We start from the raw sequence: 57,671 nt of genomic DNA on the forward strand, positions 1-57,671 counted from the left end.
GGCCTGCGGGGCCACGAGGACACCCAGGGCAAACTGGCCGACCTGCGCGCCGCCGTCGGTCTGCTGGCCGCCGACCCCCGGGTCGACGCGGACCGGATCGCCCTGGTGGGCGTGTGCCTGGGCGGCGGCTACGTGGTGCGGGGCGCCGCCGGCGACCCCCGGGTCGGGGCGGTCGCCGGGATCGCGGGGGCGTACAACAGCCCCGCCTTCTTCGCCGAGGGCATGGGCATCGCGTCCTACCGGGGCGCCCTGGCCTCGTTCCTGGCCGGGTACGACGACGTCGTCCCCGCGGTCCGCGCCGACGAGGGCGAGGCGGCGATGCCCGGGGAGGAGCCCTACGCCTACTACGGCACCGGGCGCTCGGCGGCCGAGCACTGGGAGAACCGGGTCACCCGGGGGTCCCTGCACTCGCTGATGACCATGGACGCGCTGGGCGCCGCGGACCTGCTGGGGGAGACCCCGCTGCTGGTGGTGCACGGCCGCGAGGACGCCTACTGCTCCCCCGCCCTGGCCGCGGCCCTGCACGAGCGCTCGCCCGGCCCCAAGGAGATCCTCTGGCTGGACACCACCTCACACATCGACCTGTACGACCAGGAGCCGTACGTCTCCCAGGCGGTCGAGGCGACCGCGGCCTTCCTCGGCGACGCCCTGGCCCGGCGTTCCGCGTCCGGGGCCCCTTCTCCCCGCTGATCTTGACCTTTTCGGGGCCTCAACCGCCTCCGAGACCCCGAAAAGGTCAAGATCAGCGGGGGAACCGTCACGAAACGGGCGTCGCGCTAGCCTGCCTCCATACGATCTCGCGTCAAGGGGAGGAAAAATGACCGCTTCACCCGTTCCACTCGTCATCGACACCGACACCGCGCAGGACGACTGCGTCGCGCTGCTGGCCGGACTGCTGGACCCGGCGGCCGACCTGCGGGCGATCACCATGGTCGCGGGGAACGTGGGCTTCGAGCGCCAGGTCCGCAACGCGTGGCTGACCCTGAACGCCGCCGGGCGCCTGGGCTCGGTGCCCGTCCACCTGGGGTCCCGGCAGCCGATCGTGCGCCCCTGGGAGAGCGCGGAGAACGTGCACGGCGACGGCGCGGGCGGCCTGGAGATGGACGTCACGGGACTGGCCCCCGAGTCCGAGCACGCGGTGGACGCGCTGGTGCGCATGGCCGCCGAGCGCCCGGGGGAGCTGTCGATCGTGGCGATCGGCCCTCTCACCAACATCGCGGCGGCCCAGCTCAAGGACCCCGGTTTCGCCTCGAACGTCAAGGCCCTGTACGTCATGGGCGGCTCCAACAACGGGCGCGGCAACATCACCGCCGCCGCCGAGTTCAACTTCTACGTGGACCCCGAGGCCGCGAAGGCGGTGTTCGCGGCCGGGTTCGAAGTCGTCGTCGTCCCGTGGGACCCGCTTACCCTGCGCCAGGCGGTCTTCGGTGAGCGGCGGCTGGCCGAGATCGACGCTATGGGAACCCCGCTGTCGGACTTCTTCACCCGGGTGTGCGCCGCGACCCTGGAGTTCGACCGCAGCGTCGGCATCGACGGCACCACCCACCCCGACTCCCTCACCGCCGCGGTGCTGCTGCACCCCGAACTGGTGACGCGCAGCGCCCGCTACCACGTGGACGTGGAGACCGCCGGGGAGCTCACCCGCGGCTACTCGGCGATGTCCTGGGGCGTGCACGGCCTGGCGGCCAACGCCACCGTGGTCGAGGAGATCGACGCGGAGGGGTTCTACCGCTACCTGCGCGACCTGCTCGCCACGCCCACCACCCCGAACCGGGAGACGACCGCTCCGCCCCGGTGAACGGCGGTGGCGCCCGGCCGCCCCGGCTCCCCCGTGCCGGGGCGGTTCCGCGTGTCCCGGACAGGGTGCGGCCCGTCCTGACTCGCGAACGGGAATGAAAACCGTTATCTTGCGTTTCCATGAGAGCAGGAGCGGCGCCGGCCGCTCCCGGACCCTTCAGGGAGGCGGCAGATGACACGCGGCGACGCGCGGCCCGTTGTCAGGCTCAGGTCCACGGCGGACACTGGGTACACCTACGTGACCCGCAAGAACGGCCGCACCACCCCGAACCGGATGGTGCTGCGCAAGTACGACCCGGTGGCCCGGCGCCACGTGGAGTTCCGCGAGGAGCGCTGAGCCCCGCACCCAACCGCACCAGGAAAGAGGACGCGCCATGCGCAAGGACATCCACCCCGACTACCACCCCGTCGTCTTCCGCGACCGCAGCGGCGACTTCGCCTTCCTCACCCGCTCCACGGCGACCAGCCAGAACACCATCGAGTGGGAGGACGGCAACACCTACCCGCTGATCGACGTCGAGATCTCGTCGGCGAGCCACCCGTTCTACACCGGCCGGGGCCGCGTCATCGACACCGCCGGCCGCGTCGAGCGCTTCCAGAAGCGCTATGGCCGCTCCTGACCCCGTCCACGCCGCGGCACCGGGGGCCGGACCGCTCGCAGGAGCGGCCCGGCCCCCTTACTTTCCCCACCATCCGGCTTTACGATGTAGATTCTCTTGCTCCGAACGAGGCTGCCACTCCCGCTGATCTTGACCATAGTCATGGGAAACGCCCGCCCGGTACGTTTCCCCTGGTGAGGAGGCGTGTATTGGACGGGCGTTGTGGTCCGTGTCAACGAGGCGTCAACGTACTACACCGGATTAGGCCCGATCAGGCCGGAACGTCAGTCTTCCTGGCCGCCGTCGCCGAACGCCTTTTCGAGCGTGGTCCGCAGGTCGTCAGCGCCGGATACCACACACCGTCCCCGGTAGGCTCACGGCTCAAGATCCGACCGGACGGCCGGGGCTATCGAGCCAGACCGTTTGGCCATCAGGGTTGACGGTCAGGCCGAAGCGTTCGCGTCCGGGCCTCCCGGCCCTCTCCCACCAGGCGCAAGCATGGTGGACTTCCGCCCACAGGTCACGGGGGCCGAACCGGTACGCCTCATACTCGTTCGCGTTGGGTTCGTATTCGATCAGCCCCCAGGAACCGGCCCGATCGTAGGCGTAGACGCTGGCCTCACCGCTGCCGTCCTTGGCGTTGAAGCGCCGATACGCCAGCCCCGGCACCAGAACACCAACCGCCAGGTCAAGGCCCGCGATGTCAGCGGACAGCGGTGAGGGATCGAACCGCCCCCGGTAAGACTCGACTCCTGCGGATTTCTCATCCACGAAGTCCCAGATCGAACCCTTGGCCGCACGCTGGTCACGGAGCAGCATGAATGCCGCCGCACCGATGAACCGCCCATGCGCGGCCCCTTCCCGCACATCCAGACGCACTAGGCCCGCCGCGAAATAGGTGGTCGCCCACGGGGCCACGACCGTTCCACCGGGCCGGGTCTGCTCCACCCACGCCCAGGGCACTTCACGGGCCGCCACCGTGGCCAAGACCCGATCGAACGGCGCACGCTCGGGCACGCCCTTAGCTCCGTCCCCGACCACCAGGTGAGGCCGGTACCCCAGCGCGGCCAAGTTCGCGCGCCCCTGCTCAGCCAAGGAAGAATCGATTTCGATCGATGTCACTCGATCCGCGCCCAACCTGTGACACAACAGCGCGCAGTTGAACCCGGTCGCCGTACCGACCTCCAAGACCCGTTCCCCGCCGCGCACCCGTAACGCTTGCAGCATCAACGCGACCAGCGAGGGTTGAGACGCCGAACTGGTGGGATAGCGACCACGCCCATCCAGTCCTTCCGGAGTCCCGTCGTCCACCTGCGTAATCAACGCGTAGTCGTCATAGACCCATGAACACCATTCGTCACTGTCGGAGGTGACCGGGACACGCCAGGCCGGATCATGAGTGTCACGCGGCCAGATCACATCCGGAACGAACCGGTGTCGAGGCACATTCACGAACGCATCGCGCCATGCCGGATCAATCAGCACGCCTTTGGATTCCAGGAGCCGGACAAGGGCATCCGGCCCCTGGGAGAAGTCAGGCGTCACCGAGGCGGTTCCTGTCCGTCACCGCTTTGGGGTTCGACTGTCTCACCACCACCGTGACGGCTGCTGTCCTGACCGTCGCTCTGCCAGTCTCCGCCCTTACCGCCGTCCTTGGGTTTGTCATCATCGCCGTGCCTGCCCACAACCGTTCTCCTGCCCATCGGGGGATACTCCAGCAACCGTAACCAGCCGCACGCGCTCTGTCAGAGAAACCATCCTCTATCGGCCATCCCCACCGAACCGGTTTGAACCGCGCAAGACCTGGGAGGCCGGACCACTCCCAGCCCGGACGCGACCGCGACCAGATCCCGACACCCTCCCGCCGACCCCGCCAGCCCCGCACCACCAGGCCCAGCCCCGGACGACCTGCCCCCAGGGCAAGCCGACCACCGCGCCCCGGTCGAGGCTTTCGGAAGCCGACCCCGCGCCGGAGCGGCATCGAGCCGCACCGGCCCGGAACCCGACGACCGCACCCCCGCCGACCAGCCCGTCAACACGCCCCGTTGACACGGTCCCGGCAGGCCCCGCGCCACCGGCCCCAACGTCGCCGACGCGTCAACAAGGCGTCAACGCGCCACCCCGGAACACCCCGGACCAGGCCGGAGCAGACCGAAACCACCAGACCCCGAAAACCCCGCTTCACCAGGCCAGACGACACCAGACCGGGCCAGACCCGAACAGGCCGAAACGACCCCACCGAGAGGGATGGATAACTTGACCTTTTCGGGGTCTCGGAGGCGGTTGAGACCCCGGAAAGGTCAAGATCAGCGGACCTCGGACGCAGGTCACCGGCCGAGCCGCTCGTGGACGCGGGAGAGGTAGTCGGCGAAGAGGGCGGTGTACACCGCGGCGCGCGGGCCCGGCTCCACCCGGGGGCCGAAGCGGGGCGGCGGGGCGGGCGCGTCCCGGCCGACGGCGCGGGCGGCCAGCAGGACCGCGCCGAGCGCGGAGGCGCTGCGCATTCCGACCGGGTGCAGCTCGACGCCGAGCACGTCCGCGAGCAGCGCGCGGAAGGCGCCGTCGCGGGCGCCTCCCCCCGCCAGACGCACCGCCGGGGGCAGTCCGCCGGGCAGGGCGGTGGCCGCGTGCCGCAGGGAGAAGGCCACCCCCTCAAGCGCGGCGCGCAGGATCGCGGTGCGGTCGGTGGCCAGGCGCAGCCCCGACAGCGCGCCGGTGGCGCCGGGCGTGAGCACCGGGGTGCGCTCCCCCGTCAGGTACGGCACGAGCACGACCCCGCCGGCCCCCGGCTCCCCCGCTGCCGCCGCCGCGTACAGCTCGTCCCAGCTCGCGGCCAGGAGGGTGCGCACCCAGTCCAGGGCGAGTCCGGCGTTCTGCACGGCGGCCATCCGGTACCAGCCCGCGTCCTCGGCGGTGCGGTAGACGTGCGTCCCCGGCGCCTCCCGCGTGTCGGCGGTGAGCGTGACGATCTGGGCCCCGCTGCCCACGGTGACCTGGGCCTGTCCGGACGCCAGGCCGGTGGCCAGCAGCGCGGCCGGGGTGTCGCCCGCTCCGGTGGCCACGGGGGTCCCGGGGGCCAGACCCAGTTCGGCGGCCGCGTCCGCGGTGAGGCGGCCCGCGAGGCCGCCCGACGCGGCGGGGGGCGGCAGCAGGCCGGAGTCGACTCCGGCGGCGTCCAGGGCGGGGGCCGACCAGGTGTCGGCGGGGATGTCCCACAGCAGGGTGGCCGAGGCGTCCGACGCGTCGGTGGCCGCGGCGCCCGTCATGCGCATCCGCAGCCAGTCCTTGGGCAGCAGCGCCCAGCGCGCGCGGGCCAGCGCCTCCGGTTCGTTTCGCGCGACCCAGGCCAGCAGCGGACCCGTCATTCCGGGGGTGAGCGGGTTGGCCAGCCGGGCGCGGTCCGCTTCGGGCAGGTCCCGCCAGCGCCGGAGTTCGGCGGCGGCCCGCTGGTCGGCCCACAGCAGCGCGGGGCGCACCGGAGCGCCGCCGGGACCGGTGAGCACGAGGCCGTGCATCTGCCCGTCGACGCCGACGGAGGTGACGCGGGGGGAGCCCGCGCGCCGCACGGCCTCGCGGACCGCGCGCACGGTCGCGCTCCACCACAGGGCGGGATCGGTCTCGGCCTGCCCCGGCCGCGGCGAGTGGACCGGGTAGGCGGCGTCGGCCTCGCCCACAGGAGTGGCGTCCGCCCGGGTCACCAGGGCCTTGACCCCGCTGGTGCCCAGGTCCACGCCCAGCAGCGCGTCCTCCGTCATCGATGTGCCGCCTTCCCTGTCCGCCCCCGCGGCCGTGTCCCGCCCGCGTCCCACGCCAGTGTCCCGTGCCGGAGGTCCGCCGTCAGATCGCCTCCGCGCGCTGGAGCAGGTTGAAGGCCGTCCAGCCGGGCAGGACCGGGATCCAGAACGTGAGCAGCCGGAACAGCAGGACGCCCGACAGCGCGCTGGCCGCGGGCACGCCCGCGACGGCGGTCAGGCCGCCGATGAGCGCGGCCTCGACCGCGCCGAGCCCGCCGGGCGAGGGCGCGGCCGAGCCGATGGCGTTGCCCGCGAGGAAGACGACGGCGACGGCGGCCAGCCCCGGGGTGGCGCCGAACGCCGCGACGCTGGCGTACAGGCACAGCACGAGACCGACGGTGAGCAGCAGCGTGCCGCCGACGCCCAGGACCATTCGGCGCGGCTGCTGCAGCAGGTCCAGCAGTTGGGGAAGCATCCCCCGGACGTAGGGGCGCGCCCGCTCCAGGACGGCCCGGCGCAGCGGCGGGACCACCAGGACGGCCGCGACCAGGACCGACAGCACACCGATCACGACCAGCAGGGTCAGCGACGGGGCGAAGTCTCCCGGGTACGCGGCCTCCGCGAGGTAGGCGCTCAGCACCAGCAGCGGCACGTGCGTGATGAGCCCGGCCAGCTGGGAGACGCCCACCGCGGCGACCGCCTGCGGGCCGGTGGCGCCCGCGCGCGTGAGGTAGCGGGTGTTGACCGCGAGGGAGCCCACGCCCGCGGGGGTGGCGATGCGGATGAACGAGGCGGCGTACTGGACCAGGACGGTGCGCCGCAGCGGGAGCCGCACCGGCGAGAAGCCGGTCAGCGCGAGCGCGGGGGCGACCATGCACAGCAGCGACAGGGCGAACGCGCCGCCCGTCCACCCGGGGTCGGGGTCGCTGATGACGCGCCAGTCCACGCCGGTGAGCTGGTAGGCCAGCACGAGGCCCACGACGGTGGCCACGGCGACGCTGACCACGGTGCGCGGGCGCATCCGCTCCACCTTGGCGGGGCGGGCGGGCGCGTCGGGGGCGATCCGGGAGATCTCCCCGCGGACCCGCCCCAGCAGGCCGCGGTCGGCGCGCAGCGAGCGGCGCAGCTCCAGCGGCAGTCCGGCGCTCTGCAGGAAGGGCAGGGTGGCGGCGGCGGTGTCGGTCCCGGCGCCACGCACCGCCGAGTCCACCGCGCGCTCCGGGCCCACCCGAAGCGCCAGGGTCGTGATGAGGGCGGCGGTGTCCAGGGAGACGGCCAGCTGCCCGGCGATGACGCTTCCGGTGGACAGGCTCGTGAACATGGCCCGGCCGTCGGCGCGCAGGGCGACGGTGCCCGGGTGGATGTTGCGGTGCGCGATGCGGTGACGGTGCAGCAGCCGCAGCTCCCTCCAGACCGCGTCCATGAACTCCTCGGTCAGTTCGGTGTCGGCCAGGTCCGCGAGGGGGCGGGCACGGACGTGCTCGCGCACCAGTACCGCGGTGGTCGGGTCGAGTTCGCCCACGGCCAGCAGCCGGGGGGTGGCCGCCTCCGCCGCGCCCGCGGCGTACTCCAGGAGCGCGGTGTGCTCCACCCGCCTTCGCAGCCCCAGCAGGACGGGCGGGGCGGCCGGGTCGCGCAGCGCGATCCGCAGGAACAGCCGCTTCCACACGCCGTTGGTGGTGTCGGCCTTCAGCACCACCACGTCGAGGCGCCGGTCGACGGTCTCGGCGACGAAGCGCTGGTTCCCTTCGGGGTCGCCGCCGAGCGCCCCCAGGCTGAGCGGCTCCAGGCCGAAGCGGGCGAGCTCGCGGGCGAGCCGATCGGTGGCCGGGGCGGCCGCCCCCGTTCCGACGGCGTAGGCGGTCGCGGCCGCGCAGACCCAGCCGACCAGCAGGGTCAGCAGCAGCGCCAGGGGCGTGGTGTACCCGGACAGCAGTACGGAGGCCGCGGTGACGGCGATCCCGGCGGCCATGATCCCCGCGACCCGGGACAGGTGGACGGGACGGGCCGCGCGGGCGTAGCCGATGACGGCGGCCAGGTAGGCGTGCAGCGGGTTGCTGGCCACCCCGCCCACGTTCGAGGCGTTGAGCACGTCGGGCATGGCGTCCCCGGCCAGCGCCGTCAGGGCCGTGTTGAGGGCGATGGTCAGTCCGTAGCCGAGCCCGGCAGCGGCCAGCGCGCGCACGAGTTGGCGGTGGGCGCGGCTGATCAGGCGCTCCACGGCGGTGGCGCCGATCAGCAGCAGGACGGCGATGTTGGCCAGGCCCGCGGCCGGGGTGAGCAGCGACGGGGGGAGGAGGGAGCGCAGTTCCACGGCGTCCTCGACGCTCGTCGGCTCGGCGGTGATCGCGACGACGAGCAGCATGAGGGCGAACAGCGCGACGCCGGTGAGCGCGGCCAGCAGGTCGAGGGGCCTGCGCTCGGTCCCCCTGGCCCGCCCCGGCGCGGCCGTTCTGGTGGATTCTCCCGTTCTCACGCTCCCAGCCTGCCCTGTCCCGCACCGGTTGTCGCGCCGGGGGTCGGCGTGTGCCCGGTCGACGGCCCCCGCCCGCAGGAGCGCGTGCGGCCGGAGGACGTCCTCTTCGCGGTGGTTATCCACCGGTTCCGCCCCCGGTCGGGCGGCGGTAGCCTCACCGGGCGCGGTCTTGCGATGACCGCCGCCGACGGAGGAACAGAGGAGAAGCATGGTCACGCACGAGCAGGCGGTCGCTATCGCGGACGCGTGGCTCAACGGCTCCGTCCCGCAGGAGCGGCGCCGGGAGGTACGGACGCACGAGTTCGACCTGGGGTGGGTCGTCCGGGCGGCTCCGGCCCCGCCCGGACAGGACCCGGTGACGGGCGGGCGGCGGCCCCCGGCGGACGTCGGGGACGCGTGCGGGGTCGTGGACCGGGGCACCGGCGAGCTGAGCACGTGGCCCCCGGTCCCGGTGGAGGAGGTCGTGCGGATGTACCAGGAGAAGCACGGCGGCGAGCCCCGGTACGACCCGTCGCTGCCGCCCGTGACGGGGCCGGGCAACGCGGTGGTCTTCACCTACCGCGACGACCGGGGCGAGGAGACGTACGTCAACCGCCTGTCCGAGCCGGGCATGCCGCCGCCCGAGGTCCGGGTGTGGACCGAGTTCCGCTGGATGGGGGTCCGCCCCGAGGACGTCGTGGGCGTCCACTCGGACCTGTACCCCGAGGACCTCCCCGGCGGCTACCACGGCGCGTTCCTGCGGACGACCTTCCCCGGCGCCGAGATCTCCTGCTCCCATGACTACGGCCCGACCCGCGCCGCGCGCGCCCGGGGCGTGGCCGCGCTGGTGGACCAGGCCGAGGAGATGCGGCGACTCGCCGGGCAGCCGCCGCGGCCGCGCCCCAACCGCGTGCCGCTCCCCTCCGACCCGGGCACCGGGCGCCCGATGGACGACGCACTGCTGGAGCGGACGCTGTCCGAGGCGTTCGCCCAGGTGCAGCGGTACGACGCGGACGCCCTGGCCGGCAGCGCGCTGCCCGAGGCGACCCGGAACACGCTCGCCCTGGCCGGGCTCCCGGCGGTGGTCCCGCACTTCTTCGCCGCCGACACCCCCGCGTCCCCGCCCCTCGGAGGGCTGTTCCCGGACGCCGCGACGCACCTGCGCGAGCGCGGCGCCGCCGAGGTGGCGGAGTCCACCTGGGAGCCGCTCGCCGGGTACGTGCGGATCGGCAGCGACGGAGGGGCCGCGGTCGCCGTGCGGTGCGCCGGCCCCGACGGCGTCGGCCAGGTGTGGGCCGTGAACACCCGCTCGGGCTCGGGCCGCTACGTCAACCGGTCGGTGTCGGACTTCGGCCGCTGCCTCGCCCTGCTCGCCGGGACCCTCCCGCGGCTCCGGGGCCAGGACCCGTACACGGCGGGAAGGCTCGTCGCGGAGTTCCAGGACGGCCTCGCCGCGATCGACGGCTCGGTGTTCGGCGGCCCCGAGAACTGGTGGTCGGTGGTGGTCGAGCAGATGTGGGACGGGTTGATCTAGGAGGCTCCGTCGCGGGGGTGGTTCGGCGTCGGGGATCCGCCGAGCGGATCGTCGGGGTGTCCTCGCGCGCGGCGCGGTGACGTGGCGGCGACGGCGGGCCGGGAACCCGGGCCGCCCGCCGTAGCAGGTTCCCAGGGGACCCCGTCCCGGCAGAGTCCCGGACTCCCGCCCCCGAAGCTCCCTCCTCGCGGAAAAACGCCCAGCGCATCTTCGCCGGCCATATCAGCGGCCGGGGGTTCGCCGCCACGCACAACGACCACGTGCGGGACCACTGCGACAGGACGTTCGACATCGAGGGGGCGGGAACGCGAGCCGCACCCCTCGGCGGCCGGGAACCGGGCCCCTCCGCACGGCCTGCCTCCGGGCGGCGCGGCGGGCGGGGATGAGAGGCATGCCCGTGATGCCCGCACGGCCAAGCCCCTCATACGCGCAGGAGCGACGGAGGACCCGGTACTACCGGCCGGTCCTGGGAGGCGCGCCCCGCGGCCCCGGGGGTCACAGGAAGCTGACGCCCTGGGCCAGGGGCAGCTCCTCGGAGTGGTTCACGGTGTTGGTGGCCCGGCGCATGTAGGCGCGCCAGGCGTCGGAGCCCGACTCGCGGCCGCCGCCGGTCTCCTTCTCCCCGCCGAAGGCGCCGCCGATCTCGGCGCCGGAGGTGCCGATATTGACGTTCGCGATGCCGCAGTCCGAGCCGTCGGCCGCGAGGAACCGCTCGGCCTCGCGCTGGTCCCGGGTGAACACGCTCGACGACAACCCCTGCGGGACGCCGTTGTTCAACGCGATGGCCTCCTCGTAGGTCCGGTAGGTGACCGCGTACAGGACCGGCGCGAAGGTCTCCTCCCGCACCACCTCGGTCTGGGCGGGCATGCGCACCACCGCGGGCTCGGCGTAGTAGGCGTCGGGGGCCGCCTCGCGCAGCCGCCGCCCGCCGCCCGCCAGGACGGTCCCGCCGTCGGCGGCCGCCCGTTCGAGCGCGCCGCGCATGGCGTCGTGGGCGCGCGCCGAGATGAGCGGCCCCACCAGCGTGGTGCCGTCGAACGGGTCGCCGATCGGCAGCTTGGCGTAGGCGTCCACGACCCGTTCGAGGAGCTCGTCGGCGACGTCCTCGTGCACGATGAGCCGCCGCAGCGTCGTGCACCGCTGCCCGGCCGTGCCCGCGGCCGAGAACACGACGCCGCGCGTGGCCAGGTCCAGGTCTGCGGACGGGGTCACGACGGCGGCGTTGTTGCCGCCCAGCTCCAGCAGGGACCGGCCGAAGCGCGCCGCCACGCGCGGGCCCACCTCCCGGCCCATGCGGACCGATCCGGTCGCGCTGACCAGGGCGACCCGGGGGTCGTCGACCAGCCGTTCGCCGACATCGCGGGCTCCCAGGAGGAGCCGGTGCACGTCCGGGGGCGCTCCGGCGTCGGCCGCCGCCCGCGCCAGGAGCGCGTCGCACGCCAGCGCCGTCAGCGGGGTGAGCTCCGAGGGCTTCCACACGACCGTGTCGCCGCAGACCAGGGCGATGGCGGTGTTCCACGACCACACCGCGACGGGGAAGTTGAACGCGGAGACGACCCCCACGACGCCGAGCGGGTGCCAGGTCTCCATGAGGCGGTGACCGGGCCGCTCCGACGGCATCGTCCGGCCGTAGAGCTGGCGGGACAGGCCGACCGCGAACTCGCAGACGTCGATCATCTCCTGCACCTCCCCCAGCGCCTCGGAGCGGATCTTGCCCGCCTCGATGGTCACCAGGTCGGCGAGGTCGGCCTTGTGCTCCCTCAGGAGGTCGCCGAGGCGCCGCACGAGGGCTCCGCGCCCGGGCGCCGGGGTCGTGCGCCAGGACTCGAAGGCGCGGCGGGCGGCTCCCACGGCCGCGTCGACGTCCCCGGCCGCGGAACGGGCCAACGGCAGCAGGGACTCCCCGGTGATGGGGGTGCGCGCCGCGGCGTCGGCGTCCGCGCCGCCGGGGAGGGCGGCTCCGCACCGCCGGAGGCTCTCCAGGGCGCGTTCTCGCAGTCGGTCCGTGGTGGGCAGGGCAGAGGTCACGGCAGGATCCTTCTCTCTTCGTCGAGAGGTGGACGGGCGGGCAGGTCTGTCCTTCCCCCCGGCGGAGTCCTCCAAGCGCGCCCCGCCTCCCTCCCCCCGGTCCCGGGCGGTTCCGGCGTGCCGGGGCGCGGGTCAGCCGCCCGGCGGGGCGGCCTCGTGGCCGGGGGCGCCCTTGGTGCGGCGGGCCTCCTTCAACGCGGACTCGTGGGCGTGCCGGACTCCGCCGAGCAGGCGCTCCCTGGCCTCGCGCTCGGTCCGGCGGAAGCACGCGTAGTACCCGTCGTCGTACTCCTCCAGGAGCTGGTAGGTCCAGCGCCCCTCGACGACGTTGCGCCCGACCAGCTCCGCCTCGATCCCGGCCGCCACGTCGTGGTGCCCGGCGCGCCGCAGCAGCTCCACCGCCTCGTCGAGCTTGAAGTCCGCCTCCCCCGTCAGCTGGTGCATCGAGTACAGGTGGCCGCGTGCCCGCTCGATCGTCTCCAGGGCCTCGGTGAGCCTGCCGACCCCTTCCACGGTGTCGGCGGAGGCGCCTCGGGGGCGCCGGTCGGTGCCGGTCCGGGTTTCGTGGTTGTCCATGGCGCACTGTTGCCCATCCGGGAGCGGATCCATGCGCCCGCTCCGGCACGGGCGGATGTGGTCGGCGGGCCCCGTCGGGGTAGCGGGCCGGGGACCGGAGCGCCGACCGAGAGGGAGTGCCGTGATGCGGCCGTTGAGCGAAGCAGAGATCTCCACCGCGCTGGCGAGCCTGGCCCACTGGGAGCACCAGGTGGACAGCCTGGCCCGGCTCGCCCCCACCGACGACCCCGCCGGGCTGGAACCGGTCATCGACCGGGTCGCGGGCGAGGACGGCGACCACGTGGCCACCGACCGCACCCCCGACGGGCTGGTGCTGCGGGTCGCCACCCCCGGCGCCGGGGTCACCCCGGTCGACGTGGAGATCGCCGCGCGGATCGAGCAGGCCATCGAGATGGGCGGCGCCGACGCCGCGCCGTGACCGCCTCGAACGGGAGTTCGATCTCCTCCCGGGGAGGCCGCTAGGCTGGGGCCGTGCTCGCCCCTTACACCCCCTCGTCCCCGCCCCCCGACCTGGCCGGGGACCTGGTCCTGGGCTGGACCGCGCGCCTCGGCGGGCGCTACCGGCTGGTGCCCGACGGCTGCGTGGACGTGCTCTGGACGAGCACCGGCTCCGCGTGGGTGTGCGGGCCCGAGACGTCCGCCTGGACGTTCGCGCTGCCGCCCGGGACCGAGGCGGCGGGGGTGCGGCTGCGGCCGGGCCGGGCCGCGTCCGCGCTGGGCCTGGACACCCCGGGGGCGCGCGACCGGCGGGTGCGGATCGAGGACGTGCTGGGGTCGCGCGTCCAGCGGCACGTCGTGGAGCAGGTCGCCGCGGCGCCCCCCGAGGAGCGGCTGCGCGTCCTGCACGACCACGCGCGCCGCTGGCTGGCCGTCGCCCCCGCGCCGGACCGGGTCGGCGAGACGGTCGCGCGCCTGCTCGCGCACGACACCGGGACGAGCGTGGCCGCCCTGGCCGAGGCCGCCGTCCTGAGCGAGCGCCAGCTGCACCGGCGTTGCACGGCGCTCTTCGGGTACGGCCCCGCGACGCTGCGCCGGATCCTGCGGCTTCAGCGCTTCATGCGGCTGGCCCGCCGCCCGGGCGCCGCCGCCGGCATCGCCGACCTCGCCTTCGCCGCGGGGTACACCGACCAGCCGCACCTGTCGCGCGACTGCCGCGCGATCACCGGGGTGAGCCCGGGCGATCTGCTGGGCCGCTAGGGCGTGTCCGGAATCCGTCGGCGGTGTCGCGCGAGTGATGGGTGCCGGTGTCCGCGCCGATGCGGCCCTTGTCGGCCGGGGCGGGCAGGTCGGCGGCCACGGCCCGACGCCGGTGGCCGCGCCGCTCTACCCTGGTCGCCATGACCGACATCCCCCCGCCCGCCGCTCCCCTCCCGCCGCGCTCGCGAGCGCGGGTCCTTCTCGCCCCGGTCGGCCGCGCGGCCGGCCTCGCCCGGATGCGGCGGGCCCCGCTGCGGTCGGGTGCCGTGGGCGCGGGCCTGGTCCTGGCGGTGGTGGCGGGGGCTCCGCTGGCCTCCCGGGTCTGGGCGGGGGTGTGGTCGCTGCCCCACGCCGGACGTCTGGCCCTGGTCGCGTTCGGCCTGGCCGTGGTCGCGGCGGCCGCGTTGTGGGGGACGCCGCGGCGGCTGCGCGAGCGCGTCGGGCGGGCACGGCTGGGGTCGGTGATCGTGGCGGCCTGGGCCGTGGTGATCGCCGTGGTCGCGCTCATCGTCGTAGGAGCGTGGTGGGTGATGGGCGCGCCCCGGCCGCTGTTTCCCGACCGGCTGCCGCCGAAGGCGCTGGACGCGATCGCCACCCGCGCCTTCGCCGTCGTGGCCGGCCTGGGCGCCGCGGCGCTGCTGGTCATCTCCTACCGCAGACAGCGCACCACCGAGGAGGAGGTGGAGCTGGCCAAGGCCGACGACGCCCGCGCCCGGCTCGCGGCCGCCCGTGAGGTCACCCGCCTGTTCACCGAGCGGTTCACGAGCGCCTACACCGAGCTGGGCAGCGAGCACGCCGCGGTGCGCCTGGGAGCGGTGCACGCCCTGGCCCACCTCGCCGACGACGCCCCCACCCGCGACCTGCGCCAGACGTGCGTCGACGTGCTGTGCGCCTACCTGCGCATGCCCTACGAGCCCGAACCCGGTCCTCTGCCCGGGGACGCGACCGAGGAGCAGGTCAAAGCGCACCGCGCCGAGACGCTGGCGTTCGCGTCCCTGCGCGAGGTGCGCCACACCATCCTGCGCGCCATCGGCAACCGGCTGCGCGAGGACACCCCCTGGCGCGGCTGCGACTACGACTTCACCGGCGTCGTCTTCGACGGCGGCGACCTGCATGAGGCCCGCTTCTCCGACGGCCGGGCGACCTTTCGCGATGCGAAGTTCTCCGGCGGCGCGGTGGACTTCACCGGCGCGGTCTTCTCCGGCGGCGCGGTGGACTTCACCGGCGCGGAGTTCGCCGGCGGCTGGGTGGCCTTCAACTACGCGGAGTTCGCCGGCGGAACGGTGGACTTCACCAACGCGCGCTTCACCAACGGCATGGTGTCCTTCGCCGACACGGAGTTCTCCGGCGGCCGGGCGGACTTCAACCATGCGGAGTTCGCCGGCGGAGCGGTGGACTTCACCCGCGCGAAGTTCACCGGCGGAATAGTGGACTTCATCCGCGCGGAGTTCACCGGCGGACCGGTGGACTTCACCGGCGCGGCCTTCTCCGACGGCTGGGTGGACTTCACCGGCGCGGCCTTCTCCGGCGGCCGGGTGGACTTCGCGGGGGACCCGGCCGCGACGCCGGGGGCTCGGAGGCCCGCGTCGGGGGCGTGCCCGGACAGATTGGCGGAGGCGGCCGCGGCGGGGACGCCCGGGGTGGTGCTTCTGCCGCCGGAGTGGGAGTCCGCGGGTGCCGCGCCCGCGCGGGGCTGAGTCCTGCCCGGCCGCTGGTGGGGGCTCCGGTGGGAGGGGGCGGGCCGGGTGTGGTCGTGGAGTCCCGCGCGGAGCGGCGGACGTTCCCGGACCGATGTCCGATCCGTACACGACGCGCCGCCTCTCCCCCGGCATGCTTTCCCCATGACAGAGATCTCCGAGCGCTACGACGCTCTGGCCACCGAGTTCACCCGCCGCGTCGAGGCCGTGGCGCCCGACGGCTGGGACGCGCCGTCCCCCTGCGCGGGGTGGAGCGCCCGCGACGTGCTGCGGCACGTGATCGAGTCGCACACCGCGATGCCCGGCTACGCGGGGCTGTCCGTGGCCCTGGCCGGGTCGGTCGAGGACGACCCCCGCGCCGCCTGGGCCGAGGCCCGCGACGCGATGCGAAAGCTGCTGGGGGACCCCGCTCTCGCGTCCCGGGAGTACGAGGGCCACTTCGGCCGCACCTCGCTCCAGGCCACCGTGGACCGGTTCCTCGGCTTCGACCTGCTCGTGCACGCCTGGGACATCGCCCGGGCCACCGGCCAGGACGAGACGCTCCCGGCCGCCGAGGTCGCCCGCGTGCGCGCCGACGCCCTGGCGCTGGGCGACAGCCTGCGCATGGAGGGCGTCTGCGGCCCCGAGGTCCCGGTGCCCGACGGCGCCTCCGAGCAGGACAGGCTGCTGGCCCTCCTGGGCCGCACCCCCTGACCCCCGGTCCTCCCACCGAGGTGCGCGTAGGCCCTGCGGATCCCGTCGGACGGGGCCCGCAGGGCCTACGCGGGTCCCGCCCGGGGCCCGGCCCTCCGGGAGCGCGGAGGACTCAGCAGTCCTCCCAGCCGAGGCGGGCGGCCGCCGCGGTCCAGGGGGCCGCGGGGCCCTTGGGCTCGTAGCGGCGCAGGCCCTGGGTGGCGGCGGTCAGCGCGCGCATGGCCGGCAGGTCGCCGACGAGGCCCGCGGCGCGGGCCTGGACCAGGATGTTGCCGATGGCGGTGGCCTCCACGGGCCCGGCCAGGACGGGCAGGCCCAGGGCGTCGGCGGTCAGCTGGCACAGCAGCTCGTTGCGGGCTCCCCCGCCGACGATGTGCACCAGGTCGACGTCGCGCCCGGTCAGCGCGGCGGCGGTGCGGATGGCGCGGCGGTGCGCCAGCGCCAGGCTCTCCATGACGCAGCGCAGGACCGCCGCGCGCCCCGTGGGCGGCGTCTGGCCGGTCTCCCGGCAGTAGTCGCCGATGCGGGCGGGGATGTCGCCGGGTGCCATGAAGCGCGGGTCGTCGGGGTCGACGACGGCGGCGAACGCGGGCTCGGCGGCGGCCTCGGCGAGCAGCGCGGGCAGCTGGGAGGGGCCCAGTCCCCAGGCGCGCATGCTCTCGCTCACCAGCCACAGGCCCATGACGTTGCGCAGGAACCGGGTGGTGCCGTCCACGCCGAGCTCGTTGGTGAAGTTGGCCCGGCGCGCGGCCTCGGTGCGCCGGGGCGCGTCCAGTTCCACTCCGGCCAGCGACCAGGTCCCGCACGAGATGTACGCGAAGTCCGGGGTGGTGGCGGGGACGCCGATGACGGCGGAGGCGGTGTCGTGCGAGGCGACCGCGACCACCGGGACGTCGGTGAGCCCGGTCTCCCGGGCGGTCTCGGGCAGGAGTGCGCCGATGACGCTGCCGGGTTCGCGCAGTTCGGGCAGGAGCGCGGGGTCCAGGCCCACGGCGGCGGCCAGGTCCGGGGCCCAGGCGCGCGCGGCCACGTCCAGCAGGCCGGTGGTGGAGGCGTTGGTGACCTCCGCCCCCGTGCGGCCGGTCAGCCAGTAGCCGATGAGGTCGGGGATCAGCAGGAGGGTCCGCGCGGCGGCGAGCTGGGGGGTCCCGCGCGCGGCCTCCAGCTGGAAGATCGTGTTGAACGGCAGGAACTGCATGCCGTTGACCGCGTACAGCCGCTCGGTTCCGATGCGCTCGGCGGTCTCGGCCGCCACGCCGTCGGTGCGCCGGTCGCGGTAGTGGTGCGGCACGCCCAGGAGCGCGCCGTCGTCGTCGAGCAGGCCGTAGTCCACCGCCCAGGAGTCCACGCCGACCGAGACCGGGTGGTGGTCGGCGGCCAGGCGCAGTCCGGTCAGCACCTCGCGGTACAGGCCGACGACGTCCCAGTGCAGGCCGTCGGGCAGCCGGACCGCTCCGTTGCCGAACCGGTGGGTCTCCTCCAGGACGAGTTCGTCCGCGCCGACCTGGCCCACGACGACGCGCCCGCTGGAGGCGCCGAGGTCCACGGCGGCGAAGGAACGGGGATCGGTCATGAGTTCGGGCGGGCCTTTCGTGCGGATCGTGAGGGGTGGGGCGGCGGGGCGCGGAGAGAGGACGCGTCCCGCCGCCCTGGAGGGGGCGGCCGTCCAGCGGCGGACGGCCGCCCGGTCGGGGGCCAGGGCGCTCCTCCCGGTGCTTCCGGATCGGCGCGGCGAGCGCCGCCCTGGCGGACGCGGGCCCGGAGGGGTCCGGGCCCGCGCCTCCTAGCGCAGGAACGCCGCCGCGACGCCCGCGTCCACCGGGATGTGCAGGCCGGTGGTGTGGCTCAGGTCCCCGCCGGTCAGGGCGAAGACCGCGTTGGCCACGTTCTCGGGCAGCACCTCGCGCTTGAGCAGGGTGCGCTGGGCGTAGAAGGCGCCCAGCTCCTCCTCGGGCACGCCGTAGACGGCGGCGCGCTTGGCGCCCCAGCCTCCGGCGAAGATGCCCGAGCCGCGCACGACCCCGTCGGGGTTGACGCCGTTGACGCGGATGCCCTCGCCGCCGAGTTCGGCGGCGAGCAGGCGCACCTGGTGGGCCTGGTCCGCCTTCGCCGCGCCGTAGGCGATGTTGTTGGGACCGGCGAACACGCCGTTCTTGCTGGAGATGTAGATGATGTCGCCGCCCATGCCCTGGGCGGTCATGATCCGGGCGGCCTCGCGCGCCACCAGGAAGGAGCCGCGCGCCATCACCGAGTGCTGCACGTCCCAGTCGCCGGTGGTGGTCTCCAGCAGGGGCTTGGAGATGGACAGGCCCGCGTTGTTGACGACCAGGTCGACGCCGCCGAAGGCGAGCGCGGCGGCCTCCAGCGCGGCGGCGATCTGCGTCTCGTCGGTGACGTCCGCGGTCACCGGGACCGCGACGTCCGTGGAGCCGATCTCGGCGGCGACCCGGGCGGCGGCCTCGGTGTCGCGGTCGGCGACCACCACGCACGCGCCCTCGGCGGCCAGCCGGATCGCGATGGCGCGCCCGATGCCCGACCCGCCGCCGGTCACGAACGCCACGCGGGTGGCGAGCGGCTTGGGCGCGGGCATCCGCTGGAGCTTGGCCTCCTCGAGCGCCCAGTACTCGATCCGGAACTTCTCGGACTCCTCGATGGGCGCGTAGGTGGAGACGGTCTCGGCGCCGCGCATCACGTTGATCGCGTTGACGTAGAACTCCCCCGCGACCCTGGCGGTCTGGGCGTCCTTGCCGAAGGAGAACATGCCCACGCCGGGCACCAGCACGATCGCCGGGTCGGCGCCGCGCATGGCGGGCGAGTCGGCGTCGGCGTGGCGCTCGTAGTAGGCGCGGTAGTCCTCGCGGTAGGCCTCGTGCAGCTCCTTGAAACGGCGCACGACCTGGTCCAGCGGCGCGGACGGCGGCAGGTCCAGCACCATCGGGCGGACCTTGGTGCGCAGGAAGTGGTCGGGGCAGGAGGTGCCCAGCGCGGCCAGGCGCGGGTGCTCGGCGCGGGAGACGAAGTCCAGCACCGCCTCGGAGTCGGTGTAGTGGCCCACCTGCGGGCGGTCGGTGGAGGCCAGGCCGCGCAGCAGCGGGAACAGCGCGGCGGCGCGGGCGCGGCGCTCGGCCTCGGGCAGGGCCCCGTAGCCGTCGAGGACCGGGCCGAACGCGTGCTCGTCGCCGGCGCGCGAGGCGATGAACTCCTCGGCGGCGCGGATGATCTCCAGCGAGTTGGCCTCGCACTCCTCGGACGTCTCGCCCCAGGCGGTGATGCCGTGCCCGCCCAGGATGACCCCGATGGCCTGGGGGTTGGCGGCCTTGATGGCGGCGATGTCCAGGCCCAGCTGGAAGCCGGGGCGCCGCCACGGCACCCAGGCCACGCGGTCGCCGAAGCACTCGGCGGTGAGCTTCTCGCCGTCGGCGGCGCACGCGAGCGCGATGCCGGAGTCGGGGTGCAGGTGGTCCACGTGCGCGGCCTCGACGAGGCCGTGCATGGCGGTGTCGATGGAGGGGGCCGCCCCGCCCTTGCCGTGCGCGCAGTAGTCGAACGCGGCGACCATCTCGTCCTCGCGCTCGACCCCGGGGTAGACCCCGGTGAGCGCGCGCAGCCGGTCCAGCCGGAGCACGGCCAGGCCCTTCCCGGTGAGCGTGCCCAGGTCTCCGCCGGAGCCCTTGACCCACATCAGCTCCACCGGCTCACCGGTCACCGGGTCGGTGTCGGTGCCCTTGGCGGAGGTGTTGCCGCCCGCGTAGTTGGTGTTGCGCGGATCCGATCCGAGCGTGTTGGAGCGCCGCAGCAGGGCCTCGGCCTGCGGGTGCGGGGTGGGAGAGGTCATCTCCGCTGTCCTTCCGGTGTCTTGGTGAGCGGTGTGCGTGTGGGGTTCGCGGGGCCCGCGGCGGCGCGGGCCCCGGTACGGGTCAGGCGCCCCAGCCGGCCTGCCGGCCGCCGACGCGCTCGGCGGCGACGCGCTCGGTGTAGCCGGACCGGGCGAAGGCCGCCATGGGGTCGGGGTCCAGGCCCTGCTCGGCGCGCAGCTCGGCCAGCATCGGGCGCACGTCGGTGTTGTAGGCGTCCATCAGGGCCGCGTTGGCGCCGAGGACGTCGCCCGCGGCCTGCGCCGAGGCCAGGGCGTCGGCGTCCACCAGGAGCGCCTTGGCGGTGGCCTCCTGGACGTTGAGCACCGAGCGGATCTGGCCGGGGATCTTGGGCTCGATGTTGTGGCACTGGTCGAGCATGAACGCCACTCCCGCGGCGGGGTCGTACCCGCCGCCCCGGACCACCTCGTACATGATGCGGAACAGCTGGAAGGGGTCGGCCGAGCCGACCATGAGGTCGTCGTCGGCGTAGAAGCGGGAGTTGAAGTCGAAACCGCCGAGCTTGTTCTCGCGCAGCAGGAACGCGACGATGAACTCGATGTTGGTGCCGGGGGCGTGGTGGCCGGTGTCGACGACCACCTGGGCCTTGTCGCCGAGCTTGAGGCAGTGCGCGTAGGCGGTGCCCCAGTCGGGCAGGTCGGTGGTGTAGAAGGCGGGCTCGAAGAGCTTGTACTCCAGCAGGAAGCGCTGGTCGTCGCCCAGGCGCGCGTAGACGGCCTCCAGCGCCTCGGCGAGGCGGTCCTGGCGGGCGCGGATGTCGTCCTGGCCGGGGTAGTTGGTGCCGTCGGAGAACCACAGCTTGAGGTCGCGCGAGCCGGTGGCGTCCATGACGTCCACGCACGCCAGCAGGTGGTCCAGGGCCTTGCGGCGCACCGCGGGGTCGGGGTTGGTGACGCTGCCGAGGCGGTAGTCGTCGTCCTGGAAGACGTTGGAGTTGATCGCGCCGACGCGCACGCCCTGCTCGGCCGCGTACTCGGCGAGCTTGGCGTAGTCGTCGACGGCGTCCCAGGGGATGTGCAGGGCGACGGTGGGCGCGATGCCGGTGTACCGGTGCACCTGGGCGGCGTCGGCGATCTTCTCCTCGGGGGTGCGGGGCACGCCCGGCTGGCCGAACACCTTGAACCGGGTGCCGCTGTTGCCGAACGCCCACGAGGGCAGCTCGATGGCCTGGTGGGCCAGCGACTCCTTGACTGCGCTGAATTCGGTCATGTCGGGAGGCTCCTGCTCCACTCGGTGAGATCCGCTTCTTAAAACGTTCCAACTCGGACGGTACACCATCCTCTGTGGGTGCATCCAAGCGGGAAAGCGTGATCCCAATAGCCGTCTGTAAATCGATTCAAATTGGAATGCGGGCGCTCAGGCCAGGTGGAAGACCTCGGTGAGCGGGACCATGGCCTCGTCGGGGCCGCCGTCGATCCCCTCGAAGAAGGGGGCCATCTCGCGCTGCCACCGGGCGTTGACCTCGGTGCGCTCCATGGCCGCCTGGGCCGCGACGAAGTCCTCGGTCTCCAGGTAGCCCACGAGGAGGCCGTCCTCGCGGCAGAAGAGCGAGTAGTTGCCCCAGCCCGCCTCGCTGAGCGCGGCGAGCATGTCCGGCCACACCGCGGCGTGACGCTCGCGGTACTCCTCGAGCCGGTCGGCCCTGACCTTGAGAAGGAAGCAGACGCGCTGCACTGTGCTCCTCTCCCGCCCCCGCCGGGCGGGGACGCGGTGGGGGCGGCCCCGGTCGCAGTGCCGGGACCGCCGTTACCGGATCGGACGACTAGAAGTCGTAGTCGTCGATGTTGTCGGCGTTGAACCGGGTCGGCTCGCCGAGGACGATCTCGCCGTTCTCGCCGATCTCGTAGTCGCCCAGGCGCCCGGCCGTGAAGGTCTGGCCCTGCTCACCGGTGATCTGCCCGGCGGCCAGCGCCGCGCCGGTGTAGCCCGCCAGGTACGCCATGTCCTTGGGGTTCCACAGCGCGAACTCCTCGACGGTGCCGTTCTCGACGTACTCGCGCATCTGGTTGGGCGTGCCCAGACCGGTGACCGCGACCTCGCCCTTGAACTCGGAGTCGCTGACGTAGCGCGCCGCCGCGGCCAGGCCCACCGTCGTGGGCGAGACGACGCCCTTGAGGTCGGGGTGGGTCTGCAGCAGGCCCTGCATCTCCTGGAAGGACTTCTGGTCGTCGTCGTTGCCGTAGACGGTGTCCACGACCTCGATGCCCTCGTAGTCGGGGTTGCTCGAGAGCTCCTCCTCCATCAGCTCCAGCCAGAGGTTCTGGTTGGTGGCGTTGGGGGTGGCCGACAGGAAGGCGATCTCGCCCTCGCCGTCGATCTGCTCCGCGATCATCTCGACCTGCACCTTGGCCAGGCCCTCGGCCGACGCCTGGTTGACGAAGGCGTCGCGGCACTCGGGCGCGGTGTCGGAGTCGTAGGTCACGACCTTGGCCCCGGCCTGGCGCGCGGAGTTGAGCGCCGAGCACACCGCGTTGGGGTCGTTGGCCGCGAGCACGATGACGTCCGAGCCCTGCTGGCTCAGCGTGTTGATGTAGCTCACCTGGGAGGACGCGTTGGCCTCGGAGGGGCCGACCTCCTTGAACTCCGCGCCCAGCTCCTCGGCCACCTCGCTGCCGCCGGTGTTGGCGAACGTGAAGTAGGGGTTGTTGAGCTGCTTGGGCAGGTAGCTGACGGCCAGGCCCTCGGGGATCTCGGCGTTGGGGTCGGCCTCGCCGACCGCGCCGGTCTCGGCGGCCTCCTCCTCGTCGCCGCGGGTGGTGCCGCCACAGGCGGAGACGGCCAGCAGCAGGCCTGCCGCCGCGCCGGCGGCGATGCCGCGGGTCATTCGGGATCGGAACATCAGGTCACCTCTTGCTTGGTGCGGGGACTGTCGGGGAACTTGACGGGGAACTGTCGGCGGCGGCCCTGTCGGGTGGCGGGGCCGTCGCCCGGCGGCGCTCCTTGAGCCGGGTCACGACGTTGGGGGCGACCACCGAGATGACCAGCAGCAGACCGGTCACGATGGAGAGGGTGTCGGAGGAGACGTCGGCGAGCTGCAGGGCGTTGCGGATGGTGCCCAGCAGCAGGACGCCGCCGATCACCCCGGCCAGCGCGCCGCTGCCGCCGAAGATCGAGACGCCGCCGAGCAGGACCGCGGCCACCACGGACAGCTCCAGGCCCGCGGCGTTGTCGGCCCGGGCGCTGGAGTACTGCAGCGTCCAGAACACCCCGGCGACGGCCGAGACCGCGCCGGAGGCGACGAACAGCCACAGCTTGGTCATGCGCACCGAGATGCCCGAGAAGCGCGCGGCCTCGTCGTTGTTGCCGATGGCGTACAGCGCGCGGCCGACCGGGGTGGCGTGCAACACCACGCCGAAGACCACGGCGAGCCCGATGACGAGCAGCACGACCCACGGGATCTGGGTCTCGCCGATCCGCGCGGTGGCGCCGCCGGTCCAGGAGAACGGGAAGTCCGCGACGGCGCGGTCGCCCAGCACCACGTAGGCCAGGCCCCGGTACAGCGCCATGGTGCCGATGGTCACCGCGAGCGAGGGCAGCCCCGCCACGGTCACCAGCAGGCCGTTGACCGCGCCCAGGACCGCGCCCAGGACGACGCACAGCGGCACGATGGTCTCCAGCGGCAGGCCCATCACCCACAGCTGGCCCATGACGGCGCTGGTCAGGCCCAGCGTGCTGGCCACCGAAAGGTCGATCTCCCCGGTGATGACGATGAGCGTCATGGGCAGCGCGATGAGCGCGATCGCGGCGATGTCCAGGATCAGGAAACCGGTGTTGCGCCCGGTGGCGAACCCCTCGATCCAGAAGGACGCCGCGATCACGGTCACGATCAGCGCGCCCACAACGGACGCCTCCCGGGTGGCCAGCAGCCGGCGCAGCGGCGATGTCGACTCAGGCGCCACGGGATTCACCTCCTCGAAGTCGGCGTTCGGCGCGCACGGCGAGGAGCCGGTCCATACCGATCGCGATCAGAATGAGCAGGCCGACCACGGCCTGCTGCCAGAAGCCGTCGACCCGCAGGATCGGCAGCGCCGAACCGATGGTGGTGAGCAGGACCGCGCCCAGCGCCGCGCCGAGCACGGTGCCGCTGCCGCCGAAGATCGCCACGCCGCCGACGACGGCCGCGGCCACCACCTGCAGTTCCAGGCCGGTGCCGACGGTGGCGTCCAGGGTGCCGAAGCGCGCCGCGTAGAGCACCCCGGCCAGGCCCGCCAGGGCGCCGTTGGCGACGAAGGCGGCGAAGATCCTGCGGTCCACCGAGATGCCGGACAGCCGCGCGGCGGCGGGTTCGGAGCCGATGGCGTACAGTTCGCGGCCGCTGCGGTAGGAGGACAGGTACCAGCCGACCGCCGCCACGACCACGACCGCGACCAGGGCGAGCACCGGGATCCCGAGGACCGTGGCGCGGCCCAGCGCCAGGAACGGGCCGGGCATGTCGGCGGCGTTGATCTGCCGCCCCCCGGCCAGCCAGTGGTCCACGCCGCGGAAGACGTACAGCGTGCCCAGGGTGACCACGAGCGCGGGGACCCGGGCCGCGGCCACGAGCGCGCCGTTGACCGCGCCGCACACCGCTCCGATCAGCACCCCGGCCACGGCCACCACGGGGATGGGCAGGTTCGGGAAGGCGATGAACAGGCTGCCCACCGCGAACGCGGTCAGGCCCAGGATGGAGCCCACGGACAGGTCGACGCTGCGGGTGACGATGACCAGGGTCTGGCCGACGGCCAGGATGGTCAGCAGGGTCGCGCCCAGCAGCAGGTCGCGCAGGCTCTGCGCGGACAGGAAGTTGGGGTTGACGACCGTGGTGACGACGATCAGCAGGACCAGGGCCAGCAGGATGCCGACCTCCCGGACCTGGCGCAGCCGGCGCCCGGCCTTGGCGTCGCCGCCGCCGTGCTCCTGCACCTGGGGGGACGGCGCGGTGGTGGGGGTGCTCACGCCGCCTCACCCCGCTGCCCGGTGGCCGCGTACATGACGGACTCCTCGGTGGCTTCGTCTCGGGAGAGCTCGGCGCTGATCCGGCCCTCGTGCATGACCAGCACGCGGTCGGCCATGCCCAGGACCTCGGGGAGCTCGCTGGAGACCATGACGACCGCCAGGCCCTGGCCCGCGAGTTCGGACAGCAGGCGGTGCACCTCGGACTTGGTGCCCACGTCGATGCCGCGGGTGGGCTCGTCCACGATGAGCACCTTGGGGCCGGTGGCCAGCCACTTGGCCAGCACGACCTTCTGCTGGTTGCCGCCCGACAGGGTGGAGACCGCGTCGGTGAGCCGCCCGGCCTTGACCTGGAGGCGCTCGGCCCACTCGCGGGCGGTTCCCTCCTCGGCGGAGGAGCGCAGCAGTCCGAACCGGCTCAGCGGCCAGCGCCGGGTCAGGGTGGCGTTGCGCTCCACCGACAGCTCCATGACCAGGCCCTGCTGGCGGCGGTCCTCGGGGACCAGCGCCACGCCCGCTGCCATGGCCGCCGCGGGCGAGGCCTTGGGCAGGGCGCGGCCGTTGACGCTCACGGTGCCGGAGTCGTAGCGGTCGACACCGAAGACCGCGCGCATCACCTCGCTGCGTCCGGCCCCCACGAGCCCGGCCAGCGCCACGATCTCGCCGGCGCGGACGGTGAGGTCCACGTCCGAGAAGACGCCGGCGCGGGTGAGGCCCCGGACCTCCAGGACCGTGTCACCGGGCTCGGTGTCCTGCTTGGGGAACAGCGCGGCGATGTCGCGGCCGACCATCTTGCGCACGACCGCGTCCACGGTGAGCTCGCCGATGGGGTCGGTGGAGATGTACCTGCCGTCGCGCATCACGGTGACGCGGTCGCACAGCGAGAACACCTCGTCGAAGCGGTGCGAGATGAACAGGATGGCCGAGCCGGAGTCGCGCAGCGAGCGCGCCACCGTGAACAGCCGCTCCACCTCGACGCCGGACAGCGCGGCGGTGGGCTCGTCCATGACCAGCACCCGCGCCTGCAGCGACAGGGCCTTGGCGATCTCGATGAGCTGCTGGTCGGCGATCGACAGGCCCTTGGCGGGGCGGGCCGGGTCGATGCGCACGCCGAGCCGGGCGAACAGCGCGTCGGAGGCGGCGTGCATGGCCGCCTTGTCGATGCGGCGTCCCCTGGCCAGCGGCTGGCGGCCCATGAAGATGTTCTCCGCGACCGACAGGTCGGGGAACAGCGTGGGCTCCTGGTAGATGACGGCCACCCCGGCCCGCTGGGCGTCGGCGGGCCGGGCGAAGACGGCGGGCTCACCGTCGACCTCGATGCGGCCCTCGTCGGGCTGGTGCACCCCGGCGATCATCTTGACCAGGGTGGACTTGCCTGCTCCATTCTCCCCGCACAGCGCGTGGATCTCACCCGCGCGCAGCGTCAGCGACACCCCTTGGAGCGCTTTGACGCTTCCGAAGGACTTGGCCGCGTCGACGAGCGCGAGCGGGGGAGGTACCGGCGGAGGCTGCTGGGCCACGGCGCCCTCCTTGACATCGGGTCGGGTCACCGCAGGACACGGCGACAAAAAACGTTTCAATTGAGGAGGACGTTAGATGGACCACAGGACCACGTCAAGAGGGAATGTCCCAGGTATTAACAAAATGTGACGCCGCCGCCGTCGACAGCCCCCGGCCGTTAACATTGCTTCACAGTCCCTTGGACAACGACGCGCGGCGGCCGATGTCACGCATCGCTATTGACACGTTTCAATCAAGCTGTGACGATGACCGGAAACCGTTGCCTCTTCACGTGTTCGGAGACCGCGCCTTGCCACCGCCCGCCAACACCGCCCGCAACGTCGGGATCAACGACGTCGCCGCCCGGGCGGGCGTGTCCCCGGGGACCGTGTCCAACGTGCTGAACCGCCCCGAGCGCGTGGCCGAGGCCACCCGGCTGCGGGTCGAGGAGGCCATCCGGGAGCTCGACTACGTCCGCAACTCCTCGGGGCGCAGCCTGCGCGCGGGCCGCAGCGACTCGGTGGGCCTGCTCGTGCTGGACGTGACCAATCCGTTCTTCACGATGGTCGCCCAGGGCGTCGAGGACCAGGCCGCCGAGGCCGGGCGCACCGTGATGCTGCTGAACTCCTCGGAGGACCCCGAGCGCCAGCGCCGGTCGCTGCGCCTGCTCGCCGAACAGCGCGCGGCGGGGGCCGTGGTCATGCCGGTGGACGACGACGTGACCGACCTGCTGTGGCTGCGCGAGCGCGGCATCCCCTGGGTGGTGCTGGACCGCGGTGACGTCGGCGCCGACGTGGGCAGCAGCGTGTACGTGGACAACCACGCGGGCGGCCTGGCCGCGGGACGGCACCTGATCAGCCTCGGCCACGAGCGGATCACCTTCCTGAGCGGCCCGCTGAGCCTGGAGCAGTGCCGCGTCCGCCTGGCCGGGCTGCGCGCGGCCCTCGACGAGAACGGTTTCGACTCCGAGAACGGGGTCCGGGTGATCGAGACCGGCTCGCTGACCGCCGCCTCCGGCGACAAGGCCGCGGAGGAGGTCCTGGCGGGCGGGCCGCGCAGGCGTCCCCAGGCGGTGTTCTGCGCCAACGACCAGCTCGCCCTGGGACTGCTCAAGGGGCTGGGCGAGCGGGGACTCGGCGCGCCCGCGGACCTGTCGGTGGTCGGCTACGACGACATCGACGTCGCGGCGCTGGTGCATCCCGGCCTGACCACGGTCGCCCAGCCCAAGTACGAGATCGGCCGCGCCGCGATGCGCCTGCTCGCCGCCGAGCTCGACGACCCCGGCGGCCACCGGTACGAACGCCTCCTGTTCGAGCCCCGCCTCGTCGTCCGCGGCTCCACGGCGGCCTACCGGGAGCCCTAGCGTCCCGCGTTCGTGGTGGCCTCCCCGTTGGTCACGGCCTTTCCGGGGCCTCGGAGGCGGCCGAGGCCCCGGAAAGGCCGCGACCAACGGGGGGAGCGGAGCAGCGGCCCCGGGGGATGGGGCCGGGACCACCGCTCCAGATCAGCGCACGCCCATGAGGTGCTCCAGGGCGAGCTGGTCGAGGCGCTCGAAGTGGTAGCCGCGCTCGCCCGCCGCCTCCAGGTCGATCTCCTCGGCGAGCAGGTCGTCCAGCGTCTCCCCGTCGGCGAGCGTGGGCAGCGAGAGCTCCGCCACGCGCGCCGCCTCGACGGCCTCGCGCACCTCGGGGTCGGCGCGGAACGCCGCCGCCTTGGCCTTGAGGATCAGGTAGTTGCGCATGCAGCCGCGCGCGGACTCCCACACCCCGCTCATGTCCTCGGTGCGGGGGGTCTTGAAGTCGAAGTGCAGCGACCCGTCGTACCCGCTGCTCTCCAACAGGTCGACCAGGAAGAACGCCTCCTTGAGGTCGCCCGCGCCGAAGCGCAGGTCCTGGTCGTACTTGATGCCGCGCTGGCCGTTGAGGTCGATGTGGAAGAGCTTGCCGTGCCACAGGGCCTGGGCGACGCCGTGCGCGAAGTTCAGCCCTGCCATCTGCTCGTGGCCGACCTCGGGGTTCACCCCGACCATCTCGGGATGCTCCAGCTCGTCGATGAAGGCCAGCGCGTGCCCGACGGTGGGCAGCAGCACGTCGCCGCGCGGCTCGTTGGGCTTGGGCTCGATGGCGAACCGCAGGTCGTAGCCGCGGTCGCGGACGTAGCCGCACAGGATGTCGAACGCCTCGCGCAGCCGGTCCAGCGCGGCGGCGTCGTCCTTTCCCGCCTCGGTCTCGGCCCCGTCCATTCCGCCCCAGCACACGTAGGTGCGCGCGCCCAGTTCGGCGGCCAGGTCGATGTTGCGCAGCACCTTGCGGACGGCGTACCGGCGCACGTCGCGGCTGTTGGAGGTGAAGCCGCCGTCCCGGAACACCGGGTGGCTGAACAGGTTGGTGGTCACCATGGGCACGGTCACGCCGGTCTCGGCCAGCGCGCCGGTGAAGCGCTTGACGATCGCGTCGCGGGTGGCCGCGTCGCTGCCCGGGGGGACGAGGTCGTCGTCGTGGAAGGTCACGCCGTGCGCGCCCAGCTCGCCCAGGCGGTGGACCGCCTCGACGGGGTCGAGGGCCGGGCGCACGGCTTCGCCGAAGGTGTTGTGGCCGCGCCACCCCACGGTCCACAGCCCGAAGCTGAACCGGTCCCCGGGGACGGGCTGGTAGTCGTTCATCGCGGTCTCCTCTTTCGTTTCTCGCTGGTCGGTCCGCTGTGTGGTCAGTGTCCGTCCCGGACGGCCGCGTAGCGTTCGCGCACACGCGGGGTCGGGTCGGCCTCGAACACCGCGGTGTCGGCGGAGGCCCGCCAGACGGGCGGCTCGGCGGTTCCGGCCAGCGCCCAGGCGGCCTGGCGGGCCGCTCCGTCGGCGACGTACTCGCTCTCCGCCGGGACCGTGACGGGGCGCCCCAGGATCCTCGGGGCGATGTCGCGCACGGCGGCCGAGCGGGCGCCGCCGCCGATCAGGAGCACCCGGCGCACCGGGACCCCGTTGCCGGTGAGGGCGTCCACGGCGTCGGCCAGTCCGCACAGCACGCCCTCGACGAAGGCGCGCGCCATCGTCTCGGGTCGCAGGTTGGCGCGGGTGAGGCCGTCCAGGCGGCCGGTGGCGTCGGGGCGGTCGGGGGTGCGCTCGCCGTCGAGGTAGGGCAGGAGGGACAGGCCGCCGGCGCCGGGCTCGGCGGCCAGCGCCAACCGGTCGAAGGCGGCGAGGTCGACGCCGAGCGCGGCGGCCCCGGCGTTCAGGACCCGGGCCGCGTTCAGGGTGCACACCAGCGGCAGGTAGCGGCCGGTGGCGTCGGCGAAGCCCGCGACGGTCCCGGTCGCGTCGGAGGTGGGCGCGTCGGCGACGGCGAAGGCGGTGCCCGAGGTGCCGACGGACACCACGACGTCACCCGGGCCCGCGCCCAGGCCCAGGGCCGCGGCCATGTTGTCGCCCGTCCCGGGCGCCACCACGTCGATCGGGGGCAGGCCGCGCGCGCGGACCGCGCCGACGGTCTCGGCGGGGGCGGCCACGCGGGGCGTGCGCGGGGCGCGGCCGAAGGCGAGGGTGAGCAGGTCGGTCCGGTAGCGGTCGGCGGCGGGGTCGTAGTAGCCGGTCCCCGAGGCGTCGCCGCGGTCGGTGACGGCCTCGTCCGCGCCGGTCAGGCGCTGGGTGAGCCAGTCGTGCGGGAGCAGGACGCCCTCGGTCCGCGCGGCGTTGGCGGGCTCGTGCTCGGCGAGCCAGCGCAGCTTGGTGACGGTGAAGCTCGGCACCGGGACCAGGCCCACGGCCTCGCTCCAGGCCGCGGGGCCGCCCAGTTCGGCGGTGAGGTCGGCGGCCGCCGCGGCCGAGCGGGTGTCGTTCCACAGCAGGGCCGGGCGCACCACCCCGCCCTCGGCGTCCAGGGCGACCATGCCGTGCTGCTGCCCGGCGACCGCGATGGCGGAGACCCCGTCGAGCAGCCCCCCGGAGGCGGCCCCGGTCAGGGCCTCCCACCACGCCCGGGGGTCGACCTCTGTTCCGTCGGGATGGGGCGCCCGGGCCTGGCGCACCAGCTCCCCGGTCTCGGCGTCGCGCACGACGATCTTGGTGGCCTGGGTCGAGGAGTCCACTCCTGCGACGAGCGGCATCGCGGTCCCTCCCTGGTCGGTTGGCGGAACATCCATTAGTTTGATGACTGAACGAATTAGTTGTCAATCCCTGTCGTCGAACCCAGCACACTGGTAGGGGGTCAGGGCGCGCCGCGGGGCGCGGAGCAGGAGGAGAACTGCCGAATGGTGGGCGTGAGCGACGGGCCGGCCGGCTTCCAGGCCATCAGGGAGGCCAACCTGGGCATCGTGCTGCGGACGATCCGGCAGACGGCGCCGTGCTCGCGGGCGGTGGTGGCCGCCTCGACCGGGCTGACCAAGGCCACCGTGTCCAGTCTGGTGGCGGACCTGATCGACCGGGGCCTGGTGTGCGAGACCGGCCTGGTGACCGAGCGCCGGGTGGGGCGGCCCGGCATGCTGCTGACCATCGACGGCTCGACCCTGGTCGCGATCGGCCTGGAGGTCAACGTCGACTACATCGCGGTCTCGGCCGTCGACCTGCTCGAACGCGAGGTGTTGAGCAGGCATGTGGAGTTCGACGCCTCCTCCGCGGGCCCCGAGGCGTGCGCGGCGCGGCTGCGCGAGGTGCTGCTGGAGGTCGCCGCCGACCCCCTGCTGCGCGACCGCCCGCTGGTCGGGGCCAGCACGGCCGTGCCCGCGCTCATCGACGCCCCCGCCGGGACGGTCACCAACGCGCCCAACCTGGGCTGGCGGGACTTCCCCCTGCGGGAGCGGCTGACGGCGCTGCTCGCCGGCTCCCCCCTCGAAGGACTTCCCCTGCTGGTGGACAACGACGCCAACCTGGGCGCGGTCGCCGAGTACCGGGGCGGCCACCTGGCCCGCACCCTGGACCTGGTGTACCTGACGGGCGAGGTCGGCATCGGCGCGGGCGTGCTGATGAACGGGGAGCTGCTGCGCGGGGCCAGCGGGTTCGCGGGCGAGGTCGGGCACATCCCCCTGCTCGGGAACGGCCCGTTGTGCGCGTGCGGACGCCGCGGCTGCCTGGAGTCGCTGGCCGGGATGGACACGATCCTGCGCCGGGCGGTGCCCGAACTCGTGCCCGAGGGGCCGGTGCGCGGCAGTGGCCTGGGCGAACTGGTCGCCGAGACCGCGCGCCGCGCGGAGGCCGGGGACGCCGCGGCCCTGGCCGCGCTGCGCACCGCCGGGACCTGGCTCGGCAGGGCCGTCGCGACGCTGGTCAACCTGCTCAACCCGAGCGCCGTCGTCCTGGGCGGCTACTTCGTGCCCCTGGCCCCGTGGCTGCTGCCGCCCTGCCGCGCCGCGGCGGCCGCGCACTCCTTCGCCCCCGACGGCGGAGGCTGTCGGATCGAGCCCTCGGCCCTGGGCCTGAGCGCCGCCGCGCGCGGCGGCGCCATGGCCCTGATCGACGCCCTGGACACCGGTGCCCTCCCCCTCCCCCCGGCCACCGCGGCCTAGCGCCCCCCGTCGGGGAAGCGGCGCCTACTCGGGGACCCGGCCCACCCCGCCGAAGTTCCAGCGGGTGGCCGCGTCCAGGTCGTCCTCGGGGTCGGGGCGCCACCAGGGCAGGAACCGGGCTCCCGGCTCGACCATGTCGAAACCGTCGAAGAAGCCCTCGATCCGCTCGGGGTCGCGCAGGTGGACCGAGGCGGTGGCGCGGCTGTAGGCGCCGGTCACCTTCTCGACCGCCCGGCTTCCGGCGCTGCGGGTCCCGTGCGCGACGACCAGGTGGCTGCCGGGCGCCATGAGGGGGCGGAAGGCCCTGATGACGGCGGCGGGGTCGTCCTCGTCGGCGACGAAGTGCAGCACCGCCACGAGCAGCACCGCCACCGGTCGGGCGAAGTCGATCAGGCCGGGCTCGCACACCCGGTCGATCAGCTCCCCCGGGGCCCGCGCGTCGGCCCGCACGACCGCGACGGCGCGCTCCCGGGCCAGCAGCGCGCGGGCGTGGGCCAGGACGACGGGATCGTTGTCGACGTAGACGACCCGCGAACCGGGCCGGTACGCCTCGGCGGTCTCGTGCACGTTCTCCCGGGTGGGAAACCCCGCGCCGATATCGATGAACTGATCAACTCCGGAAAAAGCCAGGTCGCGCACTGCCCGGCGCAGGAATGAGCGGTTCTCCCGAGCCGCCCGGAATAATTCCGGGACCACTCCGAGCATTTCGTCCGCGGCGTCGCGGTCGACCTGGAAATTGTCTTTTCCGCCGAGATAATAGTCGTACATGCGGGCCGGGCTCGGTTTTCGCAGGTCAGCCGCTGCCGGCCGCCAGACCGCCCCGCTGCCGCCGGTCGGCCGCCACTCGGAGGGAGCTGATTCGCTGATGTCGTCACCTCCTACAACGCCCGCACGGCCCGCGAACGCCTCCACCACGCTGCTTCCCGGGCCATCGTAGTACGCCTGTTTTCCGTCATTCTGAGTTAGCCCTGGCCGGCCGCTTATCCGGGGTTTCCGGCCCACTCGTCCCGGTTCGTGCACAGCTTTATCCCACACTTACCGCTAATCACTTCCCGCACACGGCGTCCACCGAAAGGGACGAAATGGGATTCGGGGTCGTCTTCACCCGGGTCGCGGCCTCACGGGGGTTCGACCATGGTTCGCACGGCCGCCGCCTTTGATGATCTCGACGTCAACGCCCCGCGATGTCCGTTTCGGGGGGCGCTAATGTCAAGGCCACCGAAGGATCCGGCACAGGAGAGGGAGCGAGACCGATGACCCACCAGGACCGGATCCCCCCGCTGGACCCGCCCCCGCTGCCGCGGTCCGTGCTGCTGGCGCAAGGCTGGCGGGACGTGGCCTTCCTGCACTGGCCCGTCGCCCCCGCGGACGCGGCCCCCCTGCTGCCGCCGAGCACCCGGCCCGACGTGCTGGACGGGGTCACCTACGTCGGGGTCGTGGCGTTCGCGGTCACCGGCACCCGCGTGCTCGGGGCCGTGCCCACCGGGGGGTTCACCGAGTTCAACGTGCGGCTGTACTCGGTGGACGAGCGGGGGAACCAGGGCGTGGTCTTCCTCTCCCTCGACGCCGACTCGGCGCACAACGCGCTCGCGGCCCGGGTCCTGACCGGGCTGCCCTACATGTGGTCCGACGCCTCCGTCGGCCGGGACCGCGACGGCCGCGTGGGGTACGCCTCCCGGCGGCGGCTGCCCGGCCCGGGGGCCCGGAGCCGCTTCCGCGTCCGCCCCGGCGGACGCCTGGAGCACCCGTCCCCGCTCGACGTCTTCCTGACCGCCCGCTGGGGCCTGCACACGCGCCACCTCGGCCGCACGCACTGGGTGCGCGTCGCCCACCGGGCGTGGCCGCTGCACCGCGCCGAGCTGCTCTCCTGTGAGCAGGACCTGACCGCGGCCGCCGGCCTCTGCGTCGCCGGCGCCCCCGTCTCGGTCCTGTGGTCCCCGGGCGTCGACACCGACGTGACCATCTCCAAACCGTCGGAAGAGGCAATCCATACCTGACTCCGCGCTTGGAACCGGTCCCCGTCGGTAGCGGTGACGCTCGAACTCGATCATGCTCTCGCCTTTTGGAGGCGCTATGACGCATACGGCAATGGCATCGGACCGCGACACCCTCGTACGGAGCCTGCACGACCTGGGACTGGCCGCGTGGTTCGGGGGGTCGCTGATGGGCGCGGTCGGCCTGAACAAAGCCGCCGAGGAGGAGTCCGAGGGCACCTCCGAGGCGCTCCGCCTCTCCAGTTCCGGCTGGGACAAGTGGACCCCGCTCAACGCGGCCGCGATCGCCCTGCACCTGGTGGGCGGCGCCGGCCTGCTCAACGCCAACCGCACCCGGACCATGCACCAGCAGGGGGTGGGCGCCTCGACCGCGGTCAAGACCGCCGTCACCGCCGCGGCCTTGGCCGCCACCGCCTACGCCCGCGTCCTGGGCAAGCGGGTCGAGAAGGCCGGAACCGACCCCCGGCCCGCCGACGCGGCCGCCGCCGAGCACAACCCCGAGCCCCTGGAGGAGACCGCGCGCAAGCTGCGGATGGCCCAGTGGGCCGTTCCGGCGCTGACCGGGGCCCTGGTGGTGCTCAACGCCCTGCACGGGGAGCAGCAGAAGGCGTCCCAGCAGAAGATGGGCTTCATGAAGACGGCGGGGTCGCGGCTGGGCGTGCCCGTGTGAGAGGGGCGCGGGGCGGTCTCCTCGGAGGCCGCCCCGCGCGGCTCGCGGTCAGGCGAAGTCGATCCACTCCAGAGCGGTCCCGGCCTCCTCGAACACCACGTAGAGGTCGCGGCGCCCTTCGACCCCGGCCAGCGGCGCGCCCGCCTCGGTGAAGTCGAAGACGCCCGACGCCGCCGGAACCGGGACGGACGCGGCCACGGGTCCGGTCAGCGGATCGTCCAGGCGCAGGGTGAGTGATCCGGCGCGGGCGGCGTTCACCGAGAGCACCGCGCGCGCGGGCCCGGGGCCGGTGAAGTCCACGTCCATGAAGGCCGCCCACGCCGCGGCCTCGGTGGAGCGCACCGCGTCGCCGCTCTCCCTGGCCGAGGCGCACAGCACGACGCCGTGGTACTCGTCGTTGTCCGCGGCCCCGGTGCGCGCCGGGGCGCGCGGCGGGATGGTCTCGCCCGGCACCGCGAGCGGCGCGCACACCCGCAGGTCCCTGGCCGAGCCGCCCAGGTGCGCCCTGCGGGGCGCGTCCTCCACCACGAAACGCGATCGGGTGACGTCCCAGACCGCCAGCGCGGACACCGGGAACTCGACGCGGACCCGCCGGCGCTCCCCGGGCCGGAGGGCGACCCTGGCGAAGCCCTGGAGCCTGCGCAGCGGCTGCTTGACCCGGGAGGCGCGCTGGTGCGTGTAGCACTGCACGACCTCCTCCCCCGCCCGGTCCCCGGTGTTGGTGACGGTCGCCTCCACGATCACCCGGTCGCCCTCGACGCGCGCCTCGGGGTCGGCGTAGTCCATGGTGGTGTAGCTCAGGCCGTGCCCGAAGGGGTACAGGGGCGAGCCCAGGTAGTACAGGTAGGTGGCGTCGTTGGCGATGATGTCGTAGTCGAACAGGTCGGGCAGCTCCGCGGCGGAGCGGTACCAGGTCTGGGTGAGCCGCCCGGCCGGGTCCGCGTCGCCGAACAGCACCTCGGCCAGCGCGCGGCCGTACTCCTGCCCGCCGTGAGCGGACCACAGGATCGCCGGGACGTTCTCGTCGGCCCAGACCACCCCGAACGGGCAGCCGCTGCTGAGCACCAGGACCGTGGCGGGGTTGGCCGCGCGCACCGCGCGCAGCACGTCCTGCTGGGCGGCGGGCAGCTCGAGGTCGGTGCGGTCCTCGGTCTCGCGGCCGTTGACGAGCGGGTGGTCCCCGGCGACCACGACCGCCACCTCGGCGGTGGCGGCCGCGGCCGCGGCCTCGGCGGCGCCCGAGCGCAGCACGTCCACGGTGAACACCGCCGCGCCGTCGGCGTCGGGGGTCAGGGTCAGGCTCCCGCCGCTCCCGACCGTGACGTAGCGGCCGGTGGCGACGTGCTGGAGCACCACCGCGCCGCCGGGGCGCTCCTGCCGCCGGAAGGTCTGGCGCACCTCCCAGCCGTTGGGGCCCGGCTGGTCGTTGGCCAGGAGGCCGTCCTCGGTCTCGGACACGTACCGGCCGTCCACGACCGCGCGCAGCGCGCACGCCCCGCCCCAGTCGAACAGGTCGAACGCCGCGGACTCGGCCACGGGGCCGAACCCGGGGGCGGGGGTGAGGGTCAGCGGCGCGCCCCGGGTCCCGGCCGTCACGTACCCCTCGCCGGTGCGCAGCGCGATCCGGTCCACGCCCTCGCAGAACACCGTCTCGGCGCGTTCGGAGATCCCCGCTCTGGCCGACACCGCGTAGGGCAGCGTCCCGCTGTACCAGTCCTCCATGACGGTGTCGCCGAGCTGGCCGATGACGGCCACACGGCGCGGGTCGCGCAGCGGCAGCGTCCCGTCGTTCTTGAGCAGGACGAGGGAGCGCCGCGCGGCGGTGCGGGCCAGCGCCTGGTGGGCGGGGCAGTTGACGACGTCGGCGGGGGGCGCGGCGACGGCGGGTCCGGGGTCGAACTCGCCCAGGCGGGTGCGCACGGACAGCACGTGGGAGACGGCGGCGTCCAGGTCGGCCTCGTCGATCAGGCCGCGCTCCAGCGCGGCGCGGACGTGCGCCAGGGTGGCCTCGGGGCGGTCGTCGTCCTGGGTGAAGCTGTCCAGCCCCGCGCGGATCGCGTGCGCGTGGGCGGCGGCGGGGTCGTCGTGGTACTTCTGCGGGTCGACCAGGTTGCCCGGGGCCATGGCATCGCTGACCACCAGCAGGTCGTCGGGGGCCGCGGCGCGCAGTTCGCTGTCGATGAGCGGGCTAAGGTGCGCGGGGCGGCCGTTGACCAGGTTGTACGACGGCATCACGGCCACCGCCGCGCCCTCGCGCAGCGCGGGGAGGAAGGCGGGCAGCTCGTACTCGCGCAGCACGCGCGGGGGCAGGTTGCTGGAGCTGGTGCAGCGGTCGGTCTCGTTGTTGTAGGCCAGGAAGTGCTTGAGGGTGGGGGCGGTCGCGAGCCGGTCCGGGTCGTCGCCCGCCAGTCCGCGCGCGTACGCGGTGGCCAGCAGGCCGGTGAGCCAGGGGTCCTCGGAGTAGCCCTCCTCGTTGCGGCCCCACCGCGGGTCGCGCAGCGGGTTGACGACCGGGGCCCAGACGTTGCGGCCCGCGCCGTCGGGGTCCTTGGCGTGGAAGGCCAGCACCTCGGCCGCCGTGGCCGCCCCGACCTCGCGCACCAGGGCGGGGTCCCAGGTGCTGGCCAGCCCGACGGCCTGGGGGAACACCGTGGCCGGGCCCAGCCAGGCCAGGCCGTGCAGGGCCTCGGTGCCGGTGCGGAACGGCCCGACCCCCAGGCGCTCCACGGGGCGCTGGTACTGGTGCAGCAGCCCGATCTTCTCCTCGGTGGTGAGCCTGGCCAGGAGGTCGCGGACGCGCTCGCCGGTGCTCAGGGCGGGGTCGCGGAAGGGTTCGGTCACGGGGCGTCCCAATCTGGTCGGTTGCTGCGCTGGAACCTTGTCTTCCTGTTTGCTCCTCCCGCCGGTCCCGCCGCGGGGGCGGGACCGGCGGGGGGAGGACGTCACCGGTACCGGGGGACCGCCCTCTCGGCCGCGGGCGCGGGCGGGGCGCCGCCGTCGGGGAGGCGGCCCGACTCGACGGCGTCCAGGATGCGCGCGGCGGCTCCGAGCGCGGGGGCGTCCAGCCCCAGGGCGGAGGCCACCGCGATCGGCTCCCCGGGGTCGGGGGCGATGGCGCGCCCGGCCAGTTCCCCGTTGACCACCGGCAGCAGCCAGGGGGCCAGGTCCGCGTAGTAGCCGCCCAGGACCACCCGGCGCGGGTCGAGCACGTCCACCAGGACGGCCACCCCCGCGGCGAGGTCGCGGGCCGCCGCGGCCAGCCCCGACAGGGTCGCGGGGTCGCCCGCGCGGGCGCGGGCGACGACCTCGCCGATCCGCAGCTCCAGCTCGGCCCGGGAGGGGCGCGCGTCGTCGGCGGGTTCGCCGGGCGAGGCCCGTCGGACGACGGCGGCCGCCGACGCCAGCTCCTCCAGCCGGGCGTCCCCCTCGGCGGCGGGCACCCGGATGCGGCCCGCCTCGCCGCTGTGGCCGGTGTGGCCCCGGCGCAGCGCCCCGTCCAGGAGCAGGCCCGCGCCCAGGCCCACCCCCCCGGTGAGGTAGACCAGGTCGGCGGTGCCCGCGTGCGGGCCGAAGCGGTGCTCGGCCAGAACCGCGAAGTCGGCGTCGTTGCCGATCTCCACCGGGAAGCCGGGGCCGCGCAGCGCGTCCACCAGGCCCGCGGCGAAGTCGACGTCGCGCCAGCCCAGGGAGGGCACCAGGCGGGCGCGCCCGTCCGCGTCGACCAGGCCGGGCAGGGCCACCGCCAGGCCCAGGACCTGGCGGCCGTCGCGTTCGGTGCGGGTGATGACCCGGCGCGCCAGCGCCGCCACGGCCGTGACCGCGCGCGGCGGAGAGGAGGCCGCGCCGGGGAAGGCGCGCCGCCAGGACAGCACCGGGCGCCCCGCCAGGTCCACGGCGACGGCGGTGAGGGAGTCCGCGCCGACCTCGATCCCGATCGCGGCGCACGAGGCGCCGTCCAGGGTGAGCATGACGGCCGGGCGGCCGACGCGGTTGCCGGTGGTGCCGGTCTCGCGCAGCAGCCTGCGCCGCAGGAGTTCGGACACCAGGCTGGAGACCGTGGTCTTGTTCAGGCCGGTGGCCGCGGCGACGTCCGCCCGCGAGCAGGGGCTCCGCTCGCGCACGCAGCGCAGCACCACGGCCAGGTTGGTGGCGCGCACGTCCGCGACGTCCGCCTTGTTGGGATCCCTCGAGTTGCCGATCACCGCGCGCTTCGCCCCCCGTTCCCGGATGCCGCCCGCCGACGGGATCTTGTGGTCTGCGTCACCCGGGGAGTAATTTGTTTGTCTGCAAGCCGAACTAATTCTAACGCGACCGGTCCCCGGACTCCAGGGCGCACCCGCAGGACGCGGCCCGGGATCCCAGCCCACACCCCTCTCCGCGAAGGAACGCCATGAGACAACCCCATCCCGGCGTCCAGACGAGCCGGCGCCGCTTCATCGGCCTCACGGGCGCCGCGACAGCGGCCCTGGCGGGCGGCGGACTGCTCTCGGCCTGCGCCCCCGACGGCCCCCGCCCGGGAGACGGCGGCGGAACCGCGGCGGACCTCGACCGGCTCGACGCGCTCGTCCCCGACCACATCCCGTTCCAGGCGGTCGAGCCGGACATCCCGGGCCTGCACGGCGCCCCGCCCGGGTTCACCTCCTACCCCGAGACCCTGGTGCGCGCCGTCGAGGGCGTCCCGGGCAGCGGCGGCAGCTACCAGGCGATGGCCCCGCTGTGGGGCCCGATCCCGCCCGGCCTGGGCCGCAACTCCTTCTACGACCTGGTCAACGCCGAACTCGGCGCGACCGTGGACTTCCAGTTCCAGGACGGCAACACGATCATCGACAAGATGAACGCGGTGATCGCCGCGCGCGACGTCGTGGACATCACGATGATCCCGGACTGGGTCATCAACCTCATCCCCTCCTTCTCCGAGGCCGCCCCGCAGCTGTTCGAGGACCTCACCCCGTACCTGGCCGGAGGCGCGGTGGACCCGTACCGCATGCTGGCGAGCCTGCCCACCGACTCCTGGAAGTGGAGCGTCTTCGGCGACCGGCTCCAGGGCGTCCCCTGGCCCACCGACCCGCTGTCCGAATGGATCTTCTACCGCAGGGACCTGTTCGACGAGCACGGCTGGGAGGTCCCCGGCACCGCCGACGAGCTGTTCGCCCTCGGCGAGGAGGTCAACGACCCGCGCGGCAACCGCTGGGCGTTCGGCGACTTCTACCGGGTGGTCCGCCAGGTCTTCCGCGCCCCGCGCGAATGGCGCCGCGAGGGCGGCGGCCTCGTGCACCGCTACGAGACCCCCGAGTTCGAGGAGGCCGTGGCCTTCATGCGCCGGGTCTACGACGCCGGGCTCGTGCACCCCGACATCGCGTCGGGCTCGGGCGCCAACTCCAAGGAGCTGTTCAACAGCGGCGCGATCGTGCTCGGCCAGGACGGCCTCGGCGCCTGGACCGAGACCTACCAGGCGATGCTGGGCCAGTCCCCCGACTTCCGCATGGACCTGGTCCCGGCCTTCGCGCACGACGGCGGGACCCCGTCGCTGCACCGCAACGACCCCTCCAACCAGAGCGTGTTCGTCAGGAAGGACCTCGGCGAGGACAGGGTCAGGGAGATCCTGTCGGTCCTGGACTACTGCGCCGCGCCCTTCGGCACCGCCGAGTACATGACCTACCGCTACGGCGCCGAGGGCGAGCACTACGAGCCCGACGACAACGGCGCGCCCAGGCTCACCGAGCTCGGGCAGAAGGAGGTCTCCAACGGCTACCTGTTCATCAGCGGGCGCAACAACGCCGTCTCCGAGAGCGAGTACCCCGACTACGTGGAGTCCTTCACCACCTGGTTCAACGACGCCGCCCAGTACGGCGAGGACAACCCCTTCGAAGGCATCCGCATCCAGCGCCCCTCCTCCTACGCCAGCGCCGAGCAGCCCACCGAGGACAAGATCGAGGACATCCTGCGCGGCCGCCGCGAGGTGGGCGAACTGGGCGACATCGTCGCCGAGTGGAGGAGCGACGGCGGCGACGCCGCACGCGACTTCTACGCCGACGTGCTCGTCGAGTACGGCCGTGATTGACCACACGGCCCGGACCGGGCCGGGGCGTCCGGAGCCCGCGCCCGCCGCCCCGGCCGACGGGGCGGCCCGCCCGCGCGCCGGACGCGCCGGCCGGGACCGCCCCCCGGGGAAGTCGCTGCGCGCCCGGCTGCGCAGGGACTGGCAGCTGCTCCTGATGACCGTTCCCGCCCTGGGCCTGCTCGCCGTCTTCCACTACACCCCGACCCTGGGCAACGTCATCGCGTTCCAGGACTACTCGCCCTACCGGGGCTTCTGGGACAGCCCCTTCGTCGGCTTCGACAACTTCTACTGGCTGCTCACCGACACCTCCTTCTGGGACGCCACCCTCAACACGCTGACCATCACCGTGTTCCAGCTGGTGTTCTACTTCCCCCTCCCGATCGCGCTGGCGGTCCTGCTGGACAGCGTCATGTCCCCCCGGCTGCGGCTGTTCCTGCAGACCGTGGTGTACATGCCGCACTTCTTCTCCTGGGTGCTGGTCATCACCCTGTTCCAGCAGATCATCGGCGGCGCGGGACTGATCTCCCAGCTCCTGCGCCGGAACGGGTACGGGGGGCTGGAGATCATGACCGACCCCGACGCGTTCCTGCTCCTGGTCACCGCCGAGGTGGTCTGGAAGGACGCGGGCTGGGGGACGATCATCTTCCTCGCGGCGCTGGCCGCCATCAACCAGAACCTGTACGAGGCCGCGGCGGCGGACGGCGCGGGGCGGTGGCGCAGGCTGTGGCACATCACCCTGCCGGGGCTGCGCCCGGTCATCGTCCTGCTGCTGATCCTGCGCCTGGGCGACTCCCTGAACGTGGGCTTCGAGCAGTTCTTCCTGCAGCGCGACGCCGTGGGCAGGCAGGCCGCCGAGGTCCTGGACACCTTCGTCTACTGGCGGACCCTGGCGGTGGGCGAATGGAGCTACGGCGCGGCGGCGGGGCTGGTCAAGGGGATGGTGGGGCTGGTCCTGATCCTCGTGGCCAACAAGGTCGCCCACCGGATGGGCGAGAACGGAATCTACCGGCGAACGTGATGGCGACTTCCGGATGGCACAGATGACACTGACGACGCGGCGCCCGGCCTGGGCCGAGGCGCCCACTCCCCTGGAGCAGGGCGCCAAGGCCGCCGTGCTCGGCGCGATCCTGCTGGCGGTCCTGTTCCCGATCTACGTGGTGGTGCTGACCAGCCTGTCCCCCGCCTCGGCCGTCAACGACGCGGGCGGGCTGGTGGTGGTCCCGCGCGGGTTCTCGTTCGCCGCCTACGCCGAACTGTTCGCGGGCGGCGTGGTCACCCGCGCCGTCGTGGTGAGCGTCGGGGTCACCACCGTGGGCACCGCGATCAGCCTGGCCACCACCGTCCTGGCCGCCTACGGGCTGTCGCGGCCGGGGTCGCTGCTGCACCGGCCGCTGCTGTTCCTGGTGCTGCTGACCTTCCTGTTCGGCCCCGGCATGATCCCCAGTTACCTGCTGGTCAGCTCGCTGGGGATGATCGACAGCTACTGGTCGCTGATCCTGCCGACCGCGGTGAACGCCTTCAACCTGGTGGTGATGCGCGCGTTCTTCATGAGCATCCCCGCCGAGGTCTCCGACAGCGCCCGGGTGGACGGCGCCGGCGAGTGGAAGATCCTGACCCGGCTGGTGCTCCCGATGTCCAAGGGGGTCACCGCCGTGGTCGGGCTGTTCTACGCGGTCGGGTACTGGAACGCCTTCTTCAACGCGGTCCTGTACATCAACGACAACGCGAAGTGGCCGCTCCAGCTGGTGCTCCGCCAGTACGTGCAGCAGGGCCAGAACATCAGCGCCGGCTCCCTCGCCGACACCTCGCAGGCCAGCTCGCTGCCGCCGGGCCTGGCCCTGCAGATGGCCATCGTGGTGATCGCGCTGGTCCCGGTGCTGGCCATGTACCCGTTCGTGCAGCGGCACTTCACCAAGGGAGTGATCATCGGCGCGGTGAAGGGCTGACCCCTCCCCTTCACCGCCCGGCGCCCCGCCCCTCCCCCCGTGAGGCGCGGGGCGCCGGTGCCCACCACCGCGCGGACTCGTCGGCCCCCCCCGCCCCGAGGCGGTCGCCGGTCCGGCCCCGGAGGCGGTGCGCGCCGTCAGCGGCTGACGAGCGGCGCCCCCGGTCCGCCCCTTCCGGTTCGGGAGGGTCGGACCGGGTCCCGTCAGGGAACCTCCGCCGCAGGGGTGGTTCGGGCTCTGTCGGGTCGGGGTCCGCCCGGGGCCTGGTTACAGCGGGCGGCGACGGCGGGGACGGGGCGAGGCCGCGCCCATAGTGTCCGTTGTGTGTGGGGGTTCGTTGGCAGTCTTGGGTTTTCTGCCCGTTTCGGGGTCTGGAAGGGCAGAAAGCCCATGATCATTCCGAGCGAGGGCGGAACCGGCCCTCCAACCGCCGCGTCACGGACATCCGGCGGGGACGCGCGGGCCTCCAGCCCTGCCCGCCGCCGCCCGCCGTAACAGGCCCCGGGCGGACCCCGACCCGACAGAGCCCCAAACACCCCCCGCGCCGGAGCTTCCCTCAGGAGGTCGAGCACTCCTGGCCGTTGAGGACGAACCCGTCCGGTCCCGCGCCCGCGCCGCCCGTGCCGAGGAAGCCGAATCCCACCGTCCCGCCCGGCACGATGTGGCCGTTCCAGCCCGCGTTGGACGCGGTGACGTCCGCCCCGTCCTGGGTGACCTCGGCGCCCCATGCCTGGCCGATCCGCTGGTCCCCGGGGAACGCCCACTCCAGTTCCCAGCCGTCGACCAGCGCGTCGCCGGTGTTGGTGACGTCCACCTGGCCCTGGAAGCCGCCCTGCCACTCGCCGGTCACCGTGTACGACACCGAGCAGGCCGCGTCCGGGTCGGGGCTCGGCTCCCCGGAGGGCTCGCCGCTCGGGTCGGGGCTCGGCTCCCCGCTCGGGTCCGGGGCCGGCTGCTCGGCCAGGTCGCCGACGATGATCCCGCGGCCGTTGGTGCCGACGTAGACCCGCCCGTAGACGCGGGGGTCCCCGGTGATGGCCGCGCCCGTCCACGCCCACTGGTGCCGGTCGTCGTTGACGCGCGTCCAGGTCTCGCCCGCGTCGTCGGAGCGGAAGATCCCGCGCACCCCGTTGATCCTGGACGAGGTGTACACCGCCGGATAGCTCCCACCCGGCGCGGCCTTGCCGAAGCCGACCGAGTCGCCCTCGTCCACGTCGGCGATCCGGGTGAACGTGGCGCCCGCGTCGGTGGAGCGCCACATGCCGTAGGCGCCTCCGGGCGCCCCGCCCGCGAGCCAGACGTCGCCCTCGTGGCCGGGGACCGCGCCGAAGCGGACGTTGCCCTCGGCGGGCAGGCCGGCGGCGGCGGACTCGGTGAACGTGGCGCCGCCGTCGGTGCTGGTGTAGAACCCGCCTCCGGCGACCGCGTAGAACGTGTCCGGGTCCACCCGGTCGGCCTCGACCCGCGCGCCCGCCGGAACCCCGGTGGAGGCGGTCCAGGACGAGCCCAGCGTGGTCGAGTGGTGCACGCCCGTGCCGTCGGGGCTCCACAGGACACGCGAACCGTCGGCGTTGACCGCCACCGTTCCCGCCCCGGTGACACCGGACGGCTCCTGGCCCGCCCACCAGCTGGAACCGCTGCTGGTGGAGACGCCGATGTGCGAGTCCACCTCGCCGTCGACCGCCTCGCCGACCCGGACCATCGTGGCCGGGGCCAGTTCGGCGAAGTCCACGCTGCGGGTGTTGCCGTGGAAGGGCGCGTCGAACATCGAGTCGGGCACGACGTCGAGGTCCTCGTGCACGAAGCCGCCGATGTCGCCGAGCCCCGAGACCAGCGGCGGACCCGACGGCGGGCTCATCAGGTCCTGGACGGCCGTCTCCTCCAGGCCCTGGGCGCGCACCTCGATGTCGATGGTGCCGCCGGAGTCCCACTCGGTGAGGTTGTCCGAGCCGTAGACGGTCGCGCCGGTGCCGTACATCATGCGGTCGGAGTCGAACGGGTCGATCTCCAGGGACTGCGTCATCCAGCCGAGCTTGGGGCTGGGCTCGGGCGGGTTGGGCTGTTTGTTGAAGTCGAGCCACGGCGCGCCGGAGTGGTCCAGCTCGTAGCGCAGGGTCCGGTCGGGGTAGCCGGCGAACTCCCAGAGCTGGCTCCAGGTGGCGCCGCGGTCGGTGGAGCGGAATACCCGGATGTCCGGCCACCACAGGAGCTGGCTGACCACCATGATGGTGTCGGGGTCCTGGCGGTCGACGGCCAGGCCGCTGAACCCGTACTCGAAGCCGTCGTTCTCGGGGGGAGTGATCTCGGTCCAGGAGCCCCCGGCGACGTCGTAGCGCCACACCTCGCCGTCGGAGCCGTCGTAGGGGCCGCCGGTGTCGCTGGTGGCGATGTACAGCTGCCCGTTCTCGTGGTCCAGGACCCCCTTCTGGGCGAGGAAGCCCGTGGGCTGTCCGGGGACGCGCTCCCAGGTGGAGCCGCCGTCGGTGCTGCGGTAGACGGTGTTCTCCTTGTCGGCGACGCCGACGTAGACGTCCTGGGTGACCTGCCCGGCCGAGGCGCTGCCGGGGTCGAAGGTCACCCACACCACGCCCTGGTTGTCGCCCGAGTAGCCGCCGGGGTCGGAGGGGTCGGCGACGTAGTTCCCGGGGTTGGGGAAGTTCCCGACCTCCGCCCAGGTCGCGCCGTGGTCGGTGCTGCGCCACAGCCCGTGGCCGCTGGGCGCGCCGAAGTACAGCACGCTGTTGTCGTTGGGGTCCACGGCCAGGCGCTCGCCCATGCCGCGGCCGGGCATGTTCCCGCCGAGTTTGAACGGCAGCTCGGTGGTCCGCCAGGTCTCGCCGCGGTCGTCCGAGCGCTTGATCGCGCCGTTGTTGGGGTCCCAGTCGTTGGTGTAGGTGCCCGTCGCCGCGTACACGCGGTCGGGGTCGACGGGGTCGGTGGCGATGCTGACGACGCCGCTGTGGCTCCAGTCGTCCCAGCCGACGTGGTCCAGGATCGGGACCCACCGCTCGGTGGAGGGGTTCCAGCGGTACGCGCCGCCGATGTCGGTGCGCGCGTAGGCCAGGCCCGGTTCGCTCTGGTTGAAGACGATGCCGGGGACGAAGCCGCCACCGACGACCTCGACGTTGTCCCAGGTGTATCCGGTGTCGGCCGCGGCCGGCGCCGTGGCCGCGGTGGCGGCGGTCAGCGCGGCCGCGGTGGCCAGGGTCGCCGCGGCGGCGATCACGCGGGTGAGGAGTCCGCGTGTCGCCCCGGCTCTCGGCGGGGTACGGGGTGCTGCTCGGTCTGCCGGTGTCACATCTGCTCCTGACGTGGGGGTGGAGCCCGCCCGGGGCTGTCCCGGGCGGTGGTGCGAACCGCCGTCAGCGGTGGAGTTCCACCTGCTCGGGTGGGGTGAGTCCGTGCACGGGAACGATCTCCACACCGGTGATGCGGGCCGGGCCGTCCGCGTGGACGCGCAGGGTGGCGTCCTCGCGCACGGCCGTGACGACGGTGTCGCCGTCGACGTCTCGGATGACGGCGCGCCTGCCCAGGCCGCCCCAGCTGACGAGGGTGAGCGGGCCGGACGGCCCGTCGGGTACGGTCTCGGCCCGCGGGGCCACGGGGACGAGCGCGCCGAGGCGCACGAACAGCGGGACCTGCTCCAGCCGCGGGTGCAGGCGGACCGATCGGCCGCCCTCGTGCACGCGGCCGCTCCAGTGGTCCACCCACCGGCCGGGCGGGAGGTAGACGTCGCGTACGCCCTCGGGCGAGCAGACGGGCGCGACCAGGAGGTCGGGGCCGAGCAGGTACTCCAGTTCCGCGCGCCAGGACAGCGGATCGTCGGCGTAGTCGACGCACAGCGCCCGCATGAGCGGCACGCCGGTGCGCGCGGACTCCACGGCCGCCGAGTACAGGTACGGCATCAGCCGGTACCGCAGCCGCAGCGCCTCCACGACCGCCGCCTCGACCTCGGGGGCGAAGTGCCAGGGCTCGCGGGTGGTGGTGCCGTGGAAGCGCACCAGGGGGGAGAACGCGCCGAACTGGGCCCAGCGCACGTACAGGTCGGTGTCGGGGGTGCCGTTGAACCCGCCCGCGTCGTGGCTCCAGAACGGCACCCCGCTGAGGCCGTGGCTGAGGCCGCCGCGCAGGGTGGCGGCCATCGCCGGGAAGGAGCACTGGCTGTCGCCGCTCCACTGGGCCGAGTGGCGCTGCCCGCCCAGGTAGGACGAGCGCGCCCACACCAGGTCGTGCCCGTTGACCTCGCGGGTCACCGCGGCGACGGCGTCGTTGAACAGCAGCGTGTAGACGTTGTGCAGGTCGGTGCCGGTCATGCCGTTGGCGGCGACGGCGTCGGCGGGCACACCCTCGCCGAAGTCGGTCTTGAACACCGCGACGCCCTGCTCCAGGAGGGGCCGGAGGCGGCCGGTGTACCAGGCGGCGGCCTCCGGGTCGGTGAAGTCGACGATGCCCACGGCCGGGTGGGAGCCGTGCCAGGCGTCGGCGACGTAGGTCCCCCCGGAGGCGTCGCGCAGGAAGTAGCCGCGTTCGGCGGCCTCGGCGAAGTGCGGGCTGCGGTGCGAGACGTAGGGGTTGATCCACAGGCAGACCCTGAAGCCCATCGCGTCGAGGTCGGCCAGCATGCGGGCGGGGTCGGGGAACGCCCGGGGGTCCCAGTCCAGGTCGGACCAGTGCCCTTCGGCCTGCCAGTAGCAGTCCAGGTGCAGCACGTCGCAGGGGATGCCGCGCTCGCGGATGGTGCGGGCGCGCTCCATGACGCGTTCCTGGGTGTCGCGGACGAAGCCCGAGGAGATCCACGTGCCGAACGCCCATTTGGGCGGCAGTGCGGGGCGCGAGGTGAGCGCGTTGAAGCGGTTCAGGACCTCGCGGGGGCCGGGGCCCGCGATGACGTGGTAGTCGAGCAGGTCGTCGGGGACGACGACCTGCACGCAGCTGTGCGTGGACTGGCCCATGTCGAACTCGGCGGGGCTGCCGGTGTCCACGAGCAGGCCGTAGCCGCGGCTGGACACGTACAGCGGGACGTTCTTGTAGGAGCGGTCCGACTCGGCGCCGAAGGCGTCGAAGTTCCACATCAGGGCGCGGCGGCCGCGCAGGTCCAGCGGGGTGAAGCGCTCGCCGAGACCGCTGAAGCGCTCGTCGGCCGCCGCGGCGAGGGACTCGTGGTAGGCGGTGGCGCCGTCCACGGTGCTGCGGCCGAAGGGCAGGGTGCGGAGGCGTCCGCTGATGTCCACGTGGCCCCGGTCCTGCTCGGTGAGGAGCCGTCCCGAGTCGTCGGTGAACCGGAGGTGCCAGGGGTCCAGGGTGATCTCCGCGCGCAGCGGCCCGGTCGCCACGACGATCCGGTCGGCGTCGGCGCTCACCTCGACGGGCGCGTCGGGGTCCGAGCGGACCAGGGCGACGGCCTTCGCCGCCCTGGTCTCCGCGTCGGGTCCGGAGCCGAGCCGGACCCGGACGACGCCGTGCGCCGAGGCGGTGACCCGCACGGTGAGGGTCTCCTCCGACGTGGTCACGGCCTTGAGCTCGACCCCGCGGTCGGTGACCTCCACGGGTTCGGCCCGCACGACCGACGACGGCCCGGGGGCACCGTACCCGGGCACGGGAAGCGGCGGGGGATCCGCCACGAAGAGCTCGCGGGGGGCCATGGGCGGCCTGTAGAGCATTCCGGCTCCTTGCTTGCGTTCGTCGGGGGGACTCCTAATTAGTTTGGGCAGACAACGAACAAACGTCAACGGTTCACGTGAACCGGATCTCGCCCGCGGTCGGTCGCGGGCCCGTTCTTAACACTACGAAAGTAGCGTTAGTCTTGGCCTATGGCTCACCCCGTTCCCGCGAGGCGGCCCGGCGGGCGGAGCGCGCGGGTGCGCGCCGACGTCCTGGCCGCCGTCAACGCCCTGCTCACCGAGGACGGGTACGACGCCCTGTCCATCGAGGCGGTCGCCGACCGGTCGGGGGTCCACCGGACCACCGTCTACCGCAGGTGGGGCAGCGTCCCGATGCTCCTGGTCGACCTGCTCGACCTGGGCGCCGAGGACGACTGGCGCGCGCCCGACACCGGCTCCCTGGAGGGCGACCTGATCGCGGTCAACAGGGAGGTCCGCGACGCCCTGAGCGCCGATCCGTCGCCGACCCTGGCGGTGATCGCGGCCTCCTTCCGGTCCCCCGAGGCCGCGCAGGCCCTGCGCCGCTTCTGGGCGGACCGCTACGAGCGGTGCGCCGTGGCGGTCCAGCGCGCCGTCGACCGGGGCGAGGTCCCGGCCGGCACCGACCCCGACCGCCTGCTCATCGCGGCGACCGGCCCGCTCTACCACCACCGCGTGCTGCTGGGGCGGGCGCTCACCCGCGACGAGGCGGACGCCTACGCCCGCGCCGCCCTCGCCGGAGCGGCCGGGGCGTGAGGACCCCGCACTCCGGCGCCCCCACCGACCCCACCGACCCCACCACGAAGGAGAAGAGAATGCCCGCACCCGACCCCGCCCAGCCGCACCCGTCCACCCGCCCCGAGCTCACGAACGTCGTCTTCCTGCGCAACCAGATCGGTTCCGAGCTCATCGAGGTCGGCGAGTACACCTACTACGACGACGAGGGGCGGCGCGGCCCCTTCGAGACCGCCAACGTGCTCTACAACTACGGCCCCCAGCGGCTCCGGATCGGCCGGTTCTGCGCCATCGGCCCCGGCGCGCGGTTCCTCATGCCGGGCGGCAGCCACCCGATGGCGGGGCCGTCCACCTACCCCTTCACCATGTTCGGCGGGGACTGGACCGACGCCACGCTGGAGACCTTCATGTCGCTCCCGACGAAGGGCGACACGGTCATCGGCAACGACGTCTGGATCGGCCGGGAGTCCGTCGTCATGCCGGGCGTCACCGTCGGCGACGGGGCGGTGATCGGCGCCCACAGCGTCGTGACGAAGGACGTGCCGCCCTACGCGGTCGTCGGCGGCAACCCCGCTCGACTCGTCCGCTCCCGGTTCACCGAGGAGGAGGTCGCCCTCCTCCTCGAGAGCCAGTGGTGGAACTGGCCCGTCGAGGCCGTCACGAAGCACGCGGCCACGATCATGGCGGGCACCCCGCAGCAGATCGCCGCGCTGTCGCGGGACCTCTGACGAGGGTCCCGACACCGGCGTTCCGGGATCGAGGACCTCAGGACACCGGTGCCGAGACCGTCGACGGAGCCCCCGCGAACGGTCAGCCGGGCAGGCCGGCGCGCACCGGCCGCACGCGGCCGGGCGCCAGGTCGACGGCCGCGGAGGTGCCGTCGGGAAGGCCGACCCGGACGCGGCGGGGGGCCAGGGCGGTGAGCTCGGCCCGGAACCCGCCCGGCTCCCACTCCAGGCGGCGCACCACCACCCCGCCGCGGGCGCGCAGCCCGCGCGCCCGCCCCCGCGGCCATCCGGCGGGCAGCGCGGGCAGCAGGTCCACCCGGCCCTCGCGCGAGCGCACCAGCATCGCCGCCACCACCGCCGGGAGGCCGCCGCAGATGTCGACGTTGAACAGCGCGCCCCGGTTGTGGGTGGAGACCAGGGTGGGCCGCCAGTACCTGGCGGCCATGAGTTCGAGCGTCTCGTTCGCCTCCTCGGCCAGACCCAGGTGCGCGGCGGCCAGGCCCAGCTGGACCAGGCCGAACGCCATCTCGTCGGCCTCCTGGCCGCGCCACCAGGCGAGGCGCGCGCGGACCGCGCGCACCGCCGCCGCGCGCAGCGCCGGGTCGGCGAACGCCGGGTCGCCCTCGTACCAGAAGGGGAACAGGTGCGAGGCGTGCCGGTGCGCGTGGTTGTCGGCCTGGTCCACCGGTCCGGCCGGGCCCGCCCACTCGGCGAGCGCGCCCTCGGGGGAGATCCGGTAGCCGGGCAGCCGCAGGGCCAGCCGGGCCCAGCGCCGGGCGCCGCCGATCCCCAGGACGCGGTGCGCGCGCAGCAGATTGCGCACCAGGTCGCGCGCCGCGGCGACGTCCATCGTGGCGTTGGCCGCGGCCTGCCCGTCGGAGTCGGCGGGGGTGTTCTCCGGCGAGTAGGAGGGGGTGAACCCCTCCTCGGTGAGGAAGTCCTCGTAGAACTCGGCCGCGGCGGTCATGAACGGCAGCGCCCGCTCGCGCAGGAAGGCGGTGTCGCCGGTGTGGCTGTAGTGGTCCCAGTACAGCCGGGCGATCCAGGCGGCCCCCGCCGTCCAGAAGGTCAGGCACCACTCGGGGCCGAAGTGGTTGTGGCGCCCGTGCGTGGACAGGTGCGCGGGGAGGAGCACTCCCCGGCAGCCGTACAGCCGCCTGGCGTTCTCCGCGAAGTCGCCCACCAACGGCTCCACCAGGTCGAACAGCGCGGTCATCAGCTCGGGCACGCCCGTGGGGTGCAGCGCCGCCACGGCCGAGGCGAGGTTGCCGTCCAGGGTGTACCCCGAGCTCCACGGCGGCGCGTGGGCGCCGCTCCACACCCCCTGCAGGGTGGGCGGCAGCTCACCCGAGGCGCAGATGACCGCGTACCGCCCGGCGTCGACCAGGCGCTCGACGAGTTCCGGACCGGGACCGGCCGCGAGCAGGTCCTCGGCCGTGCTCCCGGGCTCGCCGGGCCGTCCCGGCGGGGTCAGCCGGATCCGCGCGCGGTCGAACAGCTCCGCGTGGAGGGGGGCGTGTCGGGCCAGCAGCGCGGCGAAGTCGGCGGGCAGCGCGGCCAGGGAGTCGTCCGGGCCGGGCGGCTCCTCGCCGGGGCGGGCCACGCTCGTGCGGGCGAGGACCAGGAGTTCGGCGGCCCCGCTCACCCGGACCGCGTCCGCGCCCCACCGGAGTCCGCCGCCCCGTGCCACGACACGGCAGGTCAGCGCGTACCCGGCGGGCGCGCCGGGCCATCGGCGGGCGAAGGCCGCGCGCAGCAGCAGGCGGCCGGGGGACGCGCCCGCCGACCAGGTCGCCGGGGACGGGGGCTCGCCCGGGACCGGGGTGAGCGACAGCGTCCCGTCGAGGCCGCCGCGGGCGCGCAGCCGCAGGACCACCACGTCGTCGGCGCGCGAGGCGAACACCTCGTGGACCAGGCCCCCGGGCAGTTCCTCGGTCACCAGAGCGCCGGCGTGGTCGCAGCGGCGCGACACGCCCCCCTCCCCCGCCTCCCCGTCGGGGGTGAAGACCAGGGTGCCCGCCCCGGTGAGCGGGTCGATCCAGCGGGTGCGGGCGTAGCCGGGGTGCCCGGCCTCCGCCAGGCCGACCACCCGGGCGGCGGCCTCGCGCGCGCGTCCGGCGCGCAGCAGCGCGCGCAGCTCCGGCAGCGCGCCGGCGGTGTCGGGCGCGGCGAGCGGCTCCTCCACCGGCCAGAACAGCCGCTCGTGGCAGAGCGTGGCGCGCGGCAGGCCGGCGACGGCGTGGACGAGGGCGCCCTGGCGGCCGTTCCCGGTGACCAGGGCGTCCTCCCAGTCGGCCGCGGGCAGGCGGGTGTGGACGCCCGGGGGGCGCTCGGGACCGGTCAACGTCTGCTCCTTGTGTCGGACGGCCGGATGGGGATAATTAGTTTGTTGCCCAACCGAACATAAGGAGCCCGCGCGTGCCAGGTCCAGAGCCCGCGACGCCGTGGTTCGGCGGCGACTACAACCCCGAGCAGTGGCCCGAGGCCGTCTGGCACGAGGACATGGAGCTCATGCGGCGCGCCGGGGTCACCCTGGCCACCGTGGGCGTGTTCTCCTGGAGCCTGCTGGAGCCGCGCGAGGGCGAGTACGACTTCGCGTGGCTGGACCGCGTACTCGACCTCCTGCACGCCAACGGCGTGGGGGCCGCGCTCGCCACCCCCACCGCCTCTCCCCCGCCGTGGTTCACCCTGGCCCACCCCGGGGCGATGCCGGTGAGCGCCGACGGGGTGCGGCTCACCCACGGCAGCCGGGACACCTACGACGTGTGCGCGCCCGCCTACCGGGCCGCCTCGGTCCGGATCGCGCGGGCCCTGGCCGAGCGGTACGCGCGACACCCCGCGCTGCGGCTGTGGCACGTGCACAACGAGTACGGCACCCATAGCCACGGCGAGCACGCCGCCGACGCCTTCCGGGTCTGGCTCCGGGAGCGCCACGGCACGCTGGAGGCGCTCAACGAGGCCTGGACGACCGCCTTCTGGGGGCAGCGCTACTCGGCGTGGGAGCAGGTCCGGCCGCCCCGGGCCACCCAGTACCTGCGCAACCCCGCCCACGTGCTGGACTTCCGGCGCTTCCTGTCCGACGCGATGCTGGCGCACTACCGCGCCCAGCGGGACGTCCTGCGCGCGGCCTCCCCCGGCGTTCCGGTGACCACCAACTTCGCCTTCGGCGGCTGGGTCCCGGTCGACCAGTGGAAGTGGGCCTCCGAACTCGACCTGGTGGCGATCGACCACTACCCCGACGCTCCCGGCGGGCGCGCCGCCGAGCAGGGCGCGTTCGCCGCGGACCTGGCCCGGTCCTGGGCCGGGGACCGGCCGTGGCTGCTGATGGAGCAGGCCACCGGGTACACCGGGCCGGCGGCGCGGCCCAAGGCCCCGGGCGAGATCGCGCGGCACAGCGTGGGGCACGTGGCGCGCGGTTCGCTCGGGGCCCTGTTCTTCCAGTGGCGGGCCTCGCGCGGGGGCGCCGAGCAGTGGCACCCGGCCATGCTGCCGCACACCGGGCCCGACTCCCGGGTCTTCGCCGAGGTGTGCGGGCTGGGCGCGCTGCTGCCCCGGCTGGCGGGCGCGCTCGGCGCCGACGTGGCCGAGGACGCGGCCGTCGTGTGGGACCCCGAGTGCTGGTGGGCGCTCGACGCGGCGACGCCGCCCGCTCCGGACCTGGACTACGCCGGGGCGGTGCGCCAGATCCACCGGGTGCTGCGGCGCCAGGGCCGCACGGCGGCCTTCGCCGCTCCCGGGGCCCGCCCCCCGGACCTGCCGCTGCTGGTGGCGCCCATGATGTACCTGGCGTCGGACGCCACGGCGCGTGAACTGGCCGGGTACGTCGAGCGCGGCGGGACACTGGTGGCGACCTACCTCAGCGGCACCGTCGACGAGCACGCGCGGGTGCGCGCCGGCGGGTACGCGGGGGCCCTGCGCGGGCTGCTGGGGGTGCGCGTCGAGGAGTTCCACCCGCTGGACGGCGGGGGCGCGGCGGTGGCCGGGGCCGACGGCGCCTTCACGGGCCGGGCGCGCCGCTGGAGCGAGCACGTCCGCCTGGCGGGGGCCGAGGCGGTGGCGCGCTACGCCGGCGGACCGCTGGACGGCCTTCCGGCGGTGACCCGCGCCGCGTACGGGGCGGGCAGCGCCTGGTACGTCTCCGCGGACCTGGACGACGACGCCCTGGCCGCGGTCCTGGCCGCGGCGGCGCCTCCCGCGCGCCCCGCGCCGCCCGAGGGGGTCGAGGTGGTGCGCCGTCGGGGGAACGACGGCGGCTGGGTGTTCGTCCTCAACCACGGAACGGACTCGTACACCGTGGACCCGGCGGTCCTGGGCCTGCCCCGCGACGCGCGCGACGCGGTGTCGGACGCCCCCGCCGACGGCCTGTCCGTCCCGCCGGGCGGGATCGCGGCGCTGCGCCGCTGACCCCGTGGGAGCCGCGCGGGGCAGGCGGCCGGACGGCCCTCCTCGGCCGCCGGCCTCCGCGGTTCTCAGTCCCCGGGTTCGGGGGGCTGCGGGTCGACGGGCGGCTCGGGGAAGTAGGTGGCGACGTCGACTTCGGCGCCGGGGCCGCCGGCGGCGGTCTCAGGGGGCTCGGGGGGCTGGGGTTTGGAGATCCGGGCGTCACTCATGGGAGGAACCTACCCGGGTCCCCGTCCCGCCCTGCGACGGGGGACGGCCGTGGCCGCGCCGGCCGCGACCCTCCCGCACTGCACGGGCGGGTCGCGAAGGCCGCGGCCGGCGCGCGGCCCTCCGGTCTCAGGTGGGGGGCTGGGACCGGTAGGAGCAGAAGTCGAAGTCGGCGTGGCGTCCCGCGCCGGTCAGGTCGTGCACCCACATCCCCAGGAACGCGCCGGTGAAGCCCCACAGGGTGGTGGTGTCGCCCACCCGCTCCTCCGCGTACTCGTCGGACAGGATGCTCGCGTCCAGGACCGGGCCCAGCCCCGTCCACTCGCCGCCGTCCGGCGAGATCGAGAACCTCAGGTCGGCCCCGTCGATCTCCGCGCGCAGGTGCACCCGCTCCCAGCCCTCGACGCCGACGCGCCCGCCCGCCTCGCTCACCCGGCCCCGGTCGCTGGTGAGCACCCCCGCGAACAGGCCGTCCCGCTCGTCGTGGCCCACCCGCAGATAGTGCCACTGGTGGGTGTTGTAGTACGCGGTGATCCCGGCCATCTGCTGGAAGGCGTCCGCGCGGTACTCCATCGCGGCCTCCAGCACGCACCGGTGGTGCTGGACCCGCCGGGCCACCAGGCTGGGGGCGCTCAGGCCCGAGGGCGACTGGCCGCCGCGGACGCGCAGGTGGCCGGGGCGCTCGGTCAGCGACACCCAGTCGGGGCTCGCCGGGCGCCGCAGCGTGCTCCACTCGGGCCGCAGTCCGGGCTCGTCGAAGTCGTCGACCGCGGGCGTCTCGGGCCACGGGTGCGCGGCCGCGCCGAGCGGGCCCGGGACCTCGTCCCGCGGCACGGCGCCGGCCACCCGGGGCCACCCGTCGGCCGACCACTCGACCTGCTGCAGCGCGGTCTCGCGGCCCAGCACGCACCGGCCGCGCCGGGTCAGGGGACGCGCGGTCAGGTGCGCCAGGTACCACTCCCCGTGCGGGGTCCGCACCATGCTGGCGTGCCCGGCCTTCTGCAGGGTCAGCTCGGGGCGGTCGCGGGCGGACAGCGTCGGCCCGGCCGGGTCGGGCTCGTAGGGGCCGGTGATGTCGCGCGAGCGCGCGACGGTGACCTGGTGCTTCCAGGTGGTGCCGCCCTCAGCCGTCATGAGGTAGTACCAGCCGTCGTGGCGGTACAGGTGGGGCGCCTCGGTCACCCCGGTCTCGGTGCCCTCGAAGATCGTCCGCGCCTCGCCCACCAGCGCCATGTCCCGCACGGAGAACTCCTGCAGGACGATGCCGCCGAACGCGTTGTGCCCGGGGCGCCAGTCCATGGCGCTGCTGAGCATCCAGCTGCGCCCGTCCTCGTCGTGGAAGAACGACGGGTCGAAGCCGCGCGTGTGCAGCGTGACCGGGTCGGACCAGGGCCCGGTGATCTCGCGCGCGGTGGTGACGTAGTTGGGGGTGTCCCAGAAGCCCCCCGCGTAGTTGTCGACGTTGGTGTAGACCAGGAAGAACAGCCCGTCCCGGTAGGAGAGCGCGGGGGCCCAGACCCCGGCGGAGTCGCGCCGCCCGGTCAGGTCCAGCAGCCGGGTCTCGGTCAGGGCCCCGCCCAGGGACCGCCAGTTCACCAGGTCCCGGGAGTGGTGCAGGGTCACCCCGGGACACCACTCGAACGTCGAGGTCGCCAGGTAGTAGTCGGAGCCCACCCGCAGGATCGAGGGGTCCGGGTGGAACCCCGTCAGCACCGGGTTGCGGATGGTGCCGGAGCGGACCGCACCGTGGGTGTCGGGGAGCCGGTCACGGGTAGACGTCATCGTTGCCTTTCCTGGGGCGTGCTTGCCGGATTCCTCCGGGTCGGCGGAGGTCTGGGTCGGGGACCGTCCGGCCGGGCGGGCCGTCGCGGGGGCGCGGACTCCCCGCGCGGGGGCCCCTCACTTGCCGAACCCGGCGGCCAGGCCGCCGAGCAGGTGCCTGCGGCCGAACAGGTACAGGGCGAAGACCGGCAGCGCGGACAGCACGACGGCCGCCATCAGGCCGGGCACGTCGGTCCCGTACTGCGTCTGGAAGGCCCACAGGCCCAGCGGCAGCACCCGGGTCTCCTCGCTCTGGGTCAGCACGAGCGGGAACAGGAAGTTGTTCCAGGCGTTGAGGCCCACGAAGATCGCCACGGTGACCACCCCCGAGCGGGACAGCGGCAGCACCAGGCGCCAGAAAACCTGGAGGTTCCCGGCGCCGTCCAGCGCCATCGCCTCGTACAGCGAGCCGGGCACGTCCCGCAGCGAGCTGGTGAGCACGACGACGGACACCGGGAGCGCGAACGCCGCGGTGGGCAGGACGACCGCCGCGAGCGAGTCGTACAGGTGCAGCCGGGTGATGAGCAGGTAGATCGGGATGATCACCGCCTGGGCGGGCACGGCCAGGCCCAGCAGGAACAGCACGAATCCCACGCGCACGATCCGGCTGCGGCTGCGCACGATGGCGAACGCCGCCGGCAGGGCGACCGCGAGCACCAGCACGACCGCGCCCGTCGCCACGACCAGGCTGTTGCCGAGGAAGCGCAGGAACCCGATCTCGAACACGCGCAGGTAGTTGTCGAGGGTCAGCTCGTCGGGCAGGGCCAGCGGCCCGTCCTCCATGTAGCCGCCCCGGCCCCGGAAGCTCGTGACGACCAGGTAGTACAGGGGGACGACCACGGCGATCAGCCACGCGGCCGCGCCGATCCCCGCGCCGTACGCGGGCCGGCCGCGATGGCCGCGGCGCCCGCGACGGTACCGGGGCCGTTCGGACCCCGCCGCGCCGGCGGCCGGAGGCCGCCCCCGCTCGGGGCCGGCGGTCATGGTCGGCATGCTCAGGCTCCTTCTCGCTCGCTCGTCATCCGGGCGTAGCCGCTCACCCGCACCACCAGCAGGGACAGGCCGGTGCCGATCAGCACCAGCAGGACCGCGATCGCGCTGGCGTAGCCCATCCGGAACGCGGAGAAGCCCTGGAGGTACATGTGCAGCGGCAGGATCCGGGTCGCGGTGCCGGGGCCGCCGCCGGTCAGGAGCAGGATCGTCTCGAAGTAGGTCATCGAGCCGACCAGGATGAGCACGGACGAGGCGATGATGGTGTGCCGCAGCTGCGGCACGGTGATGCTCCGGAAGCGCTGGGCGGGGCCGGCCCCGTCGATCTCGGCGGCCTCGTACAGCGAGGCCGGGATCTGCCGGGCCGCC

General features: G+C 74.0%; 44 protein-coding genes (2 of these 44 cut by a window edge). 19 read left to right on the forward strand and 25 right to left on the reverse strand.

Annotated features, from left to right (window positions below; all coding sequences use genetic code 11):
- From EV190_RS15190 to EV190_RS15205, 4 genes are all read left to right on the forward strand, one after another.
- Positions 1–690 carry the 3' portion of an alpha/beta hydrolase gene (locus EV190_RS15190; protein ID WP_208113182.1) on the forward strand. 258 nt of this gene lie to the left of the window's left edge, so 690 of the gene's 948 nt are visible here — the last part of the coding sequence; its start codon lies beyond the left edge, outside the window; the stop codon is at positions 688–690.
- A gap of 127 nt (positions 691–817) precedes the next feature.
- Complete coding sequence (locus tag EV190_RS15195; protein WP_133742222.1) at positions 818–1,798, forward strand: nucleoside hydrolase; 981 nt, start codon at positions 818–820, stop codon at positions 1,796–1,798.
- A 171-nt stretch (positions 1,799–1,969) separates the two neighbouring features.
- On the forward strand, positions 1,970–2,134 hold the full coding sequence (gene rpmG / locus EV190_RS15200; RefSeq protein ID WP_133742223.1) for a 50S ribosomal protein L33: 165 nt from the start codon (positions 1,970–1,972) through the stop codon (positions 2,132–2,134).
- A gap of 37 nt (positions 2,135–2,171) precedes the next feature.
- On the forward strand, positions 2,172–2,417 hold the full coding sequence (locus tag EV190_RS15205) for a type B 50S ribosomal protein L31 (protein ID WP_133742224.1): 246 nt from the start codon (positions 2,172–2,174) through the stop codon (positions 2,415–2,417).
- 360 nt (positions 2,418–2,777) lie between these two features.
- Here EV190_RS15205 and EV190_RS15210 read toward each other — a convergent pair whose 3' ends face one another.
- From EV190_RS15210 to EV190_RS15220, 3 genes are all read right to left on the reverse strand, one after another.
- On the reverse strand, positions 2,778–3,941 hold the full coding sequence (locus EV190_RS15210) for a methyltransferase domain-containing protein (protein ID WP_166655467.1): 1,164 nt from the start codon (positions 3,939–3,941) through the stop codon (positions 2,778–2,780).
- Between the two features lie 782 nt (positions 3,942–4,723).
- On the reverse strand, positions 4,724–6,151 hold the full coding sequence (locus tag EV190_RS15215; RefSeq protein WP_133742225.1) for a xylulokinase: 1,428 nt from the start codon (positions 6,149–6,151) through the stop codon (positions 4,724–4,726).
- Between the two features lie 82 nt (positions 6,152–6,233).
- A complete protein-coding gene (locus EV190_RS15220; protein ID WP_133742270.1) occupies positions 6,234–8,495 on the reverse strand; it encodes a lysylphosphatidylglycerol synthase domain-containing protein in 2,262 nt (753 codons plus the stop codon).
- A 319-nt stretch (positions 8,496–8,814) separates the two neighbouring features.
- Here EV190_RS15220 and EV190_RS15225 point away from each other — a divergent pair, with 319 nt between their 5' ends.
- Positions 8,815–10,119 carry an SUKH-4 family immunity protein gene (locus tag EV190_RS15225; RefSeq protein WP_133742226.1) on the forward strand — a complete coding sequence of 435 codons (1,305 nt, stop codon included), beginning with the start codon at positions 8,815–8,817 and terminating at the stop codon, positions 10,117–10,119.
- A 495-nt stretch (positions 10,120–10,614) separates the two neighbouring features.
- Here EV190_RS15225 and amaB read toward each other — a convergent pair whose 3' ends face one another.
- Both amaB and EV190_RS15235 read right to left on the reverse strand, forming a co-directional pair.
- Positions 10,615–12,147 carry an L-piperidine-6-carboxylate dehydrogenase gene (gene amaB, locus EV190_RS15230; RefSeq protein ID WP_133742227.1) on the reverse strand — a complete coding sequence of 511 codons (1,533 nt, stop codon included), beginning with the start codon at positions 12,145–12,147 and terminating at the stop codon, positions 10,615–10,617.
- Positions 12,148–12,279: 132 nt separating this feature from the next.
- On the reverse strand, positions 12,280–12,723 hold the full coding sequence (locus EV190_RS15235; RefSeq protein WP_133742228.1) for a hypothetical protein: 444 nt from the start codon (positions 12,721–12,723) through the stop codon (positions 12,280–12,282).
- A gap of 133 nt (positions 12,724–12,856) precedes the next feature.
- Between EV190_RS15235 and EV190_RS15240 the strand changes: the two genes are divergently transcribed.
- The 4 genes from EV190_RS15240 to EV190_RS15255 all read left to right on the forward strand — a co-directional run bounded on the left by EV190_RS15240 (position 12,857) and on the right by EV190_RS15255 (position 16,310).
- Positions 12,857–13,141, forward strand: a complete 285-nt coding sequence (locus EV190_RS15240) for a hypothetical protein (protein ID WP_133742229.1) — start codon at positions 12,857–12,859, stop codon at positions 13,139–13,141.
- A gap of 53 nt (positions 13,142–13,194) precedes the next feature.
- On the forward strand, positions 13,195–13,920 hold the full coding sequence (locus EV190_RS15245) for a helix-turn-helix domain-containing protein (RefSeq protein WP_133742230.1): 726 nt from the start codon (positions 13,195–13,197) through the stop codon (positions 13,918–13,920).
- A gap of 140 nt (positions 13,921–14,060) precedes the next feature.
- Positions 14,061–15,617, forward strand: a complete 1,557-nt coding sequence (locus tag EV190_RS15250) for a pentapeptide repeat-containing protein (protein ID WP_243742592.1) — start codon at positions 14,061–14,063, stop codon at positions 15,615–15,617.
- Between the two features lie 144 nt (positions 15,618–15,761).
- Positions 15,762–16,310: a TIGR03086 family metal-binding protein gene (locus EV190_RS15255; RefSeq protein WP_133742231.1), complete on the forward strand. Its 549-nt coding sequence runs from the start codon at positions 15,762–15,764 to the stop codon at positions 16,308–16,310.
- Positions 16,311–16,422: 112 nt separating this feature from the next.
- On the opposite strand, the gene EV190_RS15260 is transcribed toward EV190_RS15255, so the two are convergent.
- The 8 genes from EV190_RS15260 to EV190_RS15295 all read right to left on the reverse strand — a co-directional run bounded on the left by EV190_RS15260 (position 16,423) and on the right by EV190_RS15295 (position 26,637).
- Complete coding sequence (locus EV190_RS15260; protein WP_133742232.1) at positions 16,423–17,883, reverse strand: rhamnulokinase; 1,461 nt, start codon at positions 17,881–17,883, stop codon at positions 16,423–16,425.
- Positions 17,884–18,093: 210 nt separating this feature from the next.
- Entirely contained in the window at positions 18,094–20,145 is a 2,052-nt protein-coding gene (locus EV190_RS15265; RefSeq protein ID WP_133742233.1) for a bifunctional aldolase/short-chain dehydrogenase, read from the reverse strand.
- Positions 20,146–20,227: 82 nt separating this feature from the next.
- Positions 20,228–21,394, reverse strand: a complete 1,167-nt coding sequence (rhaI, locus tag EV190_RS15270; RefSeq protein WP_133742234.1) for an L-rhamnose isomerase — start codon at positions 21,392–21,394, stop codon at positions 20,228–20,230.
- A gap of 147 nt (positions 21,395–21,541) precedes the next feature.
- Positions 21,542–21,859, reverse strand: coding sequence for an L-rhamnose mutarotase (locus tag EV190_RS15275; RefSeq protein ID WP_133742235.1), 318 nt, complete (start codon positions 21,857–21,859; stop codon positions 21,542–21,544).
- Between the two features lie 88 nt (positions 21,860–21,947).
- Positions 21,948–23,024 carry a rhamnose ABC transporter substrate-binding protein gene (gene rhaS, locus EV190_RS15280; RefSeq protein WP_243742593.1) on the reverse strand — a complete coding sequence of 359 codons (1,077 nt, stop codon included), beginning with the start codon at positions 23,022–23,024 and terminating at the stop codon, positions 21,948–21,950.
- 4 nt (positions 23,025–23,028) lie between these two features.
- Positions 23,029–24,084 (reverse strand): ABC transporter permease, encoded by a 1,056-nt coding sequence (locus EV190_RS15285; RefSeq protein ID WP_133742236.1) that lies wholly within the window; start codon positions 24,082–24,084, stop codon positions 23,029–23,031.
- On the reverse strand, positions 24,074–25,120 hold the full coding sequence (locus EV190_RS15290) for an ABC transporter permease (protein ID WP_166655468.1): 1,047 nt from the start codon (positions 25,118–25,120) through the stop codon (positions 24,074–24,076). Before EV190_RS15290 ends, EV190_RS15285 begins: the two co-directional genes overlap by 11 nt.
- Entirely contained in the window at positions 25,117–26,637 is a 1,521-nt protein-coding gene (locus tag EV190_RS15295; RefSeq protein ID WP_133742237.1) for a sugar ABC transporter ATP-binding protein, read from the reverse strand. Before EV190_RS15295 ends, EV190_RS15290 begins: the two co-directional genes overlap by 4 nt.
- 272 nt (positions 26,638–26,909) lie before the next feature.
- On the opposite strand from EV190_RS15295, the gene EV190_RS15300 reads away from it, so the two are divergent.
- Positions 26,910–27,980: a LacI family DNA-binding transcriptional regulator gene (locus tag EV190_RS15300; protein ID WP_394345534.1), complete on the forward strand. Its 1,071-nt coding sequence runs from the start codon at positions 26,910–26,912 to the stop codon at positions 27,978–27,980.
- A 141-nt stretch (positions 27,981–28,121) separates the two neighbouring features.
- Here the strand turns inward: EV190_RS15300 and xylA are convergent, their stop codons facing one another.
- Positions 28,122–29,279 carry a xylose isomerase gene (xylA, locus tag EV190_RS15305; protein ID WP_133742239.1) on the reverse strand — a complete coding sequence of 386 codons (1,158 nt, stop codon included), beginning with the start codon at positions 29,277–29,279 and terminating at the stop codon, positions 28,122–28,124.
- Between the two features lie 44 nt (positions 29,280–29,323).
- Positions 29,324–30,715 carry a xylulokinase gene (gene xylB / locus EV190_RS15310; RefSeq protein WP_133742240.1) on the reverse strand — a complete coding sequence of 464 codons (1,392 nt, stop codon included), beginning with the start codon at positions 30,713–30,715 and terminating at the stop codon, positions 29,324–29,326.
- Positions 30,716–30,859: 144 nt separating this feature from the next.
- On the opposite strand from xylB, the gene EV190_RS15315 reads away from it, so the two are divergent.
- Positions 30,860–32,110, forward strand: a complete 1,251-nt coding sequence (locus EV190_RS15315; RefSeq protein ID WP_133742241.1) for an ROK family transcriptional regulator — start codon at positions 30,860–30,862, stop codon at positions 32,108–32,110.
- Between the two features lie 24 nt (positions 32,111–32,134).
- Here the strand turns inward: EV190_RS15315 and EV190_RS15320 are convergent, their stop codons facing one another.
- Positions 32,135–32,878 (reverse strand): SAM-dependent methyltransferase, encoded by a 744-nt coding sequence (locus EV190_RS15320; protein WP_133742242.1) that lies wholly within the window; start codon positions 32,876–32,878, stop codon positions 32,135–32,137.
- A gap of 485 nt (positions 32,879–33,363) precedes the next feature.
- On the opposite strand from EV190_RS15320, the gene EV190_RS15325 reads away from it, so the two are divergent.
- Positions 33,364–34,107, forward strand: coding sequence for a YqjF family protein (locus EV190_RS15325; RefSeq protein WP_133742243.1), 744 nt, complete (start codon positions 33,364–33,366; stop codon positions 34,105–34,107).
- Positions 34,108–34,183: 76 nt separating this feature from the next.
- On the forward strand, positions 34,184–34,774 hold the full coding sequence (locus tag EV190_RS15330) for a hypothetical protein (protein ID WP_133742244.1): 591 nt from the start codon (positions 34,184–34,186) through the stop codon (positions 34,772–34,774).
- A 48-nt stretch (positions 34,775–34,822) separates the two neighbouring features.
- On the opposite strand, the gene EV190_RS15335 is transcribed toward EV190_RS15330, so the two are convergent.
- Entirely contained in the window at positions 34,823–37,615 is a 2,793-nt protein-coding gene (locus tag EV190_RS15335) for a glycoside hydrolase family 3 protein (protein ID WP_133742245.1), read from the reverse strand.
- Positions 37,616–37,716: 101 nt separating this feature from the next.
- Positions 37,717–38,976 (reverse strand): ROK family protein, encoded by a 1,260-nt coding sequence (locus EV190_RS15340; RefSeq protein WP_133742246.1) that lies wholly within the window; start codon positions 38,974–38,976, stop codon positions 37,717–37,719.
- Between the two features lie 188 nt (positions 38,977–39,164).
- On the opposite strand from EV190_RS15340, the gene EV190_RS15345 reads away from it, so the two are divergent.
- Genes EV190_RS15345 through EV190_RS15355 form a run of 3 tightly spaced genes read left to right on the forward strand, consistent with a single transcriptional unit; the run spans position 39,165 to position 42,781 of the window.
- The gene (locus tag EV190_RS15345; protein ID WP_133742247.1) at positions 39,165–40,835 is read left to right on the forward strand and encodes an extracellular solute-binding protein; all 1,671 of its coding nucleotides are present in this window, start codon (positions 39,165–39,167) and stop codon (positions 40,833–40,835) included.
- Entirely contained in the window at positions 40,828–41,853 is a 1,026-nt protein-coding gene (locus EV190_RS15350) for an ABC transporter permease (protein WP_243742594.1), read from the forward strand. The genes EV190_RS15345 and EV190_RS15350 overlap by 8 nt, the downstream gene beginning before the upstream one ends.
- A 13-nt stretch (positions 41,854–41,866) precedes the next feature.
- Positions 41,867–42,781, forward strand: coding sequence for a carbohydrate ABC transporter permease (locus tag EV190_RS15355; RefSeq protein WP_243742595.1), 915 nt, complete (start codon positions 41,867–41,869; stop codon positions 42,779–42,781).
- 556 nt (positions 42,782–43,337) lie between these two features.
- On the opposite strand, the gene EV190_RS15360 is transcribed toward EV190_RS15355, so the two are convergent.
- Positions 43,338–46,007, reverse strand: coding sequence for a cellulose binding domain-containing protein (locus EV190_RS15360; RefSeq protein WP_279536621.1), 2,670 nt, complete (start codon positions 46,005–46,007; stop codon positions 43,338–43,340).
- Between the two features lie 136 nt (positions 46,008–46,143).
- Entirely contained in the window at positions 46,144–48,441 is a 2,298-nt protein-coding gene (locus tag EV190_RS15365) for a TIM-barrel domain-containing protein (protein WP_133742249.1), read from the reverse strand.
- 150 nt (positions 48,442–48,591) lie between these two features.
- On the opposite strand from EV190_RS15365, the gene EV190_RS15370 reads away from it, so the two are divergent.
- Positions 48,592–49,176, forward strand: coding sequence for a TetR/AcrR family transcriptional regulator (locus EV190_RS15370; protein ID WP_133742250.1), 585 nt, complete (start codon positions 48,592–48,594; stop codon positions 49,174–49,176).
- A gap of 59 nt (positions 49,177–49,235) precedes the next feature.
- The gene (locus tag EV190_RS15375) at positions 49,236–49,883 is read left to right on the forward strand and encodes a CatB-related O-acetyltransferase (protein WP_133742251.1); all 648 of its coding nucleotides are present in this window, start codon (positions 49,236–49,238) and stop codon (positions 49,881–49,883) included.
- A gap of 82 nt (positions 49,884–49,965) precedes the next feature.
- Here the strand turns inward: EV190_RS15375 and EV190_RS15380 are convergent, their stop codons facing one another.
- Entirely contained in the window at positions 49,966–52,227 is a 2,262-nt protein-coding gene (locus EV190_RS15380) for a glycosyl hydrolase family 95 catalytic domain-containing protein (RefSeq protein ID WP_133742252.1), read from the reverse strand.
- A 74-nt stretch (positions 52,228–52,301) separates the two neighbouring features.
- Between EV190_RS15380 and EV190_RS15385 the strand changes: the two genes are divergently transcribed.
- A complete protein-coding gene (locus tag EV190_RS15385) occupies positions 52,302–54,287 on the forward strand; it encodes a beta-galactosidase (protein WP_243742596.1) in 1,986 nt (661 codons plus the stop codon).
- Between the two features lie 65 nt (positions 54,288–54,352).
- Here EV190_RS15385 and EV190_RS23445 read toward each other — a convergent pair whose 3' ends face one another.
- The 4 genes from EV190_RS23445 to EV190_RS15400 all read right to left on the reverse strand — a co-directional run.
- Positions 54,353–54,493: a hypothetical protein gene (locus tag EV190_RS23445; protein ID WP_166655469.1), complete on the reverse strand. Its 141-nt coding sequence runs from the start codon at positions 54,491–54,493 to the stop codon at positions 54,353–54,355.
- Positions 54,494–54,620: 127 nt separating this feature from the next.
- Positions 54,621–56,273, reverse strand: a complete 1,653-nt coding sequence (locus EV190_RS15390) for a glycoside hydrolase family 43 protein (RefSeq protein ID WP_133742253.1) — start codon at positions 56,271–56,273, stop codon at positions 54,621–54,623.
- A gap of 117 nt (positions 56,274–56,390) precedes the next feature.
- On the reverse strand, positions 56,391–57,305 hold the full coding sequence (locus EV190_RS15395; RefSeq protein ID WP_133742254.1) for a carbohydrate ABC transporter permease: 915 nt from the start codon (positions 57,303–57,305) through the stop codon (positions 56,391–56,393).
- A 2-nt stretch (positions 57,306–57,307) separates the two neighbouring features.
- On the reverse strand, positions 57,308–57,671 hold the 3' end of the coding sequence (locus EV190_RS15400; protein WP_133742255.1) for a carbohydrate ABC transporter permease. It continues 527 nt past the right edge of the window; 364 of the gene's 891 nt are visible here — the last part of the coding sequence; the start codon falls outside the window, past its right edge; its stop codon occupies positions 57,308–57,310.

Origin of the sequence: Actinorugispora endophytica, assembly GCF_004363075.1 — a bacterium.
Taxonomy (GTDB): domain Bacteria; phylum Actinomycetota; class Actinomycetes; order Streptosporangiales; family Streptosporangiaceae; genus Actinorugispora; species Actinorugispora endophytica.

Coding starts and splice junctions, on each gene's coding strand:
- EV190_RS15195 (WP_133742222.1), top strand. CDS start 818: ATGACCGCTTCACCCGTTCCACTCGTCATCGACACCGACACCGCGCAG.
- rpmG (WP_133742223.1), top strand. CDS start 1,970: ATGACACGCGGCGACGCGCGGCCCGTTGTCAGGCTCAGGTCCACGGCG.
- EV190_RS15205 (WP_133742224.1), top strand. CDS start 2,172: ATGCGCAAGGACATCCACCCCGACTACCACCCCGTCGTCTTCCGCGAC.
- EV190_RS15215 (WP_133742225.1), bottom strand. CDS start 6,151: ATGACGGAGGACGCGCTGCTGGGCGTGGACCTGGGCACCAGCGGGGTC.
- EV190_RS15220 (WP_133742270.1), bottom strand. CDS start 8,495: ATGCTGCTCGTCGTCGCGATCACCGCCGAGCCGACGAGCGTCGAGGAC.
- EV190_RS15225 (WP_133742226.1), top strand. CDS start 8,815: ATGGTCACGCACGAGCAGGCGGTCGCTATCGCGGACGCGTGGCTCAAC.
- EV190_RS15235 (WP_133742228.1), bottom strand. CDS start 12,723: ATGGACAACCACGAAACCCGGACCGGCACCGACCGGCGCCCCCGAGGC.
- EV190_RS15250 (WP_243742592.1), top strand. CDS start 14,061: ATGACCGACATCCCCCCGCCCGCCGCTCCCCTCCCGCCGCGCTCGCGA.
- EV190_RS15255 (WP_133742231.1), top strand. CDS start 15,762: ATGACAGAGATCTCCGAGCGCTACGACGCTCTGGCCACCGAGTTCACC.
- EV190_RS15260 (WP_133742232.1), bottom strand. CDS start 17,883: ATGACCGATCCCCGTTCCTTCGCCGCCGTGGACCTCGGCGCCTCCAGC.
- EV190_RS15265 (WP_133742233.1), bottom strand. CDS start 20,145: ATGACCTCTCCCACCCCGCACCCGCAGGCCGAGGCCCTGCTGCGGCGC.
- rhaI (WP_133742234.1), bottom strand. CDS start 21,394: ATGACCGAATTCAGCGCAGTCAAGGAGTCGCTGGCCCACCAGGCCATC.
- rhaS (WP_243742593.1), bottom strand. CDS start 23,024: ATGTTCCGATCCCGAATGACCCGCGGCATCGCCGCCGGCGCGGCGGCA.
- xylA (WP_133742239.1), bottom strand. CDS start 29,279: ATGAACGACTACCAGCCCGTCCCCGGGGACCGGTTCAGCTTCGGGCTG.
- xylB (WP_133742240.1), bottom strand. CDS start 30,715: ATGCCGCTCGTCGCAGGAGTGGACTCCTCGACCCAGGCCACCAAGATC.
- EV190_RS15315 (WP_133742241.1), top strand. CDS start 30,860: ATGGTGGGCGTGAGCGACGGGCCGGCCGGCTTCCAGGCCATCAGGGAG.
- EV190_RS15320 (WP_133742242.1), bottom strand. CDS start 32,878: ATGTACGACTATTATCTCGGCGGAAAAGACAATTTCCAGGTCGACCGC.
- EV190_RS15325 (WP_133742243.1), top strand. CDS start 33,364: ATGACCCACCAGGACCGGATCCCCCCGCTGGACCCGCCCCCGCTGCCG.
- EV190_RS15330 (WP_133742244.1), top strand. CDS start 34,184: ATGACGCATACGGCAATGGCATCGGACCGCGACACCCTCGTACGGAGC.
- EV190_RS15345 (WP_133742247.1), top strand. CDS start 39,165: ATGAGACAACCCCATCCCGGCGTCCAGACGAGCCGGCGCCGCTTCATC.
- EV190_RS15355 (WP_243742595.1), top strand. CDS start 41,867: ATGGCACAGATGACACTGACGACGCGGCGCCCGGCCTGGGCCGAGGCG.
- EV190_RS15365 (WP_133742249.1), bottom strand. CDS start 48,441: ATGCTCTACAGGCCGCCCATGGCCCCCCGCGAGCTCTTCGTGGCGGAT.
- EV190_RS15370 (WP_133742250.1), top strand. CDS start 48,592: ATGGCTCACCCCGTTCCCGCGAGGCGGCCCGGCGGGCGGAGCGCGCGG.
- EV190_RS15375 (WP_133742251.1), top strand. CDS start 49,236: ATGCCCGCACCCGACCCCGCCCAGCCGCACCCGTCCACCCGCCCCGAG.
- EV190_RS23445 (WP_166655469.1), bottom strand. CDS start 54,493: ATGAGTGACGCCCGGATCTCCAAACCCCAGCCCCCCGAGCCCCCTGAG.
- EV190_RS15390 (WP_133742253.1), bottom strand. CDS start 56,273: ATGACGTCTACCCGTGACCGGCTCCCCGACACCCACGGTGCGGTCCGC.
- EV190_RS15395 (WP_133742254.1), bottom strand. CDS start 57,305: ATGCCGACCATGACCGCCGGCCCCGAGCGGGGGCGGCCTCCGGCCGCC.